This is a genomic window from Kosakonia sp. H02 (genome assembly GCA_030704225.1).
GTDB lineage: Bacteria > Pseudomonadota > Gammaproteobacteria > Enterobacterales > Enterobacteriaceae > Kosakonia.
On record CP131915.1, the window covers coordinates 1,494,412 to 1,552,082 of the forward strand.

The window sequence follows — 57,671 nt, forward strand, 5'->3', positions numbered from 1 at the left end:
CTGGTGGTGGGCGCCGATGGTGCCAATTCCTGGGTACGCCAGGCCGCTGGGATCGGCATTCACGCCTGGCAGTATCAACAATCTTGCATGTTGATAACCGTAGAGTGCGAGCAGGAGGCGGGCGACAGCACCTGGCAGCATTTCACGCCCAACGGGCCGCATGCCTTTTTACCGCTGTTCGACAACTGGGCATCGCTGGTGTGGTATGACACGCCAGCGCGTATTCGCCAGTTGCAAACCCTGACTATGGCGCAGCTGGAGCAGGAGATTACCCGGCATTTCCCGTCACGGCTGGGACGTGTTAAACCGGTTGCGGCGGCGGCGTTCCCGCTGACGCGTCGTCATGCGCTGAAGTATGTTCGTCCGGGTCTGGCGCTGGTGGGCGATGCGGCACATACCATTCATCCGCTGGCCGGACAGGGGGTGAACCTGGGGTATCGCGATGTCGAGGCGTTGCTGGATGTGCTGTCCAGTGCGCGTACCCACGGCGAAGCCTGGGCCAGCCATACCGTGCTGAAGCGCTATCAGATGCGACGCATGGCGGATAACTTCATTATGCAAAGCGGTATGGATCTGTTTTATGTCGGGTTCAGTAACGATCTCGGCCCGGTACGCTTGCTGCGTAATATCGGTTTGATGGCGGCGGAACGCGCCGGCGTGTTGAAACGACAGGCGTTGAAATACGCGTTAGGTCTGTAAAAAGTCGGCGAACATCTTGCGGTGTTTGCTGCAAGCCTTTCTGACAACGACAAAAACAAAAAAGCCCGCCGAAGCGAGCTTTTTTGATGTGATTGGCTGGGGTACGAGGATTCGAACCTCGGAATGGTGGAATCAGAATCCACTGCCTTACCGCTTGGCGATACCCCAATAGTGCGTTCGCCGGAGCAAACGTCTTTCAAGTTGGCTGGGGTACGAGGATTCGAACCTCGGAATGGTGGAATCAGCATCCACTGCCTTACCGCTTGGCGATACCCCAATAGTGCGTTCGCCGGAGCAAACGTCGTTCAAGTTGGCTGGGGTACGAGGATTCGAACGTCGGAATGGTGGACTCAGAATCCACTGCCTTACCGCTTGGCGATACCCCAATAGTGCGTTCGCCGGAGCAAACGTCGTTCAAGTTGGCTGGGGTACGAGGATTCGAACCTCGGAATGGTGGAATCAGAATCCACTGCCTTACCGCTTGGCGATACCCCAACAAATCTTTTCAGGTTTAACGCGAGATGCACTACACCTTAAATATGGTGGCTACGACGGGAATCGAACCTGTGACCCCAGCATTATGAGTGCTGTGCTCTAACCAGCTGAGCTACGTAGCCAAATTTTTTGCTTGTCCAGTCATCGACTGGCTGGGGTACCTGGATTCGAACCAGGGAATGCCGGTATCAAAAACCGGTGCCTTACCGCTTGGCGATACCCCAACGACTGACGCGTAACCGCAGGAGTCGAAGAAGAGATGGCTGGGGTACCTGGATTCGAACCAGGGAATGCCGGAAGCAAAAACCGGTGCCTTACCGCTTGGCGAGACCCCAACGACTGACGCGTAACCGCAGGAGTCGAAGACGAGATGGCTGGGGTACCTGGATTCGAACCAGGGACTGCCGGTATCAAAAACCGGTGCCTTACCGCTTGGCGATACCCCATCCGTGCAACACTTCTTTGGGAATGGTGCGGGAGGCGAGACTTGAACTCGCACACCTTGCGGCGCCAGAACCTAAATCTGGTGCGTCTACCAATTTCGCCACTCCCGCAAAAAAGATGGTGGCTACGACGGGAATCGAACCTGTGACCCCAGCATTATGAGTGCTGTGCTCTAACCAGCTGAGCTACGTAGCCATCTTTTTTGCTTGTCCAGTCATCGACTGGCTGGGGTACCTGGATTCGAACCAGGGAATGCCGGTATCAAAAACCGGTGCCTTACCGCTTGGCGATACCCCAACGACTGACGCGTAACCGCAGGAGTCGAAGAAGAGATGGCTGGGGTACCTGGATTCGAACCAGGGAATGCCGGTATCAAAAACCGGTGCCTTACCGCTTGGCGATACCCCATCCGTGCAACACTTCTTTGGGAATGGTGCGGGAGGCGAGACTTGAACTCGCACACCTTGCGGCGCCAGAACCTAAATCTGGTGCGTCTACCAATTTCGCCACTCCCGCAAAAAAGATGGTGGCTACGACGGGAATCGAACCTGTGACCCCAGCATTATGAGTGCTGTGCTCTAACCAGCTGAGCTACGTAGCCATCTTTTTTCGCGTTACCTTATCGGCGTTGCGGGGCGCATTATGCGTATTGGGCCTTACAGCGTCAACACCTTTTTCATCGAAAATAGCCGGAATGTGACTGTTTGGTTAGGTTGCGAACAGCATGCCGCTTTATTCAACAAAAAACGATTTTATGCATTAAATCAGTGACACAAAAACAACAGGCCCCGCAGGGCCTGTACAATTAATCAACATTGATCAGTATGCTGACTGATGAATACCTACCGCGCGACCTGAAGGATCGTTCATGGTTTTGAACGCTTCATCCCATTCGAAGGCCTTAGCCGACGAGCAGGCAACAGACGGGCCGCCAGGAACACATTCCGCGGCGCTTGCCACCGGGAACAACTCTTCAAAGATTTCGCGATACAGATACGCTTCTTTCGAGGCCGGGGTGTTATACGGGAAACGGTAGCTGGCGGTTGCCAGTTGCTGATCTGTGACCTGCTGCGCCGCGACTTCTTTCAGCGTATCGATCCAGCTGTAGCCCACGCCGTCGGAAAACTGCTCTTTCTGACGCCATGCCACGCTTGCCGGCAGGTAGGATTCAAAGCATTCGCGCAGGATGTGTTTTTCCATTTTGCCGTTGCTGCCGCACATTTTGTCCTGCGGGTTAATACGCATCGCAACGTCAAGGAAGTTTTTATCCAGGAACGGCACGCGTGCTTCCACGCCCCAAGCGGACATCGCTTTGTTGGCTCGGGCGCAGTCAAACATATGCAGCGCTTGCAGCTTACGTACGGTTTCTTCATGCAGTTCTTTCGCATCTGGCGCTTTATGGAAGTAGAGATAGCCACCAAACACTTCATCGGAACCTTCGCCAGAGAGCACCATTTTGATACCCATCGCTTTGATTTTGCGTGACATTAAATACATCGGCGTTGAAGCGCGAATGGTGGTCACGTCATAGGTTTCAATGTGGTAAATCACATCGCGGATCGCATCCAGACCTTCCTGCACGGTGAAATGGATTTCGTGGTGCACGGTGCCGAGATGGTTTGCCACTTCCTGCGCGGCTTTCAGATCCGGTGCGCCTTTCAGGCCAACGGCGAAGGAGTGCAGTTGCGGCCACCAGGCTTCTGATTTTTCCTGATCTTCAACGCGACGGGCGGCGAATTTCTTGGTGATAGCCGAGATGACGGAAGAATCCAGGCCGCCCGAAAGCAGCACGCCATAAGGGACGTCGGACATCAGATGGCTTTTCACTGCATCTTCCAGCGCCTGGCGCAGCTCGGCTTTGTTGGTGACGTTATCTTTCACGGCGTCATAAGAGAACCAGTCGCGCTGATAGTAAGAGCGGATTTCACCATCTTTGCTCCATAAGTAGCTGCCCGCCGGGAACTCTTTAATGGTGCGGCAAACCGGCACCAGCGCTTTCATTTCAGAGGCGACATACAGGTTGCCGTGTTCATCATGGCCCATGTATAGCGGAATAATGCCGATATGGTCGCGGCCAATCAGGTAAGCGTCTTTTTCACTGTCGTACAGGGCGAAGGCGAACATGCCCTGTAAATCGTCGAGAAATCCAGGCCCTTTTTCCTGATACAGCGCAAGGATCACTTCGCAATCAGAACCGGTCTGGAACGCATAGCGGTCGCCGTATTCTGCGCGCAGCGCCTGGTGGTTATAAATTTCACCGTTTACGGCCAGCGCATGTGTTTTTTTCTCGTTGTACAGCGGCTGAGCCCCGGCATTAACGTCCACAATAGAAAGACGCTCGTGCGCCAGAATCGCTTTGTCGCTGGCATAAACGCCGGACCAGTCCGGGCCGCGGTGGCGCATCAGGCGGGATAATTCCAGCGCTTTTTTACGTAATTCAGCTGCGTCGGTTTTGATATCCAGTACGCCAAAAATTGAACACATAGACTTCTCCGTTAACCTTGAGTGCAAAGCTGTAATGTTGTGTGCTGGCAGTCAAAATGCCGCAAAAACAGGGAACGGCGCAAGCCTTTTGCGATATGAAAACGAAAAAGTGCAATGGTCATTGATGAATGCTGAAAAAAGCGCATGTATTGAACTGCATTATTGATGAATCATCAAAATAAGGCCTCATTTATTGAATGACGTCATTTTTTGCAGGCGCAAAAGTGAGAAACCACGTCCGAAGACGTGGTCAGGCATCAGATAACGTCGATTTCCGCGACGGAGGGGTAAATCCAGGAGGGACGGAACGGCATGGTGTCGATGTCGTCCAGCCGCGAAACGCCGGAGAGCACCAGAATGGTTTCCAGACCCGCCTGGAAGCCAGCCAGAATATCTGTTCGCAGATTGTCACCTACAATCACCGTTTGCTCAGAGTGGGCCTGCATCGTGTTCAGCGCGGCGCGGATAATCCACGGGCTGGGTTTGCCAACGTAAAACGGTTTGCGACCGGAGATCTTTTCGATACCGGCACAAAGCGCGCCGCAGGCCGGGTAAAAGCCGCGCCCGTGGGTGTCCGGGTTGGTGGCGATAAAGCGCGCGCCGTTGGCGACGAAGAAGGCCGCTTTGTGCATCATTTCCCAGTTATAGGAGCGGGTTTCACCCACGATGACGAAATCCGGGTTGATATCGGTAATGGTAAAGCCAGCTTTATAAAGCTCATGGATCAGCGCGCCTTCGCCTACCACATACGCCTTTTTTCCTTCCTGACGTTTCAGGAAATCCGCAGTGGCCATCGCTGAGGTATAAAAGACGCTGGCGGGGACATCAATACCGGCAGACGCAAAGCGGTTTGCCAGATCCTGGCCAGTTTGCGAAGGGTAGTTGGTCAACAGCACCAGCGGCATCTCTTTTTCGAGGATGCGGGTAAGGAATTCGGCAGCACCGGGTACGGCAACGTTATCGTGCATCAGCACGCCGTCGATATCGCAGATTACATTCTGAATGGTCATGGACTGTCCGGATAAAAAATAAGTGTTAACTATAAACCCTGTTAGTTTTCCAGCAAACGCTGTAGCAGCAGACCGTTCAGCATGGCACGTTTTACCAGCGCGAAAGCGCCGATAGCGGAGCGGTGGTCAAGGGTGGAAGGGACTACCGGCAGGTTTTTGCGAAACGCTTTCAGGGACTGCGTATTAATACACGCCTCAATGGCAGGCAGCAGTATCTTTTCTGCTTCGACGATTTCCCCGGCAATCACCACTTTCTGTGGGTTAAAGAGATTGATAGCAATAGCAATGGTTTTGCCGAGATGGCGACCAACGTACTCAATGACTTCGCAGGCCAGCGCATCACCTTTATTCGCCGCTTTGCAGATGGCTTTAATAGAACAATCCTCCTGCGTTAGGCGGCTCTGGTAGCCTTGCTCCAGTAAATGCCGTACGCGTTGTTCAATGGCGGCATTGGCGGCAATGGTTTCCAGGCAGCCAAAGTTGCCGCAGTGGCAGCGCTCGCCCAGCGGTTCAACTTGCACGTGGCCAATTTCGCCGACGTTACCATTGCGGCCAATAAATATCCGCCCGTTGGAAATGATCCCGGCACCCGTTCCCCGGTGGACGCGCACCAAAATAGAGTCTTCGCAATCCTGGCTTGCCCCAAAATAGTGCTCGGCCAGCGCCAGGCTGCGAATGTCATGCCCGACGAAGCAGGTTAATTTGAAGCGTTTTTCCAGCGCTTCCACTAGCCCCCAATTTTCGACCTGAATATGCGGCATATAACGGATAACGCCGCTTTCCGGATCGACCAGGCCCGGCAGGATCACCGAAATGGCAATAAGCTCACGGATCTTGCGTTGATTGGCTTCAATAAACAGGCTGATGGTATTGAGCAGGGCGTGCTCCAGCGTTTCCTGGGTGCGCTCCGGCAGCGGATAGTGCTCTTCTGCCAGCACTTTGCTGCTGAGATCGTAAAGCGTAAGCGTGGTGTCGTTGCGCCCGAGACGAACGCCGATGGCCTGGAAATTACGGGTTTCGGTGATGATAGAGATGGCGCGGCGGCCCCCGGTGGAGGCCTGCTGATCGACTTCTTTGATCAGCCCGCGTTCGATTAATTGGCGCGTGATTTTTGTCACGCTGGCAGGAGCAAGCTGGCTTTGTTCGGCAATCTGGATGCGCGAAATGGGGCCATGTTGGTCAATCAGGCGGTAAACCGCCGCACTGTTAAGCTGCTTTACGAGGTCAACGTTACCAATTTGAGCTTGTCCGCCTGATGTCATACCGTCTCTTTATGCAGTGGCGACCTCGTTGCCATTAACGATGGTCTTAATGATTTTATAATCACGCGTGAACGCGGTCAGATTCGCCACTTTACCCACGGCGAGGCTTCCCAGTTTCTCGTCAACGCCAATGGCACGAGCGGGGTAGAGTGTTGCCATACGCAGCGCTTCATCCAGCGCAATACCGACATGTTCCACCAGGTTACGCACCCCTCCGATCATCGTCAGGGCGGAACCGCTCAACGTTCCGTTTTCGTCCACGCACAATCCATTTCGGTAGTATATTGTTTTGCCAGCAAAAATGAACTGATCAATATTAGCCCCCGCAGGCGCTGTTGCGTCAGTTACCAGGCAAAGTTTGTCGCCTTTCAATCGTTTAGCGTTACGAATATTAACGTAGTCGACATGCAACCCATCGGCAATGATGCCGCAGTAAACATCGGCATCATCCAGCACCGCGCCAGCCAGACCCGGCTCGCGACCGGTAATATACGGCATCGCATTATAAAGGTGGGTGGCGAAGCTTACCCCGGCGCGGAAACCCGCTTTCGCCTCTTTCAGCGTGGCGTTAGAGTGCCCGGCAGAAACCACAATGCCTGCACCCGCCAACTGGCGGATCACATCGCAGCCCGCCACTTCAGGGGCCAGTGTCACTTTTGTGATCACATCTGCGTTCTGGCACAGGAAATCGACCAGCGCCTGATCCGGTTTACGGACGTAATCCGGGTTGTGCGTCCCTTTTTTGATGATATTCAGCCATGGTCCTTCCAGATGCAGACCCAGCGCCTGGTTCGGATATTTTGCCAGGTAGTCGCGCATGACCTGCACGCCCTGTTTCATTAATTCATCGCTGGAGGTAATCAGCGTTGGCAGGTAGCTGGTGCAGCCGGATTTTTCATTCGCCTGCTGCATGATTTCCAGCGTTTTCACACTGACGGCTTCTGCGGTGTCATTAAACTGGACGCCGCCGCAGCCGTTGAGCTGTACGTCGATAAAACCGGGGGCGAGAAGGGCGCCATTCAGCGAGCGTTGTTCAATTCCCGTTGGTAGCTCAGCCTGTGGGCAAAGACGTTCAATCAGGCCATTGGCTATCACAAGCGCATGGTCATCCAGAATTTCATGGCCGGTGAAGATTCGGCAATGGGTTAAAGCATACATAACGACCCCCGGTTAACAAAAATGAGTACCGCTTCGCAGGGGTTTCCTCGCGAAGCGGGAACAAACTTACAGACCTTTGATATTTTCCGCTTCTAACTCGTTAAAGTATTTCAGCGTCTTGACTTTAAGTTCCATCGTGGATGGTTCGTCGCAGACGACAACCGCTTTCGGATGCAGTTGCAGGCAGCTAATGGTCCACATGTGGTTGACGTTACCTTCAACAGCGGCTTGCAGCGCCTGCGCCTTTACGTTACCCAGCACCAGAATCATCACTTCTTCTGCGTCAAGCAGAGTGCCAACGCCGACCGTCAGGGCGTATTTCGGTACCTGATTAACATCGCCGTCGAAGAAGCGAGAGTTTGCCACGCGGGTGTCGTGGGTCAGGGTTTTTATGCGGGTACGCGATGCCAGAGAAGAGGCCGGTTCATTGAACGCGATGTGACCATCGTTACCTACGCCACCCATAAACAGATGGATTTTGCCGTAAGAGCGGATTTTGTCTTCGTAACGGCGGCATTCTGCGTCAATATCGGGCGCATTGCCATCAAGCAGGTTAATATTTTCAGCCGGAATATCAACGTGGTCGAAGAAGTTGCGGTGCATAAAGCTGTGGTAGCTTTCCGGATGATCTTTCGCCAGACCGACATATTCATCCATGTTGAAGGTGACAACGTGCTGGAAGCTAACCTGGCCCGCTTTGTGCATTTCACCTAATGCTTTGTACGCGGTGAGAGGGGTTCCGCCGGTAGGCAGGCCGAGAACGAACGGGCGGTCTGCGGTGGGTTTGAATGCGTTGATGCGGTTGACGATATGGCGGGCTGCCCATTTGCCGACTTGTTCAGCTGTCGCCAGGGGAATCAGTCTCATTATTCACCTCAAAAGTTTAATGAAAAATATTGGCGGAATGCGTGCTGGCTCAGCGTTAAGCGTAACCTGTTTTTGTGACGAGAAGGGAGCAATCCGCCTTGATATTTTCGATCATAAAATAAGTTTTGGATGTTTGCCAGCATGCAGAAGGGATGATGACAATAGTTAGTGATTTTAATCACAGAAAATGCGCTTTTAATTTGCGAGGCGAATTAATTTTTCACACACTCTGTCAGGTAGTGAAAAAATAACCATCAGTTCAGGGTTAGTTACACAATAAAAAACAACTTTTTCAGTGAGCTCTGATTGGGTTCATAGGGGGAATAAAGTGAGTATTCTAGGCTATTTGCAAAAAATCGGCCGCGCGCTGATGGTGCCCGTCGCCACCTTGCCCGCCGCGGCAATTTTGATGGGGGTAGGGTACTGGATTGACCCGGTTGGCTGGGGTGGGGAAAACGCACTGGCGGCGTTTTTCATTCAGTCTGGCTCCGCCATTATCGATAACATGGGCGTGCTGTTCGCGGTAGGTGTCGCTTACGGTATGTCTAAAGACAAAGACGGTGCTGCCGCGTTGGCAGGTTTCGTCGGCTTCCTGGTATTAACCACCCTCTGTTCTCCCGCTGCGGTTGCCATGATCCAAAAAATTCCTGCGGATCAGGTCCCGGCAGCCTTTGGCAAAATCAAAAACCAGTTCGTCGGTATTCTGGTGGGGATTATTGCCGCAGAGCTTTACAACCGTTTCAGCAATGTTGAGCTGCCGAAAGCGCTCTCCTTCTTTAGCGGCCGCCGTCTGGTGCCGATCCTCACGTCGTTTGTGATGATCGTCGTGGCTTTCATCATGATGTTTATCTGGCCAGTGGTATTTAGCGGCCTGGTGGGCTTTGGTGAACATATCCAGAAACTGGGTTCGATTGGCGCGGGCGTTTACGCCTTCTTCAACCGTCTGCTGATCCCGGTTGGTCTGCACCACGCGCTGAACTCCGTGTTCTGGTTTGACGTGGCAGGCATTAACGATATCCCTAACTTCCTCGGCGGTGCTCAGTCTATTGAAGCAGGTAAAGCGACAGTAGGTATCACTGGTCGTTATCAGGCAGGCTTCTTCCCGATCATGATGTTTGGTTTACCGGGTGCTGCGCTGGCGATTTACCAGTGCGCCCGTCCGGAAAATAAAGCCAAAGTGATGGGTATTATGATGGCTGGCGCGTTCGCTGCCTTCTTTACCGGCATTACCGAGCCGCTGGAATTCTCCTTTATGTTCGTTGCACCGGTGCTGTATGTGATCCATGCCGTGCTGACCGGTATCTCCGTGTTTATCGCGGCGAGCATGCACTGGATTGCCGGGTTCGGCTTCAGTGCGGGGCTGGTGGATATGGTGCTCTCCTCGCGTAACCCGCTGGCGACGCAGTGGTGGATGCTTATCCCGCAGGGCCTGGTGTTCTTTGTTATCTACTACGCGGTATTCCGTTTCACCATCGTTAAATTCAATCTGCTGACTCCGGGTCGTGAACTGGCTGTCGCTGGTGATGAAACCGATGGTCAGGATGTGAATGTCAGTGGTTCCTCCGAGCAAGATGTGAGTGGCCTGGCTCGTCAGTACATTGCTGCCGTTGGTGGTTCCGCTAACCTGACCGGCATCGATGCCTGCATTACTCGTCTGCGTCTGAACGTGAATGACTCCTCGCTGGTGAACGAAGCCCTGGCAAAACGTCTGGGTGCAACCGGCGTTATCCGCCTGAACAAAACCAGCGTGCAGATTATCGTGGGCTTTGTGGCAGAAAAAATTGCTAACGCCATGAAAACGGCCGGGGACGTTCCCGCGGCGAGCGCTGCGCCAGTAGCAGCCCCGGCGGCAACGGTAAAGCCGCAGGCGATACCGAACGCAGCGGTGATCGCTGAGCTGGTATCGCCGGTAACGGGTGAACTGGTCGCGCTGGATCAGGTGCCGGATGAGGCATTTGCCAGCAAAGCGGTGGGTGATGGCGTGGCGGTGAAACCGACGGATAACGTCGTGGTTTCCCCGGCCGCAGGCACCATCGTTAAAATCTTTAATACCAACCACGCATTCTGCCTGGAAACCGAAAAAGGCGCAGAGATTGTCGTGCATATGGGCATCGACACTGTTGCGCTGGGCGGCCAGGGCTTTACGCGTCTGGTTGAAGAGGGCGCGGAAGTGGTGGCGGGTCAACCGATCCTCGAAATGGATCTGGAATACCTCAACGCCAACGCCCGTTCAATGATTAGCCCGGTCGTTGTCAGCAATATCGACGATTTTAGCGGTCTGGTTATCAAAGCGCAGGGTCAGGTTATTGCAGGCCAGACTCCGCTGTATGAAATTAAAGGCTAATTGCTCCTGAGTCGGCACAGTAGCCTTAAGCGGCGGGGGATCTCCTCCGCCGCTTTTTTTTACCCTTGTTTTTAACCATGACCCAACTTATGCCGCTTTGTGGATATTGATGACGCGTCGTGATGGAGGAACGTGCCTGACTGACCAGGCCTGGGGCGGTCACAAATACCTTTCCAGCGAGCATCACTGATTTGTATAAGTAAAGGTTGTTTCCTGCGTCCTCTTATTAGATCATACGCCGTTATACGTTGTTTACGCCTTGAGGAACCCGTGATGAGTGAGGCTGAAGCCCGCCCGACTAACTTTATTCGCCAGATAATCGATGAAGATCTGGCCAGTGGTAAGCACACCACCGTCCATACCCGTTTTCCGCCTGAACCGAATGGCTACCTGCACATTGGCCACGCGAAATCTATCTGCCTGAACTTCGGTATCGCGCAGGATTACAACGGCCAGTGCAATCTGCGTTTCGATGACACCAACCCGGCGAAAGAAGATATCGAATACGTCGAGTCCATCAAAAACGACGTGCAATGGTTGGGTTTTCACTGGTCTGGCGACATCTGCTACTCCTCTGACTATTTCGACAAGCTGCACCAGTACGCCATTGAGCTTATCAACAAAGGTCTTGCCTATGTTGACGAACTCTCTGCGGATGAAATCCGCGAATACCGCGGCACACTGACGCAGCCGGGTAAAAACAGCCCGTATCGCGATCGCAGCGTAGAAGAGAACCTGGCGCTGTTTGAAAAAATGCGTGCTGGCGGTTTTGAAGAAGGCAAAGCGTGCCTGCGTGCGAAAATCGATATGGCGTCGCCGTTTATCGTGATGCGTGACCCGGTGCTGTACCGGATTAAATTCGCCGAGCATCATCAAACCGGCAACAAGTGGTGCATCTATCCGATGTACGACTTCACCCACTGCATTAGTGATGCGCTGGAAGGCATAACCCACTCGCTCTGTACGCTGGAGTTCCAGGACAACCGTCGTTTATATGATTGGGTGCTGGATAACATCACCATTCCGGTTCACCCGCGTCAGTATGAATTTTCGCGCCTGAATCTTGAATACACCGTAATGTCCAAGCGTAAGCTGAACCTGCTGGTCACCGATAAGCACGTTGAAGGCTGGGACGATCCGCGTATGCCAACGATTTCGGGTCTGCGTCGTCGTGGCTACACCGCTGGCTCCATTCGCGAGTTCTGCAAACGCATTGGTGTGACCAAGCAGGACAACACCATTGAAATGGCCTCGCTGGAATCCTGCATCCGTGAAGATTTGAATGAAAACGCGCCGCGCGCGATGGCAGTTATCGATCCGGTGAAACTGGTTATCGAAAACTACCCGCAGGGCAGCAGTGAAATCGTCACCATGCCGAACCATCCGAACAAGCCAGAAATGGGCACCCGTGAAGTGCCATTCAGTGGCGAAATTTGGATCGATCGTGCAGATTTCCGCGAAGAAGCGAACAAGCAGTACAAACGCCTGGTGCTGGGCAAAGAAGTGCGTCTGCGTAATGCGTATGTCATTAAAGCAGAACGTGTTGAGAAAGATGCCGAAGGCACTATCACCACCATTTTCTGTTCATACGATGCGGATACCCTGAGCAAAGATCCGGCAGATGGACGCAAGGTCAAAGGCGTCATTCACTGGGTCAGCGCGCAGCATGCACTGCCGGTTGAAATTCGTCTGTACGATCGTCTGTTCAGCGTACCGAACCCAGGTGCGGCCGACGATTTACTCGCGACCATTAACCCGCAATCGCTGGTTATCAAACAAGGTTTCGCTGAACCGTCACTGAAAGATGCTGACGCGGGCAAAGCGTACCAGTTTGAACGCGAAGGTTACTTCTGCCTCGACAGCCGTCATGCAACCGCTTCCAAACTGGTTTTCAACCGCACCGTGGGTCTGCGTGATACCTGGGCAAAAATAGGCGACTGATCGCATCAACCACAAACAATTGCTTCCAAACGCCGCAAATCTGCGGCGTTTTTTTTGCTTATTCCTGAATATGTTACATTTTAGAAATATTCGCGATGCGAATTAATGTGTTTCCTGGTTGATGTTCCTGCTTTGCGATAAAAAATGCGACAAAGAGAGTAATTAGAATAAATAAAAGTGTAATCGATATCATTCGGCATTAAATACTGTAAATAAATGGCGATTATATTTATTCATCCAGTGTATGTAACTTAATTCCATGAGTGCTTAATAATGTGCACTTCGTCATAATCCTGTGTTTTTGCGTATAAAACCCATTGATAATTCGCAGCGCGAAAAATAATCTTAGCGCGGTAGTTCGTTTGGGGGCGCCTGTAACTACTTCACCTATTGAGTATTTTTTTTCGCCTTATAAGGCGATTTTATTTATGTCTAAAAGGAATCATACATGCGTACGTTTTTGGGTAAGCGTAGTGCACTGGCATTGGCGATCGCCGGTGTCACAACAATGTCAGGATGGACTATTTCCGGGCAGGCGCAGGCTGCCGGTTTTATTGATGATTCCACGCTGACGGGCGGTATTTATTACTGGCAGCGTGAACGTGATCGTAAAGATGTGCTGGAAAATAAATATAAAACCAATCTGTCACACGCAACCTGGAATGCGAATCTGGATTTCCAGTCCGGTTATGCTGCGGATATGTTCGGGCTGGATATTGCTGCGTTCACCGCAATTGAAATGGCGGAAAATGGTGACAGTGCGCATCCGAACGAAATTGCATTCTCCGCCAGCAATAAAGCCTACAAGGAAGACTGGTCTGGCGATAAAAGCGGTATCAGCCTGTATAAAGCAGCCGCAAAGTTCAAGTATGGCCCGGTATGGGCGCGCGCCGGTTATATTCAACCAACCGGCCAAACGTTATTAGCACCGCACTGGAGCTATATGCCCGGTACTTATCAGGGGGCTGAAGCCGGGACGAATATTGATTACGGCGATGCCGGCGCACTGAGTTTCTCTTATATGTGGGCCAATGCGTATAAATCGCCGTGGCATATTGAAATGGATAAGTTCTGGCAAAACGACAGAACCACCAAAGTCGAGTATTTGCACTCCCTTGGCGCGAAGTACGACTTTAAAAATGACCTGGTTCTGGAAGCCGCGTTTGGTCAGGCAGAAGGCTATGTTGATCAATACTTCGCCAAGGCCAGCTACAAATTTGATGTCGCGGGCAGCCCGCTCAGCACCAGCTACCAGTTTTACGGCACGCGGGACAAAGTCAGCCACGGCGGCGTGAACGATCTGTATGACGGCACGGCATGGTTGCAGGCGCTGACCTTCGGCTACAACATCGGCCCGGTCGATTTACGCCTGGAAGGAACCTGGGTGAAAGCGGATGGTCAGCAGGGCTATTTCCTGCAACGCATGACACCAACTTACGCTTCCTCAAATGGTCGTCTGGATATCTGGTGGGATAACCGTTCCGATTTCAACGCTGATGGCGAAAAAGCGCTATTCCTCGGCGCAATGTACGATCTGAAAAACTGGAACTTACCAGGCTGGACGGTGGGTGCCTCTTATGCCTGGGCCTGGGGTGCAAAACCGGGTGAGATGGCGACACCAGATGCTTACTACGATGCAAATTACCGCCTGAAAGAGTCTGCTTATAGCCTGGATGCTGTCTACACCATTCAGGACGGCCGAGCGAAAGGCACGATGTTCAAACTTCACTTTACCGAGTACGACAACCACTCCGACATCCCGAGCTACGGCGGCGGCTACGGCAACATCTTCCAGGATGAGCGTGACGTGAAATTTATGGTTATCGCACCGTTTACCCTCTTCTAATCAGTGTGTTGCCGGGCTTCCGGCAACATTCAAGGAAATACCATGAAAACACTTCGTTTAAGCATGCTGACTACGGCGATGCTCGCTATGTTCGGCAGCACGACAGCGCTGGCCAGCCAAAGCACCGTAGATGCGATCAGCCATTTCAATCTCAACTATGCGGTAAAAGATAACTTTGCAGCGCTTAACGGCGTCGATTGCGCAAAACTCGGGGCGGACTGGGCATCCTGCAATAAAGCGGTTATCTCGCTCACCAATAATGGCGAGGCGGTCACCGATAAAGAATGGGGGATTTACTTCCACAGCATTCGTCCCATTCTGCAAGTCGCAAACGATCAGTTCAAAGTCACCCACATCATGGGCGATCTGCACAAGCTGGAGCCAACAGAGAAATTTACCGGTTTCCCGGCGAAACAGACGGTCGAAATCCCGGTGATTAACGAGTACTGGCAGTTGTTTATCACCGATGTGCTACCGCGCTGGTACGTGACTGCCGATAAGGCGACGCCAAAAGCGATCGCCAATACCGATACAGAAGAATTATCCCGGTTTGTTACGCCGCTGGGCGATCAGTGGAAACGGACGGCGGATGATAAAAACATCCTGATGACTGCCGAAGCGCGCTTCGACAAAAATAGCGATGTTAAGACACTGAATCTGGCCTCACTGCGCGGTCAAATCGTACCGACGCCGCAGCAAGTGAAGATTCACGGTCAGGACATCAACCTGAGCCAGGGTGTGAAGCTGGAACTCTCCGCGCTCAATATTGATGCCCAAAACGCGGTCAAAATGCGCTTTGCGCAACTGGGCGTCAAGGCAGGCAGTTATCCGCTGCGTACCGAAATCTCCCGTAATGCCTTTATCGGCGATGAAGCAGTCGAAGGCGCTTATCAATTACGTATTGGTAAGAAAGAAGCGGTAGTGACGGGCTACGATCAGGCCGGGGTGTTCTATGGCTTGCAATCTGTGCTTTCGCTGATCCCGACAGAAGGGCCGTTGACCATTGCGGCTCTTGACGCGAAAGATGCGCCGCGCTTCGAGTATCGCGGCATTCATCTGGATGTTGGTCGTAATTTCCACACCAAAGATGCCGTGCTGCGCCTGTTGGATCAGATGTCCGCCTATAAGCTGAACAAATTCCACTTCCACCTTACCGATGATGAAGGCTGGCGGATTGAAATCCCGGGGCTGCCGGAACTGACCGATATCGGCAGCAAGCGTTGCCACGATCTGGATGAGAAAACTTGCCTGCTGCCGCAGTTGGGATCAGGCCCGGATAGCAACAACAACGGCAGCGGCTATTTTACCCGCGCAGATTACATTGAGATCCTTAAGTACGCCAAAGCGCGACAGATTGAAGTGATCCCGGAAATTGATATGCCAGCGCACGCACGCGCGGCAGTGATGTCAATGGAAGCCCGTTACGATCGACTGATAAAAGCGGGCAAGGAAAAAGAGGCGAACCAGTACCGTCTGCTGGATCCAACCGATACTTCCAACACCGCCGGGGTGCAGTTCTATAACCGTACCGGCTATCTGAACCCGTGCCTCGATTCCTCGCGCAACTTCGTCGATAAAGTGATTGGCGAAATTCAGCAAATGCATAGAGAAGCTGGTTTGCCGCTCGAAACCTGGCATTTTGGCGGTGACGAAGCGAAAAACATCTATCTGGGCACCGGTTATACGGATGAGAAAAATCCGCAGCCGGGCAAAGGCATCATCGATCAGAGCAAGCAGGATAAGCCGTGGGCGAAATCGCAGGCCTGCCAGGCGATGATCAAAGCCGGTAAAGTGAGCGACGTTGAGCATCTCTCCAGCTATTTTGGCGTGGAAGTGAGCAAGCTGGTGAAAGCGCACGGCATTAATGTGATGCAGGCCTGGCAGGACGGGCTGAAAGATGCCAAAGACGCTTCGGTATTTGCCACCGATCATATCAATGTTAACTTCTGGGATGCGCTGTACTGGGGCGGCTTTGATTCGGTTAACGACTGGGCCAACAAAGGATTCCGCGTGGTGGTTTCCAACCCGGATTATGTCTACCTCGATTTCCCGAACGAAGTTCACCCGGACGAGAGCGGATATTACTGGGGCACACGCTTTAGCGATGAGCGTAAGATCTTCAGCTTCGCGCCGGACAACATGCCGCAGAATGCGGAAACGTCCGTCGATCGCGATGGCAAGGTGTTTAGCGCGAAATCCGACAAACCGTGGCCGGGCGCCTATGGCCTTTCCGCGCAGTTGTGGAGCGAAGTGGTGCGTACCGATGCGCAGATGGAGTACATGATCTATCCGCGCCTGGTTTCTGTCGCCGAGCGTGCCTGGCATCGTGCAGCATGGGAACAAGACTATAAAGCAGGCCGTGAATATAAAGGCGGTGAAACGCATCTGGTGGATATCAACGCACTGGATAACGACTGGCAGCGCTTTGCAAATCTGCTGGGCCATCGCGAACTGTCGAAAATGGATAAAGCAGGCATTCATTACCGTCTGCCTGTACCGGGCGCGCGTATTGTCGGTGGTGTGCTGGAAGTGAACACCAGCTTCCCGGGGCTGGTTGTCGAGTACTCAACCGATCAGGGAAAACAGTGGCAGCGTTATAATGCGAGCGTGCGTCCACAGGTGAGCGGGGAAGTGCAGATTCGCACCGCCAGCCCGGACGGCAAACGCTTTAGCCGTGTCGACAAGGTGAAAGCGTAAGCGCAGTAGCCATCCGGCAAGCATAAAAAAAGCCAACCGTCAGGTTGGCTTTCACATATCTAAAAAAGATTATTTTGCGTCGTGCGCGTGTTCATCTTCGCGGCAGTCACCTTCGGCGCAGTGGCCGTACAGGTAGAGACTGTGGTTGGTCAGACGAATGCCGTGTTGAGAGGCGATTTCGCGCTGACGCGCTTCGATAGAATCATCACTGAACTCAATGACTTTGCCGCAATCGAGGCAGATAAGGTGATCGTGGTGATGCTGCTGAGTCAGTTCAAAAACCGACTTGCCGCCTTCAAAGTTATGGCGGGTTACAATCCCGGCGTCATCAAACTGGTTCAGAACACGGTAAACCGTTGCCAGACCAATCTCTTCACCCATGTCGATCAGACGCTTATAAAGATCTTCCGCACTGACATGATGGTTATCCGGTTCCTGAAGCACTTCCAGGATTTTTAACCGAGGAAGCGTGACTTTCAGTCCGGCCTTCTTTAATGCGGTATTGTTGTCAGTCATGCGGAATCTGTCCTGTTGCTATACGATTCACTTCCTTAGCGGAAGTTATAAAGGAATGCACCCGGGATAATGCGTTTCATTATAGAACTGCCATGTATAAATGAAAACTGCAAGCCCTCAAGTAAAGTAAGCTTATAAAACGTGGTGTCGCCAACAAAGTCCTTTATGACCGCACCGAGTTTAGCAGGGCTTATTGTACAGGGATGAGCAAGAAAGTTAAAAAATTGTAGCAATTATTTTCATCGCTTTTACCTATTGATACGGCGCAACCGACAGATTGCGCCATAAAAATCAGGCATTCAGGATCTCGTCCAGGTGCAACTCTTCAGATACCTGTTTTACCCATTTCTGCACGCGCTCAGCGGTTAGTTCAGGCTGACGATCTTCATCAATCGCCAGGCCTACAAAGTGGTCATCATCCGCCAGGCCTTTAGACGCTTCGAAATGGTAACCCGCTGTTGGCCAGTGGCCGACAATGGTTGCGCCGCGCGGTTCAATAATGTCGCGAATGGTTCCCAGCGCATCACAGAAGTATTCTGCGTAATCTTCCTGGTCACCACAGCCGAACAGCGCCACTAATTTTCCATTGAAATCAATCTCTTCCAGCGTCGGGAAAAAGTCATCCCAGTCGCACTGCGCTTCGCCGTAATACCAGGTCGGAATGCCGAGCAACAGAATGTCATACCCTTCGATATCTTCTTTGCTGCTCTTGGCAATGTCATGAACATCGGCAACGTCTTTACCAAGCTGACTCTGAATCATTTTCGCGATATTTTCGGTGTTCCCGGTGTCGCTGCCGAAGAAAATGCCTGTAATTGCCATGAGTAAAATAACCTCTTGAATCTTAATGAGTATAGGGGGGCGCTACGCCCACAGATAAGGGCAATCATAGCAGAACAGAGAAGCACGCGGAAACTGCTATCGCCACGGACTGCACTGTATGACACATGAAAGGGATGATTCGGAGGATTCGCTATCCGCGCAACGCTTTTAGCTGCGCCAGCAGCATCTCTTCAATCAGCTCGCTACGGCTCATCTCGCGCGCTTCTGCCAGCTCATTCAGAGCGTCCACGGCTTCAGCGTTCATTTTCAATTCGACGCGCTTAAGCCCACGAACTTTATCGCGTTTTAGCTGATTGCGTTTATTGATGCGCAACTGTTCATCGCGCGAGAGCGGGTTTGTCTTCGGCCGTCCCGGGCGACGCTCATTCGCGAACAGATCTAGTGTCGTACGGTCCGTTTGTTCTTTAGCCATGGTCTAAGCATACTACGGGAAAACAAGCAATCGGGCTGTTGCCCGGGCTGAATAGCGCGCCATCATACATCAGCATAGCGAGCGCGCCAACGACCGGGCGCGATGAAACGACCAGTCGCCGCCTTTTTAATCAGTTTGCCTTTTCAGCGAGATAGCGGCGGATCGCCCGCATCACGGCATCAGGTTTTTCTGCATGTACCCAGTGCCCGGCACCGGCAATGACATGCGCACGCGCCTGGGGAAATTGCGCCAGCAAATCATCGCGGTACGCTTCGGTGACATAAGGCGAATTGCCGCCGCGCACGAAAAGCGCAGGTTTATCCCATGCCGGCACCGTTTCCCAGCCAACAATGTGCGGATATTGCTCCCACAGTACCGGCACGTTGAAGCGCCATTCACCATCGACAAAGGATTTGAGTAAAAACTGAATCACGCCCTCTTCGTTAAGCTGTTCACGCATCAGCGCGGCGGCTTGCTGACGCGTGGTGACCTGCGCGTCGCTCACGGCATTAATGGCGGCGAAAATCTCGTCATGACGACGAACGTGATAATCCACTGGCGCAATATCAATCGCTACCAGTTGATCGATCCGTTCAGGTGCCAGCGCGGTCAGCGCCATCACCGCTTTGCCGCCCATCGAATGACCAATAAAGGTCGCTTTCTCAAGGTGCAGTTCATCAAGGGTATCGAGTAGATCCTGTGCCATGGCCGGGTAGTTCATCTCGCTCGAGCGGGGTGATAAACCGTGGTTGCGCATATCAACTTGCACCACATCGTGATCCTGCACCAGGTCGCGGGCGAGCACGCCAAGATTATCAAGGCTGCCAAACAGGCCGTGGACGAGGACAACCGGAGGATTGTTGTGCGAATGTTGTGCAGTTTGCGTGCGCGTGTTCAATTTCATGGCAAAGTTCTTTTTTTCACTTAAGCGGGTTAGGTTATTATGTTGAACATTCTGCCGTCCGGCTGCAAGGTTAAGAATTACTCTGAGTTTTGCCGCCATCCTGGTTTGAGCCTATCCGCTGTTGAGATTTCACTTTATAATCCCAACACTTGTATTCAGATTTTATATATTACTGGATTAAGATGAAAACGATCGAAGTTGATGATGAGCTCTATAGTTACATTGCCAGCCACACTAAGCACATTGGCGAGAGCGCATCCGACATTTTACGGCGCATGTTAAAATTTTCCGCCGCCTCCCAGTCACAGCCTGCAACGAACCTTGTGTCGGTAAAAGAAACGCGTGCTGCCAGCACCGTTGAAGGGGTTAAACCGGCCAACACCACCAAAGACAAAGTCCGCGCCGTTCGCGAACTGCTGCTTTCTGACGAATATGCCGAGCAGAAAAAGGCTGTTAATCGCTTTCTGCTGATCCTGTCTACACTCTATTCACTCGATGACAAAGGGTTTACGGAATCCACTGAGTCTCTGCACGGTCGCACACGCGTATACTTTGCTGCCGATGAGCGCACACTGTTGCAGAACGGCAACCAGACCAAGCCAAAACAGGTGCCGAACACTCCTTACTGGGTCATCACCAATACGAATACGGGTCGCAAATGCAGCATGATCGAACACATCATGCAGTCAATGCAGTTCCCGGTGGAATTGATTGAGAAAGTTTGCGGCACAATTTAATCCTTGCATTAAAAGGACCAGGCAATGGCTAACCATCCGCGTGCGGGGCAACCTGCACAACAGGGCGATTTGATTAACGTCGCCCAGCTTACTGCACAGTATTACGTGCTGAAACCGGAAGTCGGTAACGCAGAACATGCGGTGAAATTTGGTACATCCGGCCACCGTGGCAGCGCAGGACGCCACAGCTTCAACGAACCCCACATTTTTGCCATCGCCCAGGCGATTGCTGAAGAGCGTGCGAAAAACGGCATTACCGGGCCGTGCTACGTGGGCAAAGATACCCACGCGCTGTCCGAGCCGGCATTTATCTCTGTGCTGGAAGTGCTGGCCGCCAACGGTGTGGACATCGTGGTGCAGGAAAATAACGGCTTTACGCCAACGCCTGCCATTTCTAACGCTATCCTGGTTCACAACAAAAACGGCGGGGCGCAAGCCGACGGCATCGTCATTACCCCGTCGCACAATCCGCCGGAAGATGGCGGCATCAAATACAACCCGCCTAACGGTGGCCCGGCAGACACCAACGTCACCAAAGTGGTGGAAGATCGCGCCAATGCACTGCTGGCGGATGGCCTGAAAGGGGTCAAACGCATTTCTCTGGATGCGGCGATGGCCTCCGGTCACGTGACAGAAAAAGATCTGGTGCAGCCGTTTATCGAAGGGCTGGCCGATATCGTTGATATGGCGGCGATCCAGAAAGCGGGCCTGAAACTGGGCGTCGATCCGCTCGGGGGTTCCGGTATTGAGTACTGGAAACGCATTGCTGAACACTACAAGCTCGATCTGACCATCGTGAACGATGAAGTTGATCAGACGTTCCGCTTTATGCACCTCGACAAAGATGGCGCGATCCGCATGGACTGCTCCTCCGAGTGCGCGATGGCGGGCCTGCTGGCGCTGCGTGATAAGTTCGATCTGGCGTTTGCTAACGATCCCGATTACGACCGTCACGGCATCGTCACACCGGCTGGTTTGATGAACCCGAACCACTATCTGGCGGTAGCGATCAACTACCTGTTCCAGCATCGTCCGCAGTGGGGCAAAGAAGTCGCCGTCGGTAAAACGCTGGTTTCTTCTGCAATGATCGACCGCGTGGTCAACGACCTGGGCCGTAAGCTGGTGGAAGTGCCGGTCGGCTTTAAATGGTTTGTTGATGGCCTGCACGATGGCAGCTTTGGTTTCGGTGGCGAAGAGAGTGCGGGCGCCTCGTTCCTGCGTTTCGACGGCACGCCGTGGTCAACGGATAAAGACGGCATCATCATGTGCCTGCTGGCCGCAGAAATCACCGCCGTGACCGGGAAAAACCCGCAGCAGCATTACGACGAGCTGGCCGCCCGCTTTGGCGCGCCAAGTTACAACCGTCTGCAAGCTGCCGCATCGTCTGCGCAGAAAGCCGCCTTGTCGAAACTCTCACCTGAGATGGTGAGCGCCAGCACGCTGGCAGGTGACCCGATCACCGCGCGTCTGACCGCAGCACCGGGAAATGGCGCATCAATTGGCGGTCTGAAAGTGATGACCGACAACGGCTGGTTCGCCGCGCGCCCGTCCGGCACGGAAGACGCCTACAAAATCTACTGCGAAAGCTTCCTCGGTGATGAGCACCGTAAGCGGATTGAGAAAGAAGCGGTGGAAATTGTCAGCGAAGTGCTGAAAAAAGCGTAACAGAAAGGCTCCTTCGGGAGCCTTTTTTGTAGGCCGAATAAGCGAGCGCCATCCGGCTTACAAAACCCTTCATAACATAAACCGATAGCCAATCCCGGTTTCCGTTAACAAATGGCGTGGGCGGGCAGGGTCCGCTTCCAGCTTCTGCCGCAAATGGCCCATATAAATCCGCAAATAGTGGCTGTGCTCGACGGCGTTCGGCCCCCAGACTTGGCTGAGCAACTGGCGCTGGGTCAAGACCTTACCGTGGTTATTCAGCAGCACCGCCAGCAGGCGAAACTCAATTGGCGTCAGGTGAATCTCTTCCTCACCGCGCTGAATACGGCGGCTGGCGAGATCCACGCGAACATCGGAAAACGTCACCACCGGCTCGCCCGGTGTACTTGCCGCGTGGCGGCGTAGCGCAACCCGCAAACGCGCCTGCAACTCACCAATCCCGAACGGTTTACTGAGGTAATCATCGGCACCGGCATCCAGCGCGGCAATTTTATCGCTCTCTTCAATGCGCGCAGAAAGCACAATAATCGGCATCTGGCTCCACTGGCGCACATCGCGGATAAAATCGAGACCGTCACCGTCCGGTAAACCGAGGTCGAGGATCACCAGATCGGGCTTGCGCGTCGCCGCCTCGAGTAAACCCCGCTGTAGCGTGTCGGCTTCATGCACGCGTAACCCTTCGGCTTCCAGCGCGGTGCGCAGAAAACGGCGGATGGCCTGTTCATCTTCGACAATCAGAACGTTAATCACAGATCCTCTGATAATTCATCCAGTTGCGGCGGCGTTTCCCGCGCGAGTGTAACACAGAACAGCGCGCCCCCCTGTGGGCGGTTACAGGCGCTAATCGTCCCGCCGTGTACCTCAACAATCGCCTGGCAAATTGCCAGCCCCAGCCCAACGCCGGGAATCGCCGACTCTTTTGCCCCCCGGGCGAATTTTTCAAAAATCGCCTTCTCCTGGCCAGGCGGGATCCCCGGTCCGTTATCCCACACCTCCAGCGTCCATTGTTCCGGCGTGCTGTGCGTGCTGATGCCGATCTCAGCCCGGTGTCCGGCATATTTCACCGCGTTTTCCAGCAGATTAATCAGTACCCGCTCAAACAACGGGCCATCAACATGCACCAGCATGAGCGGGTCGGGTAACGACAGGGCAATATGGTGACCGCCGAGTCCCGGTTCGAGAGTGCGCAGCGCACTGCCGACCACCTCTTCCAGCGTCAGCCACTCTCTTTTCAAATTAAAGCCGCCGGACTGGATCCGTGCCATATCCAGCAGATTATTCACCAGCCGCGTGGTGTTGAGCACATGCTGGCGGATTTCGCTGGCCTGCATCGCGTGCTTCGAACCTTCACTGGCAAGATCCAGCGTGAGGATCTCCGCCTGACCAAACAGCACCGTCAGCGGAGTGCGCAAATCGTGAGAAAGGGCGGCTAATAACGAGTTGCGAATGCTTTCACGTTCGCTGGCAAGCCGCGCCTGTTCTTCGCTGGTGGCTAATGCCTGGCGCTCCAGCGCGTTGGCCACCAGCAGCGTAAAGGTTTCCAGCAGACGCTGCTGTTCCGGGATCATCAACTGGCGCACATTTGCCGGTTCGACAATCAACAAGCCGTAAACTTTTTGAGCGCTTTTCAGCGGCAAAATTAAATACGGTACGCCGGGCAGGGTGTCAGTACCGGCTCCGGCGGGCTGGCCTTTATCAAAACTCCAGCGGGCGATGGCATCATCCCACGGCGTCATACCGTGCGTCTGCGTTACCGCCACCAGCTTTCCGGCATGATCCGGCAGCAGCACTTTGCTGCGCGCGTCAAAGGTGGAGTGGATAAAGCTTTCACTGGTGATGGCGAGATCCTGATTATTACGCCCGACCGCCAGGGCTTTTGACATCTCATACAGTTGGCGGGTACGCTGCTCACGGTAACGCGCTACCCGCGCCTGGTAACGCACCCCGGCGGTTAAATTACCGATCACCAGCCCCACGGTCAGCATCACGCCAAACGTCAGCAGATACTGCACATCAGACACCGCCAGCGTGCCGCGCGGCGCGATAAAAAAGAGATCGAAACTGACCACGTTGATAACCGTGGCGAACGCCGACGGCCAGCGGCCATAAAACAGCGCCACCAGCACCACGCCGAGCAGGTAAATCATCACCAGGTTGGTGGCATCGAACGCCGTCAGCCACTGAAGGGCAATCAGCGTAATTGCAGCACAAAGCGCCAGCGCGACCGCACAGCCTTTTAATTGCACACGCCAGCGCTCAATCAACGGACGTGAATCACCCGCACGGGCAGGTAACGGTTGCGGCATCTCTTGCAGCGCAATAATCATTAGATCGAGATCCGGCGCGCGGCGCGCCAGCTTTTCGGCAAAGGACTCCCGGTTCCACCCGCGGCGTTTTTCCCGTCGTCCAAGCAGGATTTTGCCGAGATTATGCTCACGGGCGTAACGCAATATTGCTTTATCTTCCCTCGGATCTGAGAGGGTCGCGGTTTCTGCACCCAGCTCCTGCGCAAGATGCAGGGCGCTGAGGATCGCCCGCCGCTGCGGCTCCGGTAATTTATGCAGCGTGGGAGTTTCTACATACACCGCATGCCAGGCGCTGCCAAGCTTGGCTGCCAGCCGTGCGGCGGTGCGGACCAGCTTTTCATTGCCCGCGCCATGCCCGACGCAGAGCAAAATCCCGTCGCGCGTGTGCCAGACTTTCTCTTCGCCGAGCCGGTCACGCCACGCGCGCATCTGGTCATCAACGCGATCGGCGGTACGGCGCAGTGCCAGTTCACGCAGGGCAATCAGGTTGCCTTTACGAAAAAAATGCTCGATGGCGCGTTCGGCCTGGCCACCGATATAGACTTTGCCTTCGTGCAGGCGCTGGCGCAGATCGTCCGGCGGCAGATCCACCAGCACGATTTCGTCGGCGCTGTCGAAAAACGGATCCGGCACGGTTTCACGCACCTGAATACCGGTGACGCCGCTGACCACATCGTTGAGGCTTTCCAGATGCTGAACATTGACGGTGGTGAAAACATCGATTCCCGCGTCCAGCAACTCTTCCACATCCTGCCAGCGTTTCGGGTGGCGCGAGCCGGGCGCGTTACTGTGCGCCAGTTCGTCCATCAAAATCAGCGCCGGACGCCGCGCAAGGGCAGCGTCCAGATCAAACTCCTGTACCAAACGGCCACGATGATGAATGCGCCGCACAGGCTGCGGCGGCAAACCTTCGAGCAGCGCGGCGGTCTCTTTACGCCCGTGAGTTTCCACCACGCCGGGCAGCACATCTAAGTCTTGCGCTCGCAGCCGCTGCGCTTCCTGCAACATGGCGTAAGTTTTGCCCACCCCGGCACAGGCGCCGAAAAAGATTTTCAGCTTTCCCCGGTGCGCCGTGGCGGCATGTTCCAGCAGGCGGTCAGGATCCGGGCGCAAAGGCTCATCAGTCATGCGTTATTTATCCTTGAGCGCATCCAGCGCCAGATTAAGTTCAACCACGTTAACGACCGGTTGACCGATGAAATTCACCAGTGGCGTAGACGTGTGTTCCGCGACCAGCGTTGTGACCTCCTGCACCGGCAGATTACGCGCCTGCGCCACACGCGGGATTTGCCATGCGGCGGCAGCCGGTGAGATCTGCGCGTCAAGCCCGCTGGCTGACGTCGTTAACAGCTCAACCGGAATGGGCGCTGCGGCCTGCGGGTTTTCGCGTCGTAACTGCGCCACGCGCTCTGCCACCTGTTTATCCAGCGCCGGGTTGCTGCCCGCCAGGTTACTGCCGCCGGACGCCATCGGATTATACGGCGCGTCGGCAGTGGCGGAAGGGCGGCCATGAAAATAACCCGGCGCAGTAAAATCCTGGCCCAACAAGCGCGAGCCGCGCACGGTATCGCCTTCGCGGATCAGCGAGCCGTTTGCCTGGTCGTGAAACCACCACTCCCCAAGTGCTGTAGTCAGCAACGGGTACAGCCCACCGGTTATCAGCGTTAACAGAATTAAAAGCAGAAAGGCGGGGCGTAATAAAGCCATTTTTATTCTCCTTAAACCAGGCCGAACAGCGTCAGCAGCAGGTCGATTGCCTTAATACCGATAAACGGCACCAGCAGACCGCCCAGCCCGTAAATCCACAGGTTGCGGCGCAACATCGCTTTTGCGCTAAGTGGCTTGTAACTCACCCCCTTTAGCGCCAGCGGAATGAGGAACACAATCACCAGCGCGTTAAAAATCACCGCGCTTAAAATCGCCGACGCCGGGGAGTGCAGATGCATCACGTTCAGTGTGTTGAGCTGCGGGTAGGTTGCGGCAAACGCCGCCGGAATAATGGCGAAATACTTCGCCATATCATTGGCAATACTGAACGTCGTCAGCGACCCGCGCGTCATCAGCATCTGTTTGCCGATATGCACCACTTCAATCAACTTGGTGGGGTTGGAATCGAGATCCACCATGTTGCCCGCCTCTTTTGCCGCCTGCGTCCCGGAGTTCATCGCCACCGCCACATCCGCCTGCGCCAGCGCCGGGGCATCGTTGGTGCCGTCGCCGGTCATCGCCACCAGGCGGCCTTGTGCCTGATACTGGCGAATCAGCGCCAGCTTCGCTTCCGGCGTAGATTCCGCCAGAAAATCATCGACGCCCGCTTCAGCGGCAATCGCCGCCGCCGTTAAACGGTTATCGCCGGTGATCATCACCGTTTTGATGCCCATTTTGCGCAACTGCGCAAAGCGCTCTTTGATGCCGCCTTTAACAATGTCTTTCAGGGCGATGACCCCGAGCACTTTTGCCCCTTCCGCCACCACCAGCGGCGTTGCGCCCTGGCGTGCGACTCGTTCAACTAACGCATCGACATCCGCCGGAAACTGGCCGCCATTGGCCTCGATATGGCGGCGAATGGCGTCAACAGAGCCTTTGCGGATCATCCGGTCCTGCACGTTTATCCCGCTCATGCGGGTTTGCGCGGTAAAGGGCACAAAAGTGGCGTGCAGGCTTTGCACATCCCGCTCGCGCAGGTTAAAGCGCTGCTTGGCGAGGACTACGATACTGCGGCCTTCCGGCGTTTCATCGGCGAGCGACGAGAGCTGCGCCGCATCGGCCAGCGTTTTTTCATCAACGTCGTGTGCCGGCAGAAACTCGGACGCCTGGCGGTTACCCAGCGTGATGGTGCCGGTTTTATCCAGCAGCAGCACATCGACATCGCCCGCCGCTTCCACCGCGCGGCCGCTGGTGGCAATCACATTCGCGCCGAGCATACGGCTCATCCCGGCCACACCAATTGCCGACAGCAGCCCGCCGATGGTGGTGGGGATCAGGCAAACCAGCAGCGCGACCAACACCGTTACGCTGACCGGCGTGCCGCCGTAAACCGAGAAGGGCCACAGCGTGGCGGTCGCCAGCAAAAAGATAATGGTCAGCGCCACCAGCAAAATGGTCAGCGCAATTTCGTTTGGCGTTTTGCGCCGCTGAGCGCCTTCGACCATGGCAATCATGCGGTCGAGGAAGGTTTCGCCGGGGTTAACACTGCACTGGATAACCAGCCAGTCAGAAAGAATGCGCGTGCCGCCGGTGACAGAGGCGAAATCGCCGCCGGATTCACGAATAACCGGGGCCGATTCGCCGGTGATCGCGCTTTCATCCACCGACGCGCCGCCTTCAATCACTTCCCCGTCGCAGGGAATAATGTCACCCGCTTCGACCAGAACCACATCGCCTTTGCGCAGATCTTCCGCTGGAATATGGTCGATTTGCGCATCGTGCTGCGGCGCGCGCAGTTTGCGGGCAAAGGCGGTTTTCTTCACCCCTTTCAGGCTGTTGGCCTGTGCTTTGCTGCGTCCTTCCGCCAGCGCTTCGGCGAAGTTGGCAAACAGCACGGTGACCCACAGCCACAGGCTGACTGCCCCGGTAAACCACGCGCTGCCCGCAAGATGACCGGTAGCCATGGCGACAGCAAGCAGGGTGGTGAGCAGACTGCCTATCCAGACAATAAACATCACCGGGTTACGCCACTGCACTTGTGGGCTTAATTTGGTCAGGGCATCGATCAGCGCCTGACGCACCAGGTTGGCATCGAACAGGGCCAGTTGTTTGCGACTCATATCATGCGTCTCCGCCAGACTTAAAACAGGAGGTATTCCGCCACCGGGCCGAGGGCCAGGGCAGGAATAAAGGTCAATGCGCCAACCAGCAACACGGTGCCAATCAGCAGGCCGATAAACAGCGCGCCGTGGGTCGGTAAGGTGCCGGAACTGGTGGGTTGAATTTTCTTGCTGACCAGCGAACCGGCAATCGCCAGTACCGGCACAATCACGCCGAAGCGGCCGACGAACATGCAAAAGGCCAGCAGGCAGTTCCAGAAAGGCGAGTTGGCGCTTAAGCCTGCGAAGGCGCTGCCGTTGTTGTTGGCGGCGGAGGAGACGGCGTACAGCACTTCGCTAAAGCCGTGAATGTCGGGGTTGAACATGCCGCTGCGCCCGGCGTCGGTCATCATTGCCAGCGCAGTGCCGAGCAGTACCAGCGCTGGGGTGACGAGGATCGCCAGCGCGGTCATCTTCATTTCGCGCACGTCGATTTTTTTGCCGAGGAACTCTGGCGTACGGCCAATCATCAGCCCGGCGATAAACACCGCCAACAGCACAAACAGCAGCATGCCGTACAGACCCGATCCGACGCCGCCAAACACCACTTCACCAATCTGCATCAGCCACATCGGGATCATGCCGCCGAGTGCGGTAAAGGAGTCGTGCATGGCGTTGACTGCACCGCAGGACGCGGCGGTGGTAATGACGGCATACAGGCTGCTCACCAGAATGCCGAAGCGGCTCTCTTTGCCTTCCATATTGCTGGCGCTGTCGCCGCCGAGCGTCAGGAAATGCGGGTTCCCTTGCAGCTCGGCCCACATCACAACCCCGGCGCAGACCACGAAAATAAGCGACATTGCCCACAGCAGCATCTGCCCCTGGCGCCGATCGCCAACCGCATCGCCAAAAGCGAAACAGAGCGCCGCGGGAATGAGAAAAATCGCCAGCATTTGCACAACGTTTGTCAACGCGGTCGGGTTTTCAAACGGATGAGCCGAGTTGGCGTTAAAGAAGCCGCCGCCGTTGGTGCCCAGCATCTTAATTGCTTCCTGCGAGGCGACCGGCCCCATCGGCATCAGGTGCTGCACGCCTTCCAGCGAGGTGTAAGGCTGGTAGGGTAAAACGTTTTGCAGCACGCCTTGCTGAATAAAGACCAGCGCGATAACCAGCGCCAGCGGCAGCAGCACCCATAACGTAATGCGGGTGAGATCCACCCACGCATTGCCCAGCGTCTCCATGCTACGGCGGGCAAAGGCGCGGATGATGGCGAACGCCACCGCAATGCCGGTCGCGGCAGAGAAGAAGTTCTGTACGGTTAATCCGACCATCTGGCTGAAGTAGCTCAGGGTGGTTTCCCCGGCATACGACTGCCAGTTGGTGTTGGTGACAAAGCTCACGGCAGTGTTCAGCGCCAGATGCCAGGAAAGACCCGGCAGGTTTTGCGGGTTGAACGGCAGCACGCCTTGCAGCATCAACAGGGCGAACAGCAACACCAGTCCGAGAATATTCAGCCACAGGATGGCGAGCAGATAGCGCCGCCAGTTCATCTCGCGGGTATCAATACCGAGCCCGCGCCAGAGGATATTTTCTGGTGCACCGACGACCGGCAAGGGCTGTCCGGCAATCATTTTTGCCAGCAGGGTGCCGAGCGGGCGTGCCAGAAGAAAGAGCACCAGCAAAAAGCTGGCCAGCAGAAGAAACGACTGAGCGGCCATCAGAAAGCCTCCGCGTTAAACAGGGCATAAATCAGGTAGCCCAATAACAGGAAAACCAGCACGATGCCGATTACCACGCCTGCACTCACAGTTCACCTCCGGGGTGATTTAAGGATGTGCAGTGAAAGTAGGATTTTCGGCGCAAAGATTTCGCAAAAATCCGCGGGAGGCGTGTAAAAAAAGTATAAAAATGGCGGGGTGATTGAAGGTGGTGTAACCCGTAACCGCCATCCGGCGAAACCATCAAATGTGATAAAACCGTACCTTAACTAATGGTTAGTATTAATTTAACTGTTTTGTAACTTATTTACGGTTTGAATGTAAATAAACCTTAAATTGACAAAAAATAGTGGTCGGATGAGTAGTAAAATTACAAACAAAGCGATACTATTTTGACCAGATTTCAGCGTCGCACTGTTTTTTCGTTATCCGCTTACAGTGCGAACCTTTTTTCCGGTGATGATTACCGGCCTGCCAAAGGGGAGAGAATTATGAACACATATAAAACGTTTCCGGCACACATTGTGTTGATGCGTCGTGCTTTCGCCGTTGTGGCGGGTGTACTGGCCTTCCCGGTGATGTTGTTCTGGAAAGATCGCGCACGGTTTTACAGCTACCTGCACCGCGTCTGGGCAAAAACCAGCGACAAACCGGTGTGGATGGATCAAGCAGAAAAAGTAACCTGCGACTTTTATTAATCAATCGGCTACACACAGCAAACCGATACCGCCACCGCTTATGCGGTGGCTTTTTTTTACCTGCGGCCTTTGACTACACTTACAACGTCTAATCAAGGAGTCGCTATGAGTGAAAAAATCCCTGTTGGCATCAGTGCCTGTCTGTTAGGGGAACAAGTCCGTTTTGATGGCGGCCATAAGCAGCTTGCCTTCGCCGTTGAAGAGTTATCTCCCTGGGTGCGTTTCGAACCGGTATGCCCGGAAATGGCGGTTGGTTTGCCCGTGCCACGCCCCGCACTGCGGCTGGTCAAAGAGGAAAGTGGCGACATTTCTCTGCGCTTTAGCGATAAGCGGGAAGGGGATTTAACGGCGCAAATGGCGCACTTTTCCCGCGAGCGCGTCAGCCATTTCGACCATCTTTGTGGCTATATTGTCTGCGCCAAATCGCCCTCCTGCGGTATGGAGCGCGTGCGGGTGTATGATGCGCAAGGCAAAAACAACCGCAAAGCCGGGCGCGGGATTTACACCGACATTCTGATGCAGGCGCTACCGTGGTTACCGGTGGAAGAGGATGGTCGCCTGCACGATCCGCATATTCGTGAGAACTTCGTTGAACGCATTTACGCCCTGCATGAACTTAACAGCGTGCGCGAACGCGGTTTGACACGCGGCGAACTGATTGCTTATCACAGCCGTTACAAGCTGCTATTGCTGGCCCATTCGCAGCCGAAATACCGCGAACTGGGGCGCTTTGTCGCGGCCATTCACGAGTGGGACTCTCTTGATGCGTGGTTTACGGAATACCGCCAGCGCTTGATGGATCTCATGTCGCACCAGGCGACCCGGCGCAACCATACTAATGTGTTAATGCACGTGCAGGGCTATTTCCGCAAACAGCTTAACGCCCGCCAGCGCGCGGAGCTCTCCTCGCTGATTGACAGTTACCGCCAGGGCATTCAGCCGCTCCTTGCGCCGGTCACCTTGCTTAAACACTATATGGCGGAATTTCCCGACGCCTATCTCGCCGGGCAACGCTATTTTGACCCCTGGCCAGCAGCGCTGCGCTTACGTTACGGACATTAGGAGCACTATGACCACCCATCTGGTCTGGTTTCGCGCGGATTTGCGCATGCACGATAATCTTGCGCTGGCGGCGGCCTGTCGCAATAAAAACGCCCACGTTAAAGCGCTCTACATTGCGACCCCCAAACAGTGGCAGCAACATCAGGTCGCGCCACGCCAGGCGGCGCTGATCAACGCTCATCTCAACGCGCTGCAACAGGCGCTGGCGGAAAAAGGCATTTCGCTGATTTACCGCGAAGTGCCGGATTTCGCCGCCAGCGTGCAGGAAGTGGCGGCGGTGTGTGAGCGTGAAAGCGTCAGCCATCTGTTTTACAACTATCAATATGAACTCAATGAACGCCAGCGCGATGCGGCGGTGGAAAGAGCGCTGTCCAACGTCGCCTGCCAGGGGTTTGACGACAGCGTAATGCTGGCTCCCGGCAGCGTCATGACCGGCAATCGCGAGATGTTCAAAGTATTTACGCCGTTCAAAAATGCTTTTCTGCGCCGCCTGAAAGAGGAACTGCCGGAGTGCGTTGGCGCACCGCAGGCGCGGGACAGCGGCCCATTAACGCCGGAGCCGATCACGCTCAACTATCCGCAACTGGCCTTTGACGACGCGCAGTTTCCGGCTGATGAAAAAAGCGCCCTTGCGCGGCTGCGCCAGTTTTGCCAGCAGCAGGCGGCGCACTATGAGCAGCAGCGCGATTTCCCGGCTATCGACGGCACCAGCCGGCTTTCGGCCTGCCTTGCCATCGGCGCGCTGTCGCCACGCCAGTGTCTGCATCGTCTGGTGGCGGAACTGCCGCAAGCGCTGGACGGCGGGCCAGGAGCGGTTTGGCTGAATGAGCTTATCTGGCGCGAGTTTTATCGCCATCTGATGACCTATCACCCGGCGCTGTGCAAACACCGGCCATTTATTCGCTGGACCGAAAACGTGCAGTGGCAGGATAACCCGCAGCATCTTGCGGCCTGGCAAAACGGCTCCACCGGTTACCCGATTGTCGATGCAGCCATGCGCCAGATGAATGAGACCGGCTGGATGCATAATCGCCTGCGAATGATTACCGCCAGCTTCCTGGTCAAAGACTTGCTTATCGACTGGCGGCGTGGAGAGCGTTATTTTATTTCACAATTGATTGATGGCGATTTTGCGGCGAATAACGGCGGCTGGCAGTGGGCGGCCTCAACGGGCACCGATGCCGCGCCTTACTTTCGTATTTTCAACCCCACGACGCAGGGGGAGCGCTTCGATGCTGACGGGGAATTTATCCGCCGCTGGCTGCCGGAGCTGAAAGCGGTGCCGCAAAAATCACTTCATCAACCGTGGATCTGGGCGGATAAAGCGGGCGTTACGCTCGATTATCCGCGCCCGATTGTTGACCATAAACAGGCGCGAACCGCCACGCTTGCGGCCTATGAAGCCGCGCGAAAAGGGTAAAGGTGTGATGATGAAAAATACCGAACTGGAAAAACTGATTAACGAAAAACTTAACAGTGCGGCATTCAGCGATTATGGCCCGAATGGTCTGCAAGTTGAGGGGCGCGAAACGGTACAGAAAATAGTTACCGGCGTGACCGCAAGCCAGGCGCTGCTCGACGAAGCGGTGCGGCTGGAAGCCGATGCGGTGATTGTCCATCACGGTTATTTCTGGAAAAACGAAGCGCCGATTATTCGCGGTATGAAACGTAACCGGCTGAAAACCCTGCTGGCGAACGATATCAACCTCTACGGCTGGCACTTGCCGCTCGATGCTCACCCGGAGCTGGGCAATAACGTGCAGCTTGCCGCGCTGCTCGGCATCACGGTGATGGGCGAAATTGAAGAATTATTGCCGTGGGGCGAGCTCACCATGCCGGTGCCTGGTCTGGAACTGGCGTCGTGGATTGAAGCGCGTCTTGGTCGCAAACCGCTGTGGTGCGGCGACACCGGGCCCGCGCAGATCAAACGTGTGGCATGGTGCACTGGCGGCGGCCAGGGCTTTATCGATAAAGCCGCCAGCTTTGGTGTGGATGCCTTTATCACTGGTGAAGTCTCCGAGCAGACCATTCACTCGGCGCGTGAGCAGGGGCTGCATTTTTACTCTGCGGGCCACCATGCCACCGAGCGCGGCGGTATTCGTGCGTTGAGCGACTGGCTTAACGAGAACACCGATCTCGAGGTGACTTTTATTGATATTCCCAATCCGGCGTAAGGAGCAGGTAAGTGCAGCGAGCGCGTTGTTATTTATTAGGTGAAACCGCCGTCGTGCTGGAGCTGGAGCCGCCAGTGCAACTGGCGACGCAAAAGCGGATCTGGCGGCTGACGCAGCGGCTGGCCGATGTCCCCGACGTAGTGGAAGCGATACCGGGCATGAATAACATCACCGTTGTGCTGCGCAATCCCCATGCGCTGGCGCTGGATGCTATTGAGCGGTTACAGCGCTGGTGGGAAGAGAGCGAAGCGCTGGAGCCGGACTCCCGCGCTATCGACATCCCGGTGCGGTATGGCGGCGACGCCGGGCCGGATCTGGGGCTGGTGGCTGATCATTGCGGGATGACGGAAAAGCAGGTGGTTGAGCTGCATGCCTCTATCGATTATGTGGTGTGGTTTATCGGCTTTCAGCCCGGTTTCCCTTATCTGGGCGGCATGCCGGACGCGCTGGCGACACCGCGACGCGCCGAACCACGCGTGAGCGTGCCTGCCGGTTCGGTGGGGATCGGCGGGGCGCAAACGGGCATTTATCCGCTGCAAACGCCAGGCGGCTGGAACCTGATTGGCCGTACCGATCTGACCTTATTCAACCCTCGTTTACCGGAACCGGCGCTGCTGCGCCCCGGCGATACGCTGCGCTTTATCCCGCGTAAGGAGGGCGTATGTTGAAGATTATCCGCGCGGGCATTTACACCAGCTTGCAGGGCGGCAAGCGCGTGGGGCTGCGCCAGTTCGGCGTTAGCTACTGCGGCGCGCTGGATGGCCCGGCGTTGCAAGTTGCCAATGCGCTGGTGGGTAATGCGCCGGATGCGGCGGCGCTGGAAATCACCCTCGGCCAGTGTGAGGTGGAGTTTGCCCGGGACTGCTGGTTTGCGCTCACCGGCGCAGGCTGTGAAGCAAAATTAGACGGCGAAGCGGTGTGGACCGGCTGGCGTTTCGCCGCAAAAGCGGGGCAGCGGCTGGTGCTGAAAAGGCCGCTGCACGGCGTGCGCAGCTATCTGGCGGTGGCGGGCGGGTTTGATTTGCCGGAAGTGATGGGCTCGGGCAGTACCGATCTGAAAACCGCCATCGGCGGGCTGGAAGGGCGGCTGTTGCGCGATGGCGATTCGCTGCCGTTGGGCACGCCCGCATGTGCGTTTCGCTCGCGACAGGGCGTTAAACAATTGCTGTGGAATAACCGCATTCGCGCGCTGCCGGGGCCGGAATATCACGAATTTGATAACGCGTCGCAGGCGGCATTCTGGCGCTTGCCGTGGCACATCAACCCGCAAAGTAACCGTATGGGTTATCGCCTGCAAGGCCAGCCGCTGGTGCGCAAAACGTCGCGCGAGTTGCTCTCTCACGGGTTGTTGCCCGGCGTAATTCAGGTGCCCTCCAACGGTCAGCCGATTGTGTTGATGAATGATTGCCAGACGACGGGCGGCTATCCGCGTATCGCCTGTATTATCGAGGCCGATCTCTACCATCTGGCGCAAATCCGCCTGGGTCAGCCTATTCATTTTGTGCAGTGCTCGCTGGATGAGGCGCTCAAAGCCCGGCACGACCAGCAGCTTTTCCTCGAAAAACTGGCGTGGCGGTTGCGTAATGAAGATTGATTTAAACGCCGATATTGGCGAAGGCTTTGATCGTAACGACCGCGAGCTGATGGCGGTGGTGACGTCCGTGAATATCGCCTGCGGTTTTCACGCCGGTGACGCCGCCACGATGTTGCGCTGTGTGAAGCACGCGCTGGCGCATGATGTGGCTATTGGCGCACACCCCTCTTTTCTCGATCGGGAAAATTTTGGCCGCACGAAAATGTCCACTCCGCCTGAGGTGGTTTACGCCGAGGTGCTGTATCAAATCGGCGCGCTGGCGGCGATGGTGCGAACAGAAGGCGGCAGATTGGCCCATGTCAAACCGCACGGTATGCTCTACAACCAGGCGGCGGAAGATGCGCCACTCGCCGATGCCATTGCCCGCGCGGTACACGATTTTGATCCCACGCTCATTCTTGTTGGACTGGCGGGCAGCGAGCTGATTCGCGCCGGGGAACGTTTCGGTCTGAAAACACGTCAGGAGGTGTTTGCCGATCGCGGTTATCTGCCCACTGGCCGCCTGGTGCCGCGCAGTGAACCTGGCGCGTTAATTGATGATGAAAACATGGCGCTGGCGCAAACGCTGGAGATGGTGCAACACGGACGGGTGAAAAGCGTCGATGGCCGTTATGCCAGCGTAATGGCGCAGACCGTTTGTGTGCACGGCGACGGGGAACATGCATTGATGTTTGCCCGCCGTTTGCGCTCGGCGTTTATTGCGCAGGGCGTGACCCTTTCTTCACGCTGACACAAGGAGTTTTACATGCCGGAAGGCCCGGAGATCCGCCGCGCGGCGGATACCCTTGAAACCGCCATTCAGGGTAAGCCATTGACCGATGTCTGGTTTGCGCTGCCACATTTAACCCATTTCGCCGCCGGGTTGGTGGGACAGCACATCGAAAGTATTGAAACGCGCGGAAAAGCGTTGCTGACACACTTTTCCGGCGGGCTGACGCTCTACAGTCATAACCAGCTTTATGGCGTCTGGCGCGTGGTCAATGCGGGCGAAACACCGCAAACCAACCGCGTGCTGCGCGTACGCCTGCAAGCGGCCGATACCGCTATTTTGCTTTACAGCGCGTCGGATATCGCCATTCTGACGCCAGATCAACTGGCGCAGCATCCTTTTTTACAGCGCGTGGGACCGGACGTGCTGGACATGACGCTAACCGTCGAACAGGTGAAAGCACGCCTGTTATCACCACGCTTTCGCCGCCGCCAGTTTTCCGGTTTATTGCTCGATCAGGCCTTTCTCGCCGGGCTGGGCAACTATCTGCGGGTGGAAATTCTCTGGCACAGCGAACTGGCTGCTCAGCGTAATGCTGCGCAACTCACTGACGCTCAACTCGATGTGCTGGCGCACGCGCTGCTGGATATTCCGCGTTTGTCTTACCAAACCCGCGGTGTGGTGGATGAGAACAAGCACCACGGGGCGTTGTTTCGTTTTAAGGTGTTTCATCGGGCGGGGGAGAAGTGCGAGCGCTGCGGCGGGGTAATTGAAAAAACGACCCTGTCGTCAAGGCCGTTTTATTGGTGTCCGGCGTGTCAAAAATAACGCACCGGATGGTTTTGTAGGCCCGGTAAGCGAAGCGCTACCGGGCGTTCAGATATTACTCTTTTTTCAGATCGGACGAGAATTCGCGTTTTTCGTAGCCGGTGTAGAGCTGACGCGGACGGGCAATCTTGATGCCGTCGTCGTGCATTTCATTCCAGTGTGCAATCCAGCCCACGGTACGCGCCATCGCGAAGATGACTGTAAACATGGACGACGGAATACCCATCGCTTTCAGGATAATACCGGAGTAGAAGTCGACGTTCGGGTAGAGTTTGCGTTCGATAAAGTACGGATCGTTGAGCGCAATGTGCTCCAGCTCCATCGCCACTTCCAGCAGATCGTCTTTGGTGCCCAGCTCACGCAGCACTTCGTGGCAGGTCTCACGCATTACGGTCGCGCGCGGGTCATAGTTCTTGTAGACACGGTGACCAAAGCCCATCAGACGGAACGAATCGTTCTTATCTTTGGCGCGACGCAGGAATTCCGGGATGTGTTTCACGGAACTGATCTCTTCCAGCATCTTCAGTGCCGCTTCGTTGGCACCGCCATGCGCCGGTCCCCACAGAGAAGCAATACCTGCGGCGATACAGGCGAACGGGTTCGCACCGGAAGAGCCTGCGGTACGCACGGTAGACGTGGAGGCATTCTGTTCGTGATCCGCATGCAGGATCAGAATACGGTCCATGGCGCGTTCCAGCACCGGGTTCACTTCATAAGATTCGCACGGCGTGGCGAACATCATATGCAGGAAGTTACCGGAGTAGGAGAGATCGTTGCGCGGGTAGATAAAGGGCTGACCGATGGAGTATTTGTAACACATTGCCGCCACGGTCGGCATTTTGGACAGCAGGCGGAACGCCGCGATTTCACGGTGACGCGGATTGTTCACATCCAGCGAGTCGTGATAGAACGCCGCCAGCGCACCGGTCACGCCGCACAGCACCGCCATCGGGTGCGAGTCACGACGAAAACCGTGGAACAGACGGGTGATCTGCTCGTGGATCATGGTGTGGCGCGTGACGGTCAGTTTGAACTCATCAAACTGTTCCTGGGTCGGCTTCTCGCCGTACAGCAGGATATAGCAGACTTCCAGATAGTTGGATTCGGTCGCCAACTGATCAATAGGGAAACCGCGGTGCAGCAGAATGCCTTCGTCGCCGTCGATAAAGGTGATTTTCGATTCGCATGATGCGGTAGAGGTAAAACCTGGGTCAAAAGTAAATACCCCTTTTGAACCGAGACTACGGATATCAATAACATCCTGACCGAGCGTGCCTTTTAGCACATCCAGTTCAATAGCAGCGTCACCATTGTAGGTGAGGTTTGCTTTTTTATCAGCCATTTACGGTCTCCTTAGCGCCTTATTGCTTAAGACCGCCAGCCACCGGGTTTGCTTCATCTGTTTGTCAATGTTAACAGTTTGTTATTTAGCTCGCTGCTCTGTTGAGAGGAGGTACCAGGGTACAGAGCGATAGGCGCGTGCAGATATACATTGAAAATACAGTGAAAAATCAGCAAATCAGCGTCTTAGCAGTCCGAATTTATCAAACCTGTATATCACTAATAACTGTCCTGATTACATCGGTCAATACCATCACACTGTTACATAACTTATTCTCAGGTGAAAGCAAGACCCCATAACTTTTACGCATTATAAGTTCTTTATGCTGTAGTTTGTAACAAGAATGTTTAACTTTTGTCAAATCAGATGATTAAAATTTAAAATAATGTTGTTATCGTGATGAGCATCACTGTTCTGCATAAAACCCGACAAACTATATGTAGGTTAATTGTAATGATTTTGTGAACGACCTATACTGCCGCCAGGTCTCCGGAATATCCTGCAATCCCGAGCCACCCAGCGTTGTAACCTGTCGTTTAGCATATGGAAGCTAATTTTTTGCATGACGAGCAGTTATAGAAAAGGACGCTGTCTGACCCGCACGCAGACCGGAGGAAGGAAACTATAAGAATAGCATGTGGGCGTTATTCATGATTAAAAATGTTAAAAAACAAAGACCTGTCAACCTGGATCTGACAACAATCCGGTTTCCTGTTACGGCTATAGCGTCCATTCTCCACCGCGTTTCCGGCGTCATTACTTTTGTGGCGGTCGGCATTCTGTTGTGGTTACTGGGTCTGTCGCTGTCTTCTGAAGAAGGCTTCCTGACCGCCTCTGCCATCATGAGCGGCTTTTTCGTTAAATTCATCCTGTGGGGCATCCTGACGGCGCTGGCGTATCACGCTGTTGGCGGCATTCGCCACATGTTTATGGATTTTGGCTGGCTGGAAGAAACATTCGAAGCAGGAAAACGTTCCGCTAATCTTTCTTTTGTGATCACTGTCGTGCTTTCAATTCTCGCAGGAGTCCTCGTATGGTAAGCAACGCCTCCGCATTAGGACGCAACGGCGTACATGATTTTGTTCTGGTCCGTGCTACCGCTATTGTCCTGACGTTATACATCATCTATATGGTTGGCTTTTTTGCCGTTACCGGCGATCTGACCTGGACTGTCTGGACTGGCTTCTTCTCCTCTGCCTTCACGAAAGTCTTTACCCTGCTGGCCCTTTTTTCCATCCTGATCCACGCCTGGATCGGTATGTGGCAGGTATTGACCGACTACGTTAAGCAAGTGGCCCTGCGCCTGTTTCTGCAACTGGCTATCGTTATTGCGCTTGCGGCTTACGTGATTTATGGATTCGTTGTGGTATGGGGTGTGTAATGAAACTGCCAGTCAGAGAATTTGATGCTGTTGTTATTGGCGCAGGCGGCGCAGGTATGCGCGCGGCGTTGCAAATTTCCCAGAGCGGGCAAACCTGTGCGCTGCTCTCTAAAGTGTTCCCAACCCGTTCCCATACTGTGTCGGCGCAGGGCGGTATTACCGTTGCGCTGGGCAATACCCATGAAGACAACTGGGAATGGCACATGTATGACACGGTAAAAGGTTCCGATTACATCGGTGACCAGGACGCCATTGAATATATGTGTAAAACCGGCCCGGAAGCGATTCTCGAGCTGGAACATATGGGTCTGCCGTTCTCCCGTCTTGATGATGGACGTATTTATCAACGCCCGTTTGGTGGCCAGTCGAAAAACTTCGGCGGCGAGCAGGCGGCGCGTACCGCAGCGGCGGCGGACCGTACCGGCCACGCACTGCTGCACACCCTTTATCAGCAAAACCTGAAAAATCACACGACGATCTTTTCCGAGTGGTACGCGCTGGATCTGGTGAAAAACCAGGATGGCGCCGTGGTTGGTTGTACCGCGCTGTGTATTGAAACCGGCGAAGTGGTTTACTTCAAAGCGCGTGCCACTGTGCTGGCGACGGGTGGTGCCGGACGTATTTACCAGTCCACCACTAACGCGCATATCAATACCGGTGACGGCGTTGGTATGGCACTGCGTGCCGGTGTCCCGGTGCAGGATATGGAAATGTGGCAGTTCCACCCAACCGGTATTGCCGGTGCGGGCGTACTGGTCACTGAAGGTTGCCGTGGTGAAGGCGGTTACCTGCTGAATAAACACGGCGAGCGCTTTATGGAGCGTTATGCGCCAAACGCGAAAGATCTGGCGGGGCGCGACGTGGTTGCGCGCTCGATCATGATTGAAATCCGCGAAGGCCGTGGCTGTGATGGCCCGTGGGGCCCGCATGCCAAGCTGAAGCTCGATCACCTGGGTAAAGAGGTGCTGGAATCGCGCCTGCCGGGGATCCTCGAACTGTCGCGCACCTTCGCGCACGTCGATCCGGTAAAAGAGCCGATCCCGGTGATCCCGACTTGCCACTATATGATGGGCGGTATTCCGACCAAAGTGACGGGTCAGGCGCTGACGGTCAACGCGCAGGGCGAAGATGTGGTGATCCCTGGGCTTTTCGCCGTGGGCGAAATTGCCTGCGTATCCGTGCACGGTGCAAACCGTCTGGGTGGCAACTCGCTGCTCGACCTGGTGGTGTTTGGCCGCGCGGCGGGTCTGCATTTGCAGGAGTCCATCGCTGAACAGGGCGCGCTGCGTGATGCGAGCGAGTCCGATGTTGAAGCATCTCTTGAGCGCCTCAACCGCTGGAACAACAACCGCGACGGCGAAGATCCGGTCACCATCCGTAAAGCGCTGCAAGAGTGTATGCAGCACAACTTCTCGGTATTCCGTGAAGGCGACGCGATGGCGAAAGGTCTTGAGCAGTTGAAAGTTATCCGCGAGCGTCTGAAAAATGCCCGTCTGGATGATTCCTCCAGCGAATTTAACACCCAGCGTGTTGAGTGCCTGGAGCTGGATAACCTGATGGAAACCGCGTATGCAACGGCGGTTTCAGCCAACTTCCGTACCGAGAGCCGTGGCGCGCATAGCCGCTTCGACTATCCGGATCGTGACGATGAGAACTGGTTGTGTCACTCCCTGTACCTGCCAGAAACGGAGTCCATGACGCGTCGTAGCGTCAACATGGAGCCGAAACTGCGTCCGGCGTTCCCGCCGAAGATTCGTACTTATTAATGCGGAGACAGGATGATGAAACTCGAATTCTCGATTTATCGCTATAACCCGGATGTTGACGACGCTCCGCGGATGCAGGATTACACGCTGGAAGCGGAAGAAGGGCGCGACATGATGCTGCTGGATGCGTTAATCCAGCTGAAAGAAACGGATTCTACACTGTCGTTTCGCCGCTCCTGCCGTGAAGGGGTGTGCGGTTCTGACGGCCTGAACATGAACGGTAAGAATGGTCTTGCGTGTATCACCCCCATTTCCGCGCTCGGCAACGGCAAGCAGAAGATTGTGATCCGTCCTCTGCCTGGGCTGCCGGTGATCCGCGATTTGGTGGTGGACATGAGTCAGTTCTATGCTCAATATGAGAAAATTAAGCCTTACTTATTGAATAATGGGCAAAATCCGCCAGCAAGAGAGCATTTACAGGCACCGGAACAGCGCGAAAAGCTCGACGGTTTGTATGAATGTATTCTCTGCGCGTGCTGCTCAACGTCCTGTCCGTCGTTCTGGTGGAACCCGGATAAGTTTATCGGCCCGGCCGGTTTGCTGGCGGCGTACCGTTTCCTGATCGACAGCCGCGATACGGAAACCGATAACCGTCTGGAAGGTTTAAGCGATGCTTTCAGCGTATTCCGCTGCCATAGCATCATGAACTGCGTCAGTGTATGTCCGAAAGGGCTGAACCCAACGCGCGCCATCGGTCATATCAAGTCGATGTTGTTGCAGCGCAGCGCATAAGTAATCAATGCCCGGTAAGCACAACGCCACCGGGCAATAAATGCAGGAAATCTTTAAAAACCGCCTCCGAAGACATAATCGAAATGTTTGGAGCGAGACAAGGCGGCAACTGAGCGCATCCCCAGGAGCATAGTCAACTATGTGACTGAGGTGCGCGAAGGCAGCCAACACAGTCGCAGCCCAAACAGTGAAGATTAGGGCAGTTTTTAAAGGTTCCTTCGCGGGCCAAAGAGCTCGCAGTGAACCCTGGGACGTGCGCTTTTCGGTGTACGTCGTAGTTATCCACGGCGAAGTAAGCATAACAATGCTTAAGGGATCACGATGCAGAACGGCGCAATGAAAGCCTGGCTGGACTCTTCTTACCTCTCTGGGTCTAACCAGAGCTGGATAGAACAGCTCTATGAAGACTTCTTAACCGATCCTGACTCGGTAGATGCTAACTGGCGATCTATGTTCCAGCAGTTACCGGGCACCGGAGTCAAACCGGATCAGTTCCACTCTAAAACGCGTGATTATTTCCGCCAGCTGGCGAAGGATGCTTCACGTTACTCCTCCTCGATGTCCGACCCTGACAACAATGTCAAACAGGTCAAAGTCCTGCAATTGATCAACGCCTACCGCTTCCGTGGTCACCAGCATGCGAATCTCGATCCGCTGGGATTGTGGCAGCAGGAAAGGGTTGCCGATCTCGATCCCGCGTTTCATGACCTGACCGAAGCGGATTTCCAGAACAGCTTCAATGTCGGTTCTTTTGCTATCGGCAAAGACACCATGCCGCTGGGTGAACTGATCCACGCCCTGAAAGAGACATATTGCGGGTCGATCGGTGCAGAGTACATGCACATTACCAGCACCGAAGAGAAACGCTGGATCCAGCAGCGCATTGAATCGGCGGTCGGTAAATCGAGCTTCTCGGCAGAAGAGAAAAAACGCTTCCTGAGCGAGCTGACCGCAGCCGAAGGGCTGGAACGTTACCTGGGCGCGAAATTCCCCGGTGCGAAACGCTTCTCGCTGGAAGGCGGCGACGCGCTGGTTCCGATGCTGAAAGAGATGATCCGTCATGCAGGCAAGAGCGGCACCCGCGAAGTGGTGCTGGGCATGGCGCACCGTGGTCGTCTGAACGTGCTTATCAACGTGCTGGGTAAAAAGCCGCAGGATCTGTTCGACGAATTTGCCGGTAAACACAAAGAACACCTCGGCACCGGCGACGTGAAATACCATATGGGCTTCTCGTCCGACGTAGAAACGGAAGGCGGCCTGGTGCACCTGGCGCTGGCGTTTAACCCGTCGCACCTCGAAATCGTCAGCCCGGTGGTGATTGGTTCTGTCCGCGCGCGTCTTGACCGCCTGGACGAACCCAGTAGCAACAAAGTGCTGCCGATTACCATTCACGGTGACGCGGCCGTTGCTGGCCAGGGCGTGGTGCAGGAAACCCTGAACATGTCCAAAGCACGCGGCTACGAAGTGGGTGGCACGGTGCGTATCGTCATCAACAACCAGGTCGGTTTCACTACCTCGAACCCGCTGGATGCCCGCTCAACGCCGTACTGTACTGACATCGGCAAAATGGTGCAGGCGCCGATTTTCCACGTTAACGCAGACGATCCAGAAGCGGTCGCCTTTGTGACCCGCCTGGCGCTTGATTTCCGTAACACCTTCAAACGCGATGTCTTTATCGATCTGGTGTGCTACCGCCGTCACGGCCATAACGAAGCCGATGAGCCGAGCGCAACCCAGCCGCTGATGTACCAGAAAATCAAAAAGCACCCGACGCCGCGTAAAATCTACGCCGACCGTCTGGAGCAGGACAAAACCATCACCCTCGAAGACGCCACCGAAATGGTTAACCTTTACCGCGATGCGCTCGATGCGGGTGAATGCGTGGTTGCCGAATGGCGTCCGATGAATATGCACTCCTTTACCTGGTCGCCGTACCTCAACCACGAGTGGGATGAGAGCTACCCGAACAAGGTGGAGATGAAGCGCCTGCAAGAGCTGGCGAAACGCATCAGTACGGTGCCGGACGCTATCGAAATGCAATCCCGCGTAGCGAAAATCTACGGCGACCGTCAACTGATGGCGAACGGCGATAAGCTGTTTGACTGGGGCGGCGCAGAAACGCTGGCTTACGCGACGCTGGTTGATGAGGGCATTCCGGTACGTCTGTCAGGTGAAGACACCGGGCGCGGCACCTTCTTCCATCGTCACGCCGTCATCCACAACCAGGCCAACGGCTCGACTTACACGCCGCTGTGCCATGTTCACAATGGTCAGGGTCAATTCCGCGTATGGGACTCCGTGCTCTCTGAAGAAGCGGTACTGGCGTTTGAATACGGTTATGCCACCGCAGAACCGCGCACGCTGACCATCTGGGAAGCGCAGTTCGGCGATTTCGCCAACGGCGCGCAGGTGGTTATCGACCAGTTCATCAGTTCCGGCGAGCAGAAATGGGGCCGGATGTGTGGTCTGGTGATGCTGCTGCCGCACGGTTACGAAGGGCAGGGGCCGGAGCACTCCTCCGCGCGTCTGGAGCGTTACCTGCAACTTTGTGCAGAACAGAACATGCAGGTTTGCGTGCCGTCTACCCCGGCGCAGGTTTACCACATGCTGCGTCGCCAGGCGCTGCGCGGTATGCGCCGCCCGCTGATTGTGATGTCGCCGAAATCACTGCTGCGTCATCCGCAGGCGGTGTCGACGCTTGATGAGCTGGCAAACGGCACCTTTATGCCAGCGATTGGCGAAGTAGATGACCTTGATCCGCAAGGCGTTAAGCGCGTCATTCTTTGCTCTGGTAAGGTTTATTACGATTTGCTGGAACAGCGTCGTAAGAATGACCAGAAAAATGTCGCCATCGTGCGTATTGAGCAGCTTTACCCGTTCCCGCACCAGGCGGTGCAGGACGCGCTGAAACCGTATGCTCACGTGCATGATTTTGTCTGGTGCCAGGAAGAGCCGCTTAACCAGGGCGCATGGTACTGTAGCCAGCATCATTTCCGTGATGTGATTCCGTTTGGGGCTGGTCTGCGTTATGCAGGTCGCCCGGCCTCCGCCTCGCCGGCGGTAGGATATCTCTCCGTTCACCAGAAACAGCAACAAGATCTGGTAAATGACGCGCTGAACGTCGATTAATTAAAGGATAAATAATGAGTAGCGTAGATATTCTTGTTCCCGATCTGCCTGAGTCCGTTGCTGACGCGACCGTTGCAACCTGGCATAAAAAACCAGGCGATAGCGTCAAGCGCGATGAAGTGCTGGTCGAAATCGAAACTGACAAAGTGGTACTGGAAGTACCGGCATCAGCGGACGGCATTCTGGACGCTGTTCTGGAAGACGAAGGTACAACTGTTACCTCCCGCCAGATCCTGGGTCGCCTGAAAGAGGGCAACAGCGCAGGTAAAGAGAGCAACGCGAAATCTGAAGCGAAAGAGTCTACGCCCGCGCAGCGTCAGCAAGCGTCACTGGAAGAACAAAACAATGACGCGCTGAGCCCGGCGATCCGTCGCCTGCTGGCTGAGCACAATCTCGACGCCAGTGCGATTAAAGGCACCGGCGTTGGCGGTCGCATCACACGTGAAGATGTGGAAAAACATCTGGCGAAAGCCCCGGCGAAAGAAGAGAAACCGGCAGCAGCGCCTGCACCGGCAAGCAGCCCGGCACCGCAACTGGCGGGCCGTACTGAAAAACGCGTACCGATGACCCGCCTGCGCAAACGCGTGGCAGAGCGTCTGCTGGAAGCGAAAAACTCTACCGCCATGCTGACCACGTTTAACGAAGTCAACATGAAGCCGATCATGGATCTGCGTAAGCAGTACGGCGACGCGTTTGAAAAACGTCACGGCATCCGCCTGGGCTTTATGTCCTTCTACGTGAAAGCGGTAGTAGAAGCCCTGAAACGCTACCCGGAAGTGAACGCCTCTATTGATGGCGATGATGTGGTTTACCACAACTATTTCGATGTCAGCATGGCGGTTTCTACGCCGCGTGGCCTGGTAACGCCGGTGCTGCGCGATGTTGATACCCTCGGCATGGCGGATATCGAGAAGAAAATCAAAGAGCTGGCACTGAAAGGCCGCGACGGCAAGCTGACCGTTGACGATCTGACCGGCGGTAACTTCACCATTACCAACGGCGGCGTATTTGGCTCGCTGATGTCCACGCCTATCATCAACCCACCGCAGAGCGCGATCCTCGGTATGCACGCCATTAAAGATCGCCCGATGGCGGTGGATGGCAAAGTTGAGATCCTGCCGATGATGTACCTGGCGCTCTCTTACGATCACCGTCTGATCGACGGCCGTGAATCCGTGGGCTACCTGGTCGCCATTAAAGAGCTGCTGGAAGATCCGACGCGTCTGCTGTTGGACGTGTAGTCGGCCAGGCCCGGTTAGCGCCGGGCCATATAGTTTGCAGGCCGGATAAGCGCAGCGCTATCCGGCGAAAAAATGCGACAGACACCCTGATAATGATTACCTGAAGGATGGATAGAACACATGAACTTACACGAGTATCAGGCGAAACAGCTTTTTGCCCGGTCAGGTCTGCCGACTCCGGTTGGTTACGCCTGTACTACCCCGCGTGAAGCCGAAGAAGCGGCATCAAAAATTGGTGCCGGTCCGTGGGTGGTGAAATGCCAGGTCCACGCTGGTGGCCGTGGTAAAGCGGGCGGCGTAAAAGTGGTTAATAGCAAAGAAGAGATCCGTGCCTTTGCAGAACACTGGTTGGGTAAACGCCTGGTAACCTATCAAACAGACGCGAACGGCCAGCCGGTTAACCAGATTCTGGTTGAAGCGGCAACCGATATCGACAAAGAGCTGTACCTGGGCGCGGTAGTTGACCGTAGCTCCCGTCGCGTGGTGTTCATGGCTTCGACCGAAGGCGGTGTGGAAATCGAAAAAGTGGCGGAAGAGACGCCGCACCTGATCCACAAAACCACCATTGACCCGCTGACCGGCCCGATGCCGTATCAGGGGCGCGACCTGGCGTTCAAACTGGGTCTGGAAGGCAAACAGGTTCAGCAGTTCACCAAAATCTTCATGGGTCTGGCGACCATTTTCCTTGAACGCGACCTGGCGCTGATCGAAATCAACCCGCTGGTGATCACCAAACAGGGCGACCTGATTTGCCTCGACGGCAAACTGGGCGCGGACGGCAATGCGCTGTTCCGCCAGCCGGATCTGCGTGAAATGCGCGACCAGTCTCAGGAGGACCCACGTGAAGCGCAGGCTGCACAGTGGGAACTGAATTACGTTGCGCTGGACGGCAACATCGGCTGCATGGTTAACGGCGCGGGCCTGGCGATGGGCACCATGGATATCGTGAAACTGCACGGCGGCGAGCCGGCTAACTTCCTCGACGTGGGCGGCGGCGCGACCAAAGAGCGCGTAACCGAAGCATTTAAAATCATCCTGTCCGACGAGAACGTGAAAGCCGTTCTGGTTAACATCTTCGGCGGCATCGTGCGTTGCGACCTGATCGCGGACGGTATTATCGGCGCGGTAGAAGAAGTGGGTGTTAACGTGCCGGTGGTGGTTCGTCTGGAAGGGAACAACGCTGAACTGGGCGCGAAGCGTCTGGCTGACAGCGGCCTGAATATTATCGCAGCGAAAAGTCTGACGGATGCAGCACAGCAGGTTGTTGCCGCAGTGGAGGGGAAATAATGTCTGTTTTGATTGATAAGAACACCAAAGTTATCTGCCAGGGCTTCACCGGTAGCCAGGGCACGTTCCACTCCGAGCAGGCGATTGCTTACGGTACGCAAATGGTGGGCGGCGTGACGCCAGGCAAAGGCGGCACCACGCACCTGGGCTTGCCGGTGTTTAACACCGTGCGCGAAGCCGTGGAAGCCACGGGCGCAACCGCCAGCGTGATTTATGTTCCGGCTCCCTTCTGCAAAGACTCTATTCTGGAAGCCATCGACGCGGGCATTAAGCTGATTATCACCATCACTGAAGGTATCCCGACGCTGGATATGCTGACGGTGAAAGTGAAGCTGGACGAAGCGGGCGTGCGTATGATTGGCCCGAACTGCCCAGGCGTTATCACCCCGGGCGAGTGCAAAATTGGCATTATGCCGGGCCACATTCACCAGCCGGGTAAAGTGGGCATCGTTTCCCGCTCCGGTACGCTGACCTATGAAGCGGTTAAGCAGACCACCGATTACGGTTTCGGCCAGTCTACCTGTGTGGGCATCGGCGGTGACCCGATTCCGGGCTCTAACTTTATCGACATCCTGAAACTGTTCCAGGAAGATCCGCAGACCGAAGCGATTGTGATGATCGGTGAAATCGGCGGAAGCGCAGAAGAAGAAGCCGCAGCGTACATCAAAGAGCACGTCACTAAACCGGTGGTGGGTTACATCGCTGGGGTGACCGCGCCGAAAGGCAAACGTATGGGCCACGCAGGCGCCATTATTGCTGGTGGTAAAGGAACGGCGGATGAGAAGTTCGCTGCACTGGAAGCCGCAGGCGTGAAAACCGTTCGCAGCCTGGCCGATATCGGCGAAGCATTGAAAGCAGTTATCAAATAAAAGACTACTGCTCCTCCATGTAGGGGAGCAGACCTATTCGACATGGTTGGCCGCCCCCGTAGCGGCCTTTTTTTATTTCCCCGCCAGCACCGAACGTCCATATCACGCCTCACGCACGTCGAAAAAAGCCAATGTACGCATCGACGCCCGGCAATGGCTGGTTGAAAAACCTGTTATGAAGCCCGGTTTGTCAGGATGGCGCTCGTCATAAGATGAACGAGATTATCCGCCCTCGATGCAAATGATGGCTGATCAACCGCCCAGCCCAGCGCCGTTATGAGTGCGAACAGGTCATCGCCATTCATGTCAGCGCGCGCCGTACCCTCGGCCTGGGCACGTTTCAACAGTTGCGCACCTGCCGAATGTACTGCGGCACATGAAGTGTAAAGTGCGGAATCCGTGTCCGTGTGGGCTGCCGCCATCATGGCAACAACGCCCCTGTAGCTTTGAGTAAACATCACCAACTCCCGGAACCAGACAAGAAGTGCCTGATCGGCTGGAGTCGAGGTTTCGAGTTCGGCTGCCCGCTGAGTCAACGTGTCCAGACGGGTACACAACAGCGCCTCGAACAGGGCTTCCCGCGTCGGGAAATGACGCAGCAGGGTGGCCAGGCCTACGCCTGCCCGGCGGGCAATGTCGCGCATCGACGCATCAGCGCCATGCTCGGCAACAACATCACGCGCGACCGTAAGGATCTGGCTGCGATTTTTTTTGGCATCAGCTCGCATGGGTTTCCTTGACAAGTGGATCAGTGCTCCATATATTTTATATGTGGATCGGTGATCCACATAATACAGCGCTCTGCGGCATTTCTCCACTATCAACGCAACTTAAACGAATGAGCACTTAACATGAACAGATTGAATGAAAAGACCGCCGTAATTACCGGTGGGGCTACTGGCATCGGCCTCGCTGCGGCAAAGCGTTTTATTGAGGAGGGCGCTTTCGTCTTCATCTTTGGCCGTCGACAAGAAGCACTCGACGCCGCCCTGGCCGACCTTGGGCCGAATGCCCGTGCGGTGATGGGGTCGATTTCTGATGAAGCCGACCTCGACCGTCTCTACGCGGCGGTGAAAGCGGAGCGCGGAACCCTTGATATCGTCTTTGCCAACGCCGGGGCGGGAAGCCCGCTCCCGCTCGGTCAGATCACTGCCGAACATATTGACGAAACCTTCGATACCAATGTGAAAGGCACGATCTTTACTGTCCAGAAGGCGCTGCCGCTGATGCTCAAGGGCGGGTCAATCATCCTGACCGGATCAAGCGCTGGCACCACGGGTGCGCCGGGGTTCACGGTCTACAGCGCGAGCAAGGCTGCGGTGCGCAACCTCGCCCGGACCTGGGCGGAAGACCTGAAGGGCACCGGTATCCGGGTAAATGTGCTGTCTCCCGGGGCGACGGCGACCGAACTTGCTAAGGAGGCGCTGGGCGAGGAAGGCCAGAAAGCCTACGGTGCGATAACCCCGCTCCAGCGCATGGCCGATCCTGCGGAAATAGGCGCAGTGGCGGCCTTTCTTGCGTCGTCGGACAGCAGTTTCATGACCGCCAGTGAGGTCGCCGTTGACGGTGGCCTGGCGCAGCTCTGATCACGTCGAAAAGCAAAGGAGAAAAATATGCGTTATGCAATCATTGGCTTTGGCAAGATCGGTCAGGCGCTTGCCAGGGCCTTCGCCCGCAAGGGCATCGAAGTAGCCGTCGCCACCACGCGCGACCCGGAAAGTTTTGCAGCTGATGCGGCTGCGATCGGGCCGACAATCGTTCCCAAAACCCTGGCGGAAGCCGTCAAAGCCGACATCCTTTTTTTGGCTGTCCGTTTCGAGTCGCACCCGGACGTCGCGCAAGTACTGCCCGACTGGAAGGGGAAAACCCTCATTGATGCAATGAACACGCAGGCCCCGCTTGTGGATCTGGGTGGTCTCCCGTCTTCCGTCGTCGTTGCCAGGACATTTACTGGTGCCAGGCTGGTGAAAGGCTTCAACCACCTGGTCGCTTCTGTTCTTGACCAGGACCCGACCGTACATGGTGGCAGGAGAGTCGTATTTCTGGCGAGCGACGACGACAGCGCCACAGCGGAGGTGGGTGCGCTTGCGGAAAAACTTGGTTTTGCACCGATCCCGCTTGGTGGGCTTTCAGAAGGAGGGTTGCTTGTTCATGCGCGCGGAAAAAGCTGGGGGCATCTGATCTTCAAGGACCTGGTCAAGTTCGATAGATGAATCGTGGCCTCATGCTGCGATCCCATCGTGGAAAACAAGCGGCCTCAGTGGGTTGAAGCATTGGCGAAGCTGACTGAGGCTTTTCATCACAAACGACCCCCGTTCCCGGGCGAAACCCACCTCCCAGCCATTTTCTATTACCTGCGTTTATATCTTAACCTGCCTTCCGGCATTGCCCGCGAGCGGGAGCGCTATTACGTTCGCTAATTTACCTTTAAGGCGGTAAAAAAATAACCGTAATGAATGGGATCGATAACAAGGGGAGGGCGTGACTGTTTTTCCTAATAATTCCGAAACGGTGTTAATTAGAATAATTGGATAAGTGAATGGATTGTAAAACATCTTAATTAATTACCCTACTAACTTTCCTGGCCCCCGTAATGTTTTTACCCGACTCAGATTAATCCTCGAACTGCCGCGCCTTACTCCGCTTTATCCGCCGATTGGTAACCATAAATTACGTTACAGTAAACATGTTTTTAACACCGTCATTACTGATAAGACACGTTAAATACAAAATTAACATTAATAAAGGAAAATGATTTAAATCAATATTTAAATGCTTGGAAAAAAGGCAAAAAGTCGTTAAATTGTCGCCGATCAAACTAACCGCCAAGTGGTAAATTAGCGATAAATTGATCGTTGTCGAAAAACGTAAAACTTATCCGATAAAAACCTTTTTATTGTAAGGGGTTTGCGGAGTAATATATTCGCGAGATCAATTCGAAATTTTTATTAACCTGGTTGTAACTTTTCTTATTCATTGTCCCGCCTTATTGGACAATGAATAAAAGAGCGCAACAAATTTGTATTGGGGCATGCGTGTGAACCGTCGCTAAGGGGGTTCACTCTCGGAGTCTTCATGCGATGAGCAAGGAGTCATGATGTTAGATATAGTCGAACTGTCACGTTTACAGTTTGCCTTGACCGCGATGTACCACTTTCTGTTTGTGCCACTGACGCTCGGTATGGCGTTCCTGCTGGCCATTATGGAAACCGTCTACGTCCTCTCCGGCAAACAGATCTACAAAGATATGACCAAGTTCTGGGGCAAGTTGTTTGGTATCAACTTTGCACTGGGCGTGGCGACCGGTCTGACTATGGAGTTCCAGTTCGGGACTAACTGGTCTTACTATTCTCACTACGTTGGGGATATTTTCGGTGCGCCGCTGGCCATTGAAGGTCTGATGGCCTTCTTCCTCGAATCCACATTCGTGGGTCTGTTCTTCTTCGGTTGGGATCGTCTGGGCAAAGTCCAGCATATGGCGGTCACCTGGCTGGTGGCTCTTGGCTCTAACTTGTCCGCATTGTGGATCCTCGTTGCCAACGGCTGGATGCAAAACCCCATCGCCTCTGATTTCAACTTCGAAACCATGCGTATGGAGATGGTGAGCTTCGCCGAACTGGTACTTAACCCGGTTGCGCAGGTGAAATTTGTTCACACCGTCGCATCTGGCTACACCTGTGGCGCGATCTTCATCCTTGGCATCAGCTCCTACTATTTGCTGCGCGGTCGCGATATCGCGTTCGCAAAACGCTCGTTTGCTATCGCTGCCAGCTTCGGCATGGCTGCCGTGCTCTCTGTTATCGTACTCGGTGATGAATCCGGTTACGAAATGGGCGACGTACAGAAAACCAAACTGGCGGCCATTGAAGCAGAGTGGGAAACCCAACCGGCTCCGGCGGCATTTACCCTGTTTGGTATTCCTGATCAGGATAAACAAGAGAACAAATTCGCTATCCAGATCCCCTTCGCGCTCGGCATCATCGCCACCCGTTCGGTGGATACGCCGGTTATCGGCCTGAAAGATCTGATGGTGCAGCACGAAGAGCGTATCCGTAACGGGATGAAAGCCTACCAGTTGCTGGAGCAACTGCGTTCCGGCTCCGCCGATCAGTCTGTGCGTGACCAGTTCAATAACGTGAAGAAAGATCTCGGTTACGGTCTGCTGCTCAAACGCTATACCCCGAACGTGACTGACGCGACCGATGCGCAGATCCAGCAGGCAACGAAAGACTCTATCCCGCGTGTTGCGCCGTTGTACTTTGCGTTCCGCCTGATGGTGGCCTGTGGCGTGCTGATGCTGCTGATTATCGGTATCTCGTTCTGGACCGTGATTCGCAACCGCATCGGTGAGAAAAAATGGCTGCTGCGCGCGGCGCTGTACGGTATCCCGCTGCCGTGGATCGCCATTGAAGCAGGCTGGTTTGTTGCGGAATACGGCCGTCAGCCGTGGGCGATTGGTGAAGTGCTGCCGACGGCGGTTGCCAACTCATCGTTAACCGTGGGCGACCTGCTGTTCTCAATGATTCTGATTTGCGGCCTTTATACGCTGTTTATGGTGGCGGAAGTGTTCCTGATGTTCAAATTTGCTCGCCTCGGGCCGAGCAGCCTGAAAACAGGTCGCTATCACTACGAGCAGTCCACTGTGGCTTCTCAGCCGGCACGCTAAGACAGGAGTCGTCAAATGATTGATTATGAAGTATTACGTTTTATCTGGTGGCTGCTGGTTGGCATTCTGCTGATTGGTTTCGCGGTTACTGATGGCTTCGACATGGGCGTGGGGATGTTGACCCGCATCTTGGGGCGTAGCGACACTGAACGCCGCGTGATGATTAACTCTATCGCGCCGCACTGGGACGGTAACCAGGTATGGCTTATTACCGCAGGTGGTGCGCTGTTCGCTGCATGGCCGATGGTTTACGCTGCGGCGTTCTCCGGCTTCTATGTGGCGATGATCCTCGTACTGGCGTCGCTGTTCTTCCGTCCGGTCGGTTTTGATTACCGCTCGAAGATTGAAGATATGCGCTGGCGCGGCATGTGGGACTGGGGCATTTTCATTGGCAGTTTTGTGCCGCCTCTGGTGATTGGCGTGGCGTTCGGCAACCTGTTGCAGGGCGTACCGTTCCACCTCGATAACGATATGCGTCTGTTCTACACCGGTAACTTCTTCCAGTTGCTGAATCCGTTTGGTCTGCTGGCGGGTATTGTCAGCGTGGCGATGATCCTGACCCAGGGCGCAACTTACCTGCAAATGCGCACCGCTGGCGAACTGCATCTGCGCGCTCGCGCTACCGTGCAGATTGCCGCCCTGGTGACGCTGGTCTGCTTTGCGCTGGCCGGTGTCTGGGTGGTGTACGGTATTGATGGTTATGTCGTGACGTCTGTTATGGATCATCACGCAGCCTCTAACCCGCTGAGCAAAGAAGTAGCGGTGCAGGCCGGTGCCTGGTTGACCAACTTCAACAACACGCCGCTGTTGTGGGCTATTCCGGCGCTGGGCGTGGTGCTGCCGTTGCTGACCGTACTGACCGCGCGTCTGGATAAAGCCGCATGGGCGTTTGTGTTCTCATCCCTGACGCTGGCGTGCATCATCCTGACTGCCGGTATCGCAATGTTCCCGTTCATCATGCCGTCAAGCACCATGCTGAAAGCAAGCCTGACCATGTGGGATGCAACCTCAACGCAGTTGACGCTGAACCTGATGACCTGGGTAGCAGTGGTATTTGTGCCGATCATTTTGCTCTACACCGCCTGGTGTTACTGGAAAATGTTTGGTCGTATTACCAAAGAGCACATTGAAAGCAACACTCACTCTCTGTACTAAGTAAGGAGCAAAATATGTGGTATTTCGCATGGATTTTAGGAACGCTTCTTGCCTGTGCTTTTGGGGTGATCACCGCGCTGGCGCTGGAACATGTTGAAGCGTCCAAAGCCGGACAAGAAGAACACTGATGGAAACAATTATCGCAAAACTCTATGCGGTAATGGATAAGGGCCCGTTAAGGGCCCTTTCCTTAATAATGGCATTACTGCTGGCGGGATGTATTTTTTGGGATCCGTCGCGCTTTGCGGCGAAAACCAGCGAGCTGGAAATCTGGCATGGTCTGCTGTTGATGTGGGCCGTCTGCGCCGGGGTTATCCACGGTGTCGGTTTCCGCCCTCGCGCTATTCACTGGCAGGGCATTTTTTGCCCGCTTATTGCCGATATTGTGCTGCTTGCTGGCCTTCTTTTTTACTTCTTTTGAATAAGAAATATCCGCTAAACTGATGGGCTTGCAAAAGCCCATAAATTTTTACTATCCGTTTACCTGAACCCATTCCAAACCACCTTTCCCGCGCGTATAGTAGCGAAGTTTGAAAGCTCTAACCTTTTTTGCATTACCGGGATGTAAAGTGAATACAACGCTGTTTCGATGGCCGGTTCGTGTCTATTACGAAGATACTGATGCCGGTGGCATGGTTTACCACGCCAGCTACGTTGCTTTTTATGAAAGAGCCCGCACTGAGATGCTGCGCCACCATCACTTTAGCCAACAGGCTCTGCTGGCTGAGCACGTCGCCTTCGTGGTTCGCAAAATGACGCTGGAGTATTATGCGCCCGCCAGACTCGACGACATGCTCGAAGTCCAAACGGAAGTTACATCAATGCGTGGAACCTCAATGGTTTTCTCGCAGCGGATTGTCAACGCAGAGAACAAAGTGCTGAACGAAGCTGAAGTGCTGATTGTCTGTGTTGATCCACTCTTAATGAAGCCTCGTGCGCTTCCCAAGTCTATTGTCGCGGAGTTTAAGCAGTGACTGACATGAACATCCTTGATTTGTTCCTGAAGGCGAGCCTTCTGGTCAAACTTATCATGTTGATTTTGATTGGTTTTTCAATCGCCTCCTGGGCAATCATCATTCAGAGAACGCGCATCCTCAACGCAGCAGGGCGCGAAGCGGAAGCCTTTGAAGACAAGTTCTGGTCCGGCATTGAACTGTCTCGTTTGTACCAGGAAAGCCAGGGACGCCGCGATAATCTGAGCGGCTCGGAACAGATCTTCTACAGCGGGTTTAAAGAGTTTGCCCGCCTTCATCGCGCAAATAGCCATGCGCCAGAAGCGATTGTCGAAGGGGCATCCAGAGCGATGCGCATCTCCATGAATCGCGAGCTGGAAAGCCTCGAAAACCATATTCCTTTCCTCGGTACCGTCGGTTCCATCAGCCCTTATATCGGTCTGTTTGGTACGGTATGGGGGATCATGCATGCCTTTATCGCGCTGGGCGCGGTGAAACAGGCCACGTTGCAGATGGTTGCGCCAGGTATCGCCGAAGCGTTGATCGCCACCGCCATCGGTCTGTTCGCGGCGATTCCGGCGGTCATGGCTTACAACCGCCTGAACCAGCGCGTGAACAAACTGGAACTGAATTACGACAACTTTATGGAAGAGTTCACGGCTATTCTGCATCGCCAGGCATTTGCCAGCAGCGACAGCAACAAGGAGTAAGCCATGGCCAGATCGCGTGGGCGGGGCAGCCGTGCCCTCAAGTCTGAAATCAACATTGTACCGTTGCTGGACGTGTTGCTGGTGCTGTTGCTGATCTTTATGGCGACAGCGCCAATCATCACCCAAAGCGTAGAGGTCGATCTGCCGGATGCGACAGAGTCGCAGACCGTCAGCACCAATGACGATCCTCCGGTCATTATTGAGGTTTCCGGTGTCGGACAATACAGCGTGGTGGTAGAGAAAGATCGCATGGATCAACTGCCACCGGAGCAAGTGATTGCGGAGGCGCAGCGTCGCCTGCAATCCAATCCGAAAACCGTGTTCTTAATCGGCGGGGCAAAAGATGTGCCGTACGATGAAATCATTAAAGCGCTGAACCTGTTACATAGCGCGGGTGTGAAATCGGTTGGCTTGATGACGCAGCCTATTTGATCACCGGCTTAACAGGCGGACAGTTTTTGGGAACCGAGAGTGTCAAAGGCAACCGTACAAAACGACAAGCTTAAGCGAGCGATACTCATTTCAGCCGTGCTGCACGTGATCCTGGTTGCACTGCTGATCTGGAGTTCGTTCGATGAGCATATTGATGCTTCTGCGGGCGGGGGAGGCGGCTCCTCGATTGACGCTGTAATGGTCGATCCGGGCGCGGTAGTGGAAAACTACAACCGCCAACAGCAGCAGCAATCCAGCGCGAAACGCGCGCAAGAGCAGCGTGAAAAGCAGGCGCAACAGCAGGCGGAAGAGATGCGTGAAAAGCAGGCCGCCGAGCAGGAACGCCTGAAGCAGCTTGAGCAGGAGCGTTTGCAGGCGCAGGAAGCGGCGCGCGAACAGGCTGAACAGCAGAAAAAAGCAGAAGAAGCGGCGAAGCAGGCGCAACAGCAGCAGAAGCAGGCGGAAGCAGCAGCGGCGAAAGCGGCTGCTGATGCGAAAGCCAAAGCAGATGCGCAGGCCAAAGCGGCGGAAGAAGCCGTGAAAAAAGCCGCAGCGGATGCGAAGAAACAAGCCGAAGCAGAAGCGGCGAAAGCCGCAGCGGATGCGAAGAAACAAGCCGAAGCACAAGCGGCGAAAGCCGCTGCCGATGCGAAGAAAAAAGCTGAAGCAGAGGCCGCGAAGAAAGCGCAGGCTGAGGCCGCTGCCGAAAAAGCAGCGGCAGAGAAAGCGGCTGCGGCAGAAAAAGCCGCCGCCGAGAAGAAAGCGGCAGCAGAAAAGGCCGCGGCTGAGAAGAAAGCTGCCGCAGCGGAAAAAGCCGCTGCCGCGAAGAAAGCAGCCGCAGAAAAAGCCGCC

At 54.9% G+C, this 57,671-nt stretch carries 50 protein-coding genes and 14 tRNA genes (2 of these 64 only partly in view); 33 read left to right on the plus strand and 31 right to left on the minus strand.

Features of this window, described 5'->3' with window-relative positions; translation table 11 throughout:
* Positions 1–699: the 3' portion of a 3-demethoxyubiquinol 3-hydroxylase gene (ubiF, locus tag Q5705_07080; GenBank protein WLI78307.1), read on the plus strand. Its footprint begins 477 nt before the window's first position; 699 of the gene's 1,176 nt are visible here — the last part of the coding sequence; the start codon falls outside the window, past its left edge; the stop codon is at positions 697–699.
* Between the two features lie 93 nt (positions 700–792).
* Here ubiF and Q5705_07085 read toward each other — a convergent pair.
* From Q5705_07085 to nagB, 19 genes are all read right to left on the minus strand, one after another.
* Positions 793–867: transfer RNA gene (locus tag Q5705_07085), tRNA-Gln, on the minus strand.
* A 34-nt stretch (positions 868–901) separates the two neighbouring features.
* Positions 902–976: transfer RNA gene (locus Q5705_07090), tRNA-Gln, on the minus strand.
* A gap of 34 nt (positions 977–1,010) precedes the next feature.
* Positions 1,011–1,085, minus strand: a tRNA-Gln gene (locus Q5705_07095).
* A 34-nt stretch (positions 1,086–1,119) separates the two neighbouring features.
* Positions 1,120–1,194, minus strand: a tRNA-Gln gene (locus Q5705_07100).
* A gap of 45 nt (positions 1,195–1,239) precedes the next feature.
* Positions 1,240–1,316 (minus strand) — tRNA-Met (locus Q5705_07105).
* A 27-nt stretch (positions 1,317–1,343) separates the two neighbouring features.
* Positions 1,344–1,418: transfer RNA gene (locus tag Q5705_07110), tRNA-Gln, on the minus strand.
* A gap of 36 nt (positions 1,419–1,454) precedes the next feature.
* Positions 1,455–1,529, minus strand: a tRNA-Gln gene (locus Q5705_07115).
* 36 nt (positions 1,530–1,565) lie between these two features.
* Positions 1,566–1,640, minus strand: a tRNA-Gln gene (locus tag Q5705_07120).
* Positions 1,641–1,663: 23 nt separating this feature from the next.
* Positions 1,664–1,748: transfer RNA gene (locus tag Q5705_07125), tRNA-Leu, on the minus strand.
* An 8-nt stretch (positions 1,749–1,756) separates the two neighbouring features.
* Positions 1,757–1,833: transfer RNA gene (locus tag Q5705_07130), tRNA-Met, on the minus strand.
* Between the two features lie 27 nt (positions 1,834–1,860).
* Positions 1,861–1,935, minus strand: a tRNA-Gln gene (locus Q5705_07135).
* A gap of 36 nt (positions 1,936–1,971) precedes the next feature.
* Positions 1,972–2,046 (minus strand) — tRNA-Gln (locus Q5705_07140).
* Between the two features lie 23 nt (positions 2,047–2,069).
* Positions 2,070–2,154 (minus strand) — tRNA-Leu (locus Q5705_07145).
* An 8-nt stretch (positions 2,155–2,162) separates the two neighbouring features.
* A tRNA-Met gene (locus Q5705_07150) sits at positions 2,163–2,239 on the minus strand.
* Positions 2,240–2,457: 218 nt separating this feature from the next.
* Positions 2,458–4,122 carry an asparagine synthase B gene (gene asnB, locus Q5705_07155; protein WLI78308.1) on the minus strand — a complete coding sequence of 555 codons (1,665 nt, stop codon included), beginning with the start codon at positions 4,120–4,122 and terminating at the stop codon, positions 2,458–2,460.
* A 257-nt stretch (positions 4,123–4,379) separates the two neighbouring features.
* A complete protein-coding gene (locus Q5705_07160; GenBank protein ID WLI78309.1) occupies positions 4,380–5,132 on the minus strand; it encodes an HAD-IIA family hydrolase in 753 nt (250 codons plus the stop codon).
* 41 nt (positions 5,133–5,173) lie between these two features.
* Positions 5,174–6,394 carry an N-acetylglucosamine repressor gene (locus Q5705_07165; protein WLI78310.1) on the minus strand — a complete coding sequence of 407 codons (1,221 nt, stop codon included), beginning with the start codon at positions 6,392–6,394 and terminating at the stop codon, positions 5,174–5,176.
* 9 nt (positions 6,395–6,403) lie between these two features.
* The gene (gene nagA / locus Q5705_07170) at positions 6,404–7,552 is read right to left on the minus strand and encodes an N-acetylglucosamine-6-phosphate deacetylase (GenBank protein ID WLI78311.1); all 1,149 of its coding nucleotides are present in this window, start codon (positions 7,550–7,552) and stop codon (positions 6,404–6,406) included.
* 66 nt (positions 7,553–7,618) lie between these two features.
* Positions 7,619–8,419 carry a glucosamine-6-phosphate deaminase gene (gene nagB / locus Q5705_07175; GenBank protein ID WLI78312.1) on the minus strand — a complete coding sequence of 267 codons (801 nt, stop codon included), beginning with the start codon at positions 8,417–8,419 and terminating at the stop codon, positions 7,619–7,621.
* 328 nt (positions 8,420–8,747) lie between these two features.
* On the opposite strand from nagB, the gene nagE reads away from it, so the two are divergent.
* The 4 genes from nagE to Q5705_07195 all read left to right on the plus strand — a co-directional run bounded on the left by nagE (position 8,748) and on the right by Q5705_07195 (position 17,247).
* Positions 8,748–10,763 carry an N-acetylglucosamine-specific PTS transporter subunit IIBC gene (gene nagE, locus Q5705_07180; protein WLI78313.1) on the plus strand — a complete coding sequence of 672 codons (2,016 nt, stop codon included), beginning with the start codon at positions 8,748–8,750 and terminating at the stop codon, positions 10,761–10,763.
* A gap of 273 nt (positions 10,764–11,036) precedes the next feature.
* Positions 11,037–12,704, plus strand: coding sequence for a glutamine--tRNA ligase (gene glnS, locus Q5705_07185; protein WLI78314.1), 1,668 nt, complete (start codon positions 11,037–11,039; stop codon positions 12,702–12,704).
* A gap of 448 nt (positions 12,705–13,152) precedes the next feature.
* Positions 13,153–14,550 carry a chitoporin gene (gene chiP / locus Q5705_07190; protein WLI78315.1) on the plus strand — a complete coding sequence of 466 codons (1,398 nt, stop codon included), beginning with the start codon at positions 13,153–13,155 and terminating at the stop codon, positions 14,548–14,550.
* A 42-nt stretch (positions 14,551–14,592) separates the two neighbouring features.
* Positions 14,593–17,247 (plus strand): beta-N-acetylhexosaminidase, encoded by a 2,655-nt coding sequence (locus Q5705_07195; protein WLI78316.1) that lies wholly within the window; start codon positions 14,593–14,595, stop codon positions 17,245–17,247.
* A 69-nt stretch (positions 17,248–17,316) separates the two neighbouring features.
* Here Q5705_07195 and fur read toward each other — a convergent pair whose 3' ends face one another.
* From fur to ybfF, 4 genes are all read right to left on the minus strand, one after another.
* Complete coding sequence (fur, locus tag Q5705_07200) at positions 17,317–17,763, minus strand: ferric iron uptake transcriptional regulator (protein WLI78317.1); 447 nt, start codon at positions 17,761–17,763, stop codon at positions 17,317–17,319.
* 291 nt (positions 17,764–18,054) lie between these two features.
* The gene (fldA, locus tag Q5705_07205; GenBank protein WLI78318.1) at positions 18,055–18,585 is read right to left on the minus strand and encodes a flavodoxin FldA; all 531 of its coding nucleotides are present in this window, start codon (positions 18,583–18,585) and stop codon (positions 18,055–18,057) included.
* Positions 18,586–18,736: 151 nt separating this feature from the next.
* On the minus strand, positions 18,737–19,018 hold the full coding sequence (ybfE, locus tag Q5705_07210) for a LexA regulated protein (GenBank protein WLI78319.1): 282 nt from the start codon (positions 19,016–19,018) through the stop codon (positions 18,737–18,739).
* Between the two features lie 130 nt (positions 19,019–19,148).
* A complete protein-coding gene (gene ybfF, locus Q5705_07215) occupies positions 19,149–19,922 on the minus strand; it encodes an esterase (protein ID WLI78320.1) in 774 nt (257 codons plus the stop codon).
* A 182-nt stretch (positions 19,923–20,104) separates the two neighbouring features.
* Between ybfF and seqA the strand changes: the two genes are divergently transcribed.
* Complete coding sequence (gene seqA, locus Q5705_07220) at positions 20,105–20,659, plus strand: replication initiation negative regulator SeqA (protein ID WLI78321.1); 555 nt, start codon at positions 20,105–20,107, stop codon at positions 20,657–20,659.
* 24 nt (positions 20,660–20,683) lie between these two features.
* Positions 20,684–22,324: a phosphoglucomutase (alpha-D-glucose-1,6-bisphosphate-dependent) gene (gene pgm / locus Q5705_07225; protein ID WLI78322.1), complete on the plus strand. Its 1,641-nt coding sequence runs from the start codon at positions 20,684–20,686 to the stop codon at positions 22,322–22,324.
* 69 nt (positions 22,325–22,393) lie between these two features.
* Here the strand turns inward: pgm and kdpE are convergent, their stop codons facing one another.
* Genes kdpE through kdpF form a run of 6 tightly spaced genes read right to left on the minus strand, consistent with a single transcriptional unit; the run spans position 22,394 to position 30,180 of the window.
* Complete coding sequence (gene kdpE, locus Q5705_07230; GenBank protein ID WLI78323.1) at positions 22,394–23,071, minus strand: two-component system response regulator KdpE; 678 nt, start codon at positions 23,069–23,071, stop codon at positions 22,394–22,396.
* Positions 23,068–25,755, minus strand: a complete 2,688-nt coding sequence (gene kdpD, locus Q5705_07235; protein WLI78324.1) for a two-component system sensor histidine kinase KdpD — start codon at positions 25,753–25,755, stop codon at positions 23,068–23,070. Before kdpD ends, kdpE begins: the two co-directional genes overlap by 4 nt.
* Before the next feature lie 3 nt (positions 25,756–25,758).
* Entirely contained in the window at positions 25,759–26,334 is a 576-nt protein-coding gene (gene kdpC / locus Q5705_07240) for a potassium-transporting ATPase subunit KdpC (GenBank protein ID WLI78325.1), read from the minus strand.
* Between the two features lie 11 nt (positions 26,335–26,345).
* Positions 26,346–28,394 carry a potassium-transporting ATPase subunit KdpB gene (kdpB, locus tag Q5705_07245; protein ID WLI78326.1) on the minus strand — a complete coding sequence of 683 codons (2,049 nt, stop codon included), beginning with the start codon at positions 28,392–28,394 and terminating at the stop codon, positions 26,346–26,348.
* Positions 28,395–28,414: 20 nt separating this feature from the next.
* Entirely contained in the window at positions 28,415–30,091 is a 1,677-nt protein-coding gene (gene kdpA / locus Q5705_07250) for a potassium-transporting ATPase subunit KdpA (protein WLI78327.1), read from the minus strand.
* Positions 30,091–30,180, minus strand: coding sequence for a K(+)-transporting ATPase subunit F (kdpF, locus tag Q5705_07255; GenBank protein ID WLI78328.1), 90 nt, complete (start codon positions 30,178–30,180; stop codon positions 30,091–30,093). Before kdpF ends, kdpA begins: the two co-directional genes overlap by 1 nt.
* 402 nt (positions 30,181–30,582) lie before the next feature.
* Here kdpF and Q5705_07260 point away from each other — a divergent pair, with 402 nt between their 5' ends.
* The 8 genes from Q5705_07260 to nei all read left to right on the plus strand — a co-directional run bounded on the left by Q5705_07260 (position 30,583) and on the right by nei (position 37,156).
* A complete protein-coding gene (locus Q5705_07260; GenBank protein WLI78329.1) occupies positions 30,583–30,789 on the plus strand; it encodes a YbfA family protein in 207 nt (68 codons plus the stop codon).
* 105 nt (positions 30,790–30,894) lie between these two features.
* Positions 30,895–31,851 carry a DUF523 and DUF1722 domain-containing protein gene (locus Q5705_07265; protein ID WLI78330.1) on the plus strand — a complete coding sequence of 319 codons (957 nt, stop codon included), beginning with the start codon at positions 30,895–30,897 and terminating at the stop codon, positions 31,849–31,851.
* Positions 31,852–31,858: 7 nt separating this feature from the next.
* A complete protein-coding gene (gene phrB, locus Q5705_07270) occupies positions 31,859–33,271 on the plus strand; it encodes a deoxyribodipyrimidine photo-lyase (GenBank protein ID WLI78331.1) in 1,413 nt (470 codons plus the stop codon).
* A gap of 10 nt (positions 33,272–33,281) precedes the next feature.
* Complete coding sequence (locus tag Q5705_07275) at positions 33,282–34,025, plus strand: type 2 GTP cyclohydrolase I (protein ID WLI78332.1); 744 nt, start codon at positions 33,282–33,284, stop codon at positions 34,023–34,025.
* A gap of 11 nt (positions 34,026–34,036) precedes the next feature.
* The gene (gene pxpB, locus Q5705_07280) at positions 34,037–34,693 is read left to right on the plus strand and encodes a 5-oxoprolinase subunit PxpB (protein WLI78333.1); all 657 of its coding nucleotides are present in this window, start codon (positions 34,037–34,039) and stop codon (positions 34,691–34,693) included.
* Positions 34,687–35,619 (plus strand): biotin-dependent carboxyltransferase family protein, encoded by a 933-nt coding sequence (locus tag Q5705_07285; GenBank protein ID WLI78334.1) that lies wholly within the window; start codon positions 34,687–34,689, stop codon positions 35,617–35,619. The genes pxpB and Q5705_07285 overlap by 7 nt, the downstream gene beginning before the upstream one ends.
* Complete coding sequence (gene pxpA, locus Q5705_07290) at positions 35,609–36,349, plus strand: 5-oxoprolinase subunit PxpA (GenBank protein ID WLI78335.1); 741 nt, start codon at positions 35,609–35,611, stop codon at positions 36,347–36,349. The genes Q5705_07285 and pxpA overlap by 11 nt, the downstream gene beginning before the upstream one ends.
* 15 nt (positions 36,350–36,364) lie before the next feature.
* On the plus strand, positions 36,365–37,156 hold the full coding sequence (nei, locus tag Q5705_07295) for an endonuclease VIII (GenBank protein WLI78336.1): 792 nt from the start codon (positions 36,365–36,367) through the stop codon (positions 37,154–37,156).
* 55 nt (positions 37,157–37,211) lie between these two features.
* Here the strand turns inward: nei and Q5705_07300 are convergent, their stop codons facing one another.
* Positions 37,212–38,498: a citrate synthase gene (locus tag Q5705_07300; GenBank protein WLI78337.1), complete on the minus strand. Its 1,287-nt coding sequence runs from the start codon at positions 38,496–38,498 to the stop codon at positions 37,212–37,214.
* 635 nt (positions 38,499–39,133) lie between these two features.
* Between Q5705_07300 and sdhC the strand changes: the two genes are divergently transcribed.
* The 8 genes from sdhC (at position 39,134) to sucD (ending at position 48,903) form a co-directional block, all read left to right on the plus strand.
* Positions 39,134–39,538 (plus strand): succinate dehydrogenase cytochrome b556 subunit, encoded by a 405-nt coding sequence (sdhC, locus tag Q5705_07305; GenBank protein WLI78338.1) that lies wholly within the window; start codon positions 39,134–39,136, stop codon positions 39,536–39,538.
* Positions 39,532–39,879: a succinate dehydrogenase membrane anchor subunit gene (gene sdhD, locus Q5705_07310; GenBank protein WLI78339.1), complete on the plus strand. Its 348-nt coding sequence runs from the start codon at positions 39,532–39,534 to the stop codon at positions 39,877–39,879. The genes sdhC and sdhD overlap by 7 nt, the downstream gene beginning before the upstream one ends.
* On the plus strand, positions 39,879–41,645 hold the full coding sequence (gene sdhA / locus Q5705_07315) for a succinate dehydrogenase flavoprotein subunit (protein ID WLI78340.1): 1,767 nt from the start codon (positions 39,879–39,881) through the stop codon (positions 41,643–41,645). Before sdhD ends, sdhA begins: the two co-directional genes overlap by 1 nt.
* 15 nt (positions 41,646–41,660) lie before the next feature.
* Positions 41,661–42,377: a succinate dehydrogenase iron-sulfur subunit gene (locus tag Q5705_07320; GenBank protein WLI78990.1), complete on the plus strand. Its 717-nt coding sequence runs from the start codon at positions 41,661–41,663 to the stop codon at positions 42,375–42,377.
* Between the two features lie 321 nt (positions 42,378–42,698).
* Positions 42,699–45,506 carry a 2-oxoglutarate dehydrogenase E1 component gene (gene sucA, locus Q5705_07325; GenBank protein WLI78341.1) on the plus strand — a complete coding sequence of 936 codons (2,808 nt, stop codon included), beginning with the start codon at positions 42,699–42,701 and terminating at the stop codon, positions 45,504–45,506.
* 14 nt (positions 45,507–45,520) lie between these two features.
* Complete coding sequence (gene odhB / locus Q5705_07330; GenBank protein WLI78342.1) at positions 45,521–46,747, plus strand: 2-oxoglutarate dehydrogenase complex dihydrolipoyllysine-residue succinyltransferase; 1,227 nt, start codon at positions 45,521–45,523, stop codon at positions 46,745–46,747.
* A gap of 120 nt (positions 46,748–46,867) precedes the next feature.
* Positions 46,868–48,034: an ADP-forming succinate--CoA ligase subunit beta gene (gene sucC / locus Q5705_07335; GenBank protein WLI78343.1), complete on the plus strand. Its 1,167-nt coding sequence runs from the start codon at positions 46,868–46,870 to the stop codon at positions 48,032–48,034.
* Positions 48,034–48,903 carry a succinate--CoA ligase subunit alpha gene (gene sucD / locus Q5705_07340; GenBank protein WLI78344.1) on the plus strand — a complete coding sequence of 290 codons (870 nt, stop codon included), beginning with the start codon at positions 48,034–48,036 and terminating at the stop codon, positions 48,901–48,903. Before sucC ends, sucD begins: the two co-directional genes overlap by 1 nt.
* 173 nt (positions 48,904–49,076) lie before the next feature.
* Here sucD and Q5705_07345 read toward each other — a convergent pair whose 3' ends face one another.
* Positions 49,077–49,631: a helix-turn-helix domain-containing protein gene (locus Q5705_07345; GenBank protein ID WLI78345.1), complete on the minus strand. Its 555-nt coding sequence runs from the start codon at positions 49,629–49,631 to the stop codon at positions 49,077–49,079.
* A gap of 123 nt (positions 49,632–49,754) precedes the next feature.
* On the opposite strand from Q5705_07345, the gene Q5705_07350 reads away from it, so the two are divergent.
* The 10 genes from Q5705_07350 to tolA form a co-directional block, all read left to right on the plus strand.
* Positions 49,755–50,489 carry an SDR family oxidoreductase gene (locus tag Q5705_07350; protein ID WLI78346.1) on the plus strand — a complete coding sequence of 245 codons (735 nt, stop codon included), beginning with the start codon at positions 49,755–49,757 and terminating at the stop codon, positions 50,487–50,489.
* Positions 50,490–50,516: 27 nt separating this feature from the next.
* Positions 50,517–51,116 carry an NADPH-dependent F420 reductase gene (locus tag Q5705_07355; GenBank protein WLI78347.1) on the plus strand — a complete coding sequence of 200 codons (600 nt, stop codon included), beginning with the start codon at positions 50,517–50,519 and terminating at the stop codon, positions 51,114–51,116.
* 884 nt (positions 51,117–52,000) lie between these two features.
* Positions 52,001–53,569, plus strand: a complete 1,569-nt coding sequence (cydA, locus tag Q5705_07360; GenBank protein ID WLI78348.1) for a cytochrome ubiquinol oxidase subunit I — start codon at positions 52,001–52,003, stop codon at positions 53,567–53,569.
* A 15-nt stretch (positions 53,570–53,584) separates the two neighbouring features.
* The gene (gene cydB / locus Q5705_07365; protein WLI78349.1) at positions 53,585–54,724 is read left to right on the plus strand and encodes a cytochrome d ubiquinol oxidase subunit II; all 1,140 of its coding nucleotides are present in this window, start codon (positions 53,585–53,587) and stop codon (positions 54,722–54,724) included.
* A 14-nt stretch (positions 54,725–54,738) separates the two neighbouring features.
* Positions 54,739–54,852, plus strand: a complete 114-nt coding sequence (gene cydX, locus Q5705_07370; GenBank protein WLI78350.1) for a cytochrome bd-I oxidase subunit CydX — start codon at positions 54,739–54,741, stop codon at positions 54,850–54,852.
* Positions 54,852–55,145, plus strand: a complete 294-nt coding sequence (gene ybgE, locus Q5705_07375; GenBank protein WLI78351.1) for a cyd operon protein YbgE — start codon at positions 54,852–54,854, stop codon at positions 55,143–55,145. The genes cydX and ybgE overlap by 1 nt, the downstream gene beginning before the upstream one ends.
* 148 nt (positions 55,146–55,293) lie before the next feature.
* On the plus strand, positions 55,294–55,698 hold the full coding sequence (ybgC, locus tag Q5705_07380) for a tol-pal system-associated acyl-CoA thioesterase (GenBank protein WLI78352.1): 405 nt from the start codon (positions 55,294–55,296) through the stop codon (positions 55,696–55,698).
* The gene (gene tolQ, locus Q5705_07385; GenBank protein WLI78353.1) at positions 55,695–56,387 is read left to right on the plus strand and encodes a Tol-Pal system protein TolQ; all 693 of its coding nucleotides are present in this window, start codon (positions 55,695–55,697) and stop codon (positions 56,385–56,387) included. Before ybgC ends, tolQ begins: the two co-directional genes overlap by 4 nt.
* Positions 56,388–56,390: 3 nt before the next feature.
* Positions 56,391–56,819, plus strand: coding sequence for a colicin uptake protein TolR (gene tolR / locus Q5705_07390; GenBank protein ID WLI78354.1), 429 nt, complete (start codon positions 56,391–56,393; stop codon positions 56,817–56,819).
* Positions 56,820–56,858: 39 nt separating this feature from the next.
* Positions 56,859–57,671 carry the 5' portion of a cell envelope integrity protein TolA gene (gene tolA / locus Q5705_07395; GenBank protein ID WLI78355.1) on the plus strand. 399 nt of this gene lie beyond the right edge of the window, so 813 of the gene's 1,212 nt are visible here — the first part of the coding sequence; the start codon lies at positions 56,859–56,861; the stop codon falls past the right edge of the window.

What these genes read in the sequence shown, in the direction of transcription:
- asnB (WLI78308.1), bottom strand. Translation starts at nt 4,122, where the DNA reads ATGTGTTCAATTTTTGGCGTACTGGATATCAAAACCGACGCAGCTGAA.
- Q5705_07160 (WLI78309.1), bottom strand. Translation starts at nt 5,132, where the DNA reads ATGACCATTCAGAATGTAATCTGCGATATCGACGGCGTGCTGATGCAC.
- Q5705_07165 (WLI78310.1), bottom strand. Translation starts at nt 6,394, where the DNA reads ATGACATCAGGCGGACAAGCTCAAATTGGTAACGTTGACCTCGTAAAG.
- nagA (WLI78311.1), bottom strand. Translation starts at nt 7,552, where the DNA reads ATGTATGCTTTAACCCATTGCCGAATCTTCACCGGCCATGAAATTCTG.
- nagB (WLI78312.1), bottom strand. Translation starts at nt 8,419, where the DNA reads ATGAGACTGATTCCCCTGGCGACAGCTGAACAAGTCGGCAAATGGGCA.
- glnS (WLI78314.1), top strand. Translation starts at nt 11,037, where the DNA reads ATGAGTGAGGCTGAAGCCCGCCCGACTAACTTTATTCGCCAGATAATC.
- chiP (WLI78315.1), top strand. Translation starts at nt 13,153, where the DNA reads ATGCGTACGTTTTTGGGTAAGCGTAGTGCACTGGCATTGGCGATCGCC.
- Q5705_07195 (WLI78316.1), top strand. Translation starts at nt 14,593, where the DNA reads ATGAAAACACTTCGTTTAAGCATGCTGACTACGGCGATGCTCGCTATG.
- fur (WLI78317.1), bottom strand. Translation starts at nt 17,763, where the DNA reads ATGACTGACAACAATACCGCATTAAAGAAGGCCGGACTGAAAGTCACG.
- fldA (WLI78318.1), bottom strand. Translation starts at nt 18,585, where the DNA reads ATGGCAATTACAGGCATTTTCTTCGGCAGCGACACCGGGAACACCGAA.
- ybfE (WLI78319.1), bottom strand. Translation starts at nt 19,018, where the DNA reads ATGGCTAAAGAACAAACGGACCGTACGACACTAGATCTGTTCGCGAAT.
- ybfF (WLI78320.1), bottom strand. Translation starts at nt 19,922, where the DNA reads ATGAAATTGAACACGCGCACGCAAACTGCACAACATTCGCACAACAAT.
- seqA (WLI78321.1), top strand. Translation starts at nt 20,105, where the DNA reads ATGAAAACGATCGAAGTTGATGATGAGCTCTATAGTTACATTGCCAGC.
- pgm (WLI78322.1), top strand. Translation starts at nt 20,684, where the DNA reads ATGGCTAACCATCCGCGTGCGGGGCAACCTGCACAACAGGGCGATTTG.
- kdpD (WLI78324.1), bottom strand. Translation starts at nt 25,755, where the DNA reads ATGACTGATGAGCCTTTGCGCCCGGATCCTGACCGCCTGCTGGAACAT.
- kdpC (WLI78325.1), bottom strand. Translation starts at nt 26,334, where the DNA reads ATGGCTTTATTACGCCCCGCCTTTCTGCTTTTAATTCTGTTAACGCTG.
- kdpB (WLI78326.1), bottom strand. Translation starts at nt 28,394, where the DNA reads ATGAGTCGCAAACAACTGGCCCTGTTCGATGCCAACCTGGTGCGTCAG.
- kdpA (WLI78327.1), bottom strand. Translation starts at nt 30,091, where the DNA reads ATGGCCGCTCAGTCGTTTCTTCTGCTGGCCAGCTTTTTGCTGGTGCTC.
- Q5705_07260 (WLI78329.1), top strand. Translation starts at nt 30,583, where the DNA reads ATGAACACATATAAAACGTTTCCGGCACACATTGTGTTGATGCGTCGT.
- Q5705_07265 (WLI78330.1), top strand. Translation starts at nt 30,895, where the DNA reads ATGAGTGAAAAAATCCCTGTTGGCATCAGTGCCTGTCTGTTAGGGGAA.
- phrB (WLI78331.1), top strand. Translation starts at nt 31,859, where the DNA reads ATGACCACCCATCTGGTCTGGTTTCGCGCGGATTTGCGCATGCACGAT.
- Q5705_07275 (WLI78332.1), top strand. Translation starts at nt 33,282, where the DNA reads ATGAAAAATACCGAACTGGAAAAACTGATTAACGAAAAACTTAACAGT.
- Q5705_07285 (WLI78334.1), top strand. Translation starts at nt 34,687, where the DNA reads ATGTTGAAGATTATCCGCGCGGGCATTTACACCAGCTTGCAGGGCGGC.
- pxpA (WLI78335.1), top strand. Translation starts at nt 35,609, where the DNA reads ATGAAGATTGATTTAAACGCCGATATTGGCGAAGGCTTTGATCGTAAC.
- nei (WLI78336.1), top strand. Translation starts at nt 36,365, where the DNA reads ATGCCGGAAGGCCCGGAGATCCGCCGCGCGGCGGATACCCTTGAAACC.
- Q5705_07300 (WLI78337.1), bottom strand. Translation starts at nt 38,498, where the DNA reads ATGGCTGATAAAAAAGCAAACCTCACCTACAATGGTGACGCTGCTATT.
- sdhC (WLI78338.1), top strand. Translation starts at nt 39,134, where the DNA reads ATGTGGGCGTTATTCATGATTAAAAATGTTAAAAAACAAAGACCTGTC.
- sdhD (WLI78339.1), top strand. Translation starts at nt 39,532, where the DNA reads ATGGTAAGCAACGCCTCCGCATTAGGACGCAACGGCGTACATGATTTT.
- sdhA (WLI78340.1), top strand. Translation starts at nt 39,879, where the DNA reads ATGAAACTGCCAGTCAGAGAATTTGATGCTGTTGTTATTGGCGCAGGC.
- Q5705_07320 (WLI78990.1), top strand. Translation starts at nt 41,661, where the DNA reads ATGAAACTCGAATTCTCGATTTATCGCTATAACCCGGATGTTGACGAC.
- sucA (WLI78341.1), top strand. Translation starts at nt 42,699, where the DNA reads ATGCAGAACGGCGCAATGAAAGCCTGGCTGGACTCTTCTTACCTCTCT.
- odhB (WLI78342.1), top strand. Translation starts at nt 45,521, where the DNA reads ATGAGTAGCGTAGATATTCTTGTTCCCGATCTGCCTGAGTCCGTTGCT.
- sucC (WLI78343.1), top strand. Translation starts at nt 46,868, where the DNA reads ATGAACTTACACGAGTATCAGGCGAAACAGCTTTTTGCCCGGTCAGGT.
- sucD (WLI78344.1), top strand. Translation starts at nt 48,034, where the DNA reads ATGTCTGTTTTGATTGATAAGAACACCAAAGTTATCTGCCAGGGCTTC.
- Q5705_07345 (WLI78345.1), bottom strand. Translation starts at nt 49,631, where the DNA reads ATGCGAGCTGATGCCAAAAAAAATCGCAGCCAGATCCTTACGGTCGCG.
- Q5705_07350 (WLI78346.1), top strand. Translation starts at nt 49,755, where the DNA reads ATGAACAGATTGAATGAAAAGACCGCCGTAATTACCGGTGGGGCTACT.
- Q5705_07355 (WLI78347.1), top strand. Translation starts at nt 50,517, where the DNA reads ATGCGTTATGCAATCATTGGCTTTGGCAAGATCGGTCAGGCGCTTGCC.
- cydA (WLI78348.1), top strand. Translation starts at nt 52,001, where the DNA reads ATGTTAGATATAGTCGAACTGTCACGTTTACAGTTTGCCTTGACCGCG.
- cydB (WLI78349.1), top strand. Translation starts at nt 53,585, where the DNA reads ATGATTGATTATGAAGTATTACGTTTTATCTGGTGGCTGCTGGTTGGC.
- cydX (WLI78350.1), top strand. Translation starts at nt 54,739, where the DNA reads ATGTGGTATTTCGCATGGATTTTAGGAACGCTTCTTGCCTGTGCTTTT.
- ybgE (WLI78351.1), top strand. Translation starts at nt 54,852, where the DNA reads ATGGAAACAATTATCGCAAAACTCTATGCGGTAATGGATAAGGGCCCG.
- tolR (WLI78354.1), top strand. Translation starts at nt 56,391, where the DNA reads ATGGCCAGATCGCGTGGGCGGGGCAGCCGTGCCCTCAAGTCTGAAATC.